This window comes from Burkholderia perseverans (assembly GCF_022870505.1).
Lineage (GTDB): Bacteria > Pseudomonadota > Gammaproteobacteria > Burkholderiales > Burkholderiaceae > Burkholderia > Burkholderia plantarii.
In genome coordinates this window covers 3,630,013-3,687,168 of the sequence record NZ_CP045094.1, presented here as the reverse complement: position 1 = coordinate 3,687,168, position 57,156 = coordinate 3,630,013, and the positions used below count along the sequence as shown (strand labels likewise).

48 protein-coding genes (2 of these 48 cut by a window edge) are annotated in these 57,156 nt (G+C 70.9%); 20 read left to right on the top strand and 28 right to left on the bottom strand.

Annotated elements, in window-relative coordinates; genetic code table 11:
• From lnt to miaB, 6 genes are all read right to left on the bottom strand, one after another.
• A protein-coding gene (gene lnt, locus BpN12_RS30965) for an apolipoprotein N-acyltransferase (protein ID WP_246795931.1) crosses the window boundary here: on the bottom strand, positions 1-1,205 show its 5' portion. It extends 406 nt beyond the left edge of the window; only the first 1,205 of its 1,611 coding nucleotides appear in the window; it begins with the start codon at positions 1,203-1,205; its stop codon lies beyond the left edge, outside the window.
• 38 nt (positions 1,206-1,243) lie between these two features.
• Positions 1,244-2,128, bottom strand: coding sequence for a CorC family transporter (locus BpN12_RS30960; RefSeq protein WP_246795930.1), 885 nt, complete (start codon positions 2,126-2,128; stop codon positions 1,244-1,246).
• A gap of 182 nt (positions 2,129-2,310) precedes the next feature.
• Entirely contained in the window at positions 2,311-2,943 is a 633-nt protein-coding gene (locus tag BpN12_RS30955) for a gamma-glutamylcyclotransferase (protein WP_246795929.1), read from the bottom strand.
• A gap of 60 nt (positions 2,944-3,003) precedes the next feature.
• On the bottom strand, positions 3,004-3,816 hold the full coding sequence (gene ybeY, locus BpN12_RS30950; RefSeq protein ID WP_246795928.1) for an rRNA maturation RNase YbeY: 813 nt from the start codon (positions 3,814-3,816) through the stop codon (positions 3,004-3,006).
• Between the two features lie 271 nt (positions 3,817-4,087).
• Complete coding sequence (locus tag BpN12_RS30945; RefSeq protein ID WP_246795927.1) at positions 4,088-5,152, bottom strand: PhoH family protein; 1,065 nt, start codon at positions 5,150-5,152, stop codon at positions 4,088-4,090.
• A gap of 29 nt (positions 5,153-5,181) precedes the next feature.
• On the bottom strand, positions 5,182-6,555 hold the full coding sequence (gene miaB, locus BpN12_RS30940) for a tRNA (N6-isopentenyl adenosine(37)-C2)-methylthiotransferase MiaB (RefSeq protein ID WP_246795926.1): 1,374 nt from the start codon (positions 6,553-6,555) through the stop codon (positions 5,182-5,184).
• A 468-nt stretch (positions 6,556-7,023) separates the two neighbouring features.
• On the opposite strand from miaB, the gene BpN12_RS30935 reads away from it, so the two are divergent.
• Positions 7,024-7,695, top strand: coding sequence for a helix-turn-helix domain-containing protein (locus BpN12_RS30935; RefSeq protein WP_246795925.1), 672 nt, complete (start codon positions 7,024-7,026; stop codon positions 7,693-7,695).
• A 386-nt stretch (positions 7,696-8,081) separates the two neighbouring features.
• Here BpN12_RS30935 and BpN12_RS30930 read toward each other — a convergent pair whose 3' ends face one another.
• The 4 genes from BpN12_RS30930 to glpD form a co-directional block, all read right to left on the bottom strand.
• Positions 8,082-8,768: an HAD family hydrolase gene (locus tag BpN12_RS30930; RefSeq protein ID WP_246795924.1), complete on the bottom strand. Its 687-nt coding sequence runs from the start codon at positions 8,766-8,768 to the stop codon at positions 8,082-8,084.
• 188 nt (positions 8,769-8,956) lie between these two features.
• The gene (locus BpN12_RS30925) at positions 8,957-9,673 is read right to left on the bottom strand and encodes an MIP/aquaporin family protein (RefSeq protein WP_246795923.1); all 717 of its coding nucleotides are present in this window, start codon (positions 9,671-9,673) and stop codon (positions 8,957-8,959) included.
• 124 nt (positions 9,674-9,797) lie between these two features.
• Positions 9,798-11,300 (bottom strand): glycerol kinase GlpK, encoded by a 1,503-nt coding sequence (glpK, locus tag BpN12_RS30920; protein ID WP_246795922.1) that lies wholly within the window; start codon positions 11,298-11,300, stop codon positions 9,798-9,800.
• A gap of 111 nt (positions 11,301-11,411) precedes the next feature.
• Complete coding sequence (glpD, locus tag BpN12_RS30915; protein WP_246795921.1) at positions 11,412-12,944, bottom strand: glycerol-3-phosphate dehydrogenase; 1,533 nt, start codon at positions 12,942-12,944, stop codon at positions 11,412-11,414.
• A 177-nt stretch (positions 12,945-13,121) separates the two neighbouring features.
• Between glpD and BpN12_RS30910 the strand changes: the two genes are divergently transcribed.
• Complete coding sequence (locus BpN12_RS30910; RefSeq protein ID WP_246795920.1) at positions 13,122-13,484, top strand: hypothetical protein; 363 nt, start codon at positions 13,122-13,124, stop codon at positions 13,482-13,484.
• Positions 13,485-13,737: 253 nt separating this feature from the next.
• Here BpN12_RS30910 and BpN12_RS30905 read toward each other — a convergent pair whose 3' ends face one another.
• A complete protein-coding gene (locus BpN12_RS30905; RefSeq protein WP_042625958.1) occupies positions 13,738-13,935 on the bottom strand; it encodes a phage tail assembly chaperone in 198 nt (65 codons plus the stop codon).
• 326 nt (positions 13,936-14,261) lie between these two features.
• Positions 14,262-15,041: a DeoR/GlpR family DNA-binding transcription regulator gene (locus BpN12_RS30900; protein WP_042625957.1), complete on the bottom strand. Its 780-nt coding sequence runs from the start codon at positions 15,039-15,041 to the stop codon at positions 14,262-14,264.
• 221 nt (positions 15,042-15,262) lie between these two features.
• Here BpN12_RS30900 and BpN12_RS30895 point away from each other — a divergent pair, with 221 nt between their 5' ends.
• From BpN12_RS30895 to BpN12_RS30885, 3 genes are all read left to right on the top strand, one after another.
• Positions 15,263-16,903 (top strand): gamma-glutamyltransferase family protein, encoded by a 1,641-nt coding sequence (locus BpN12_RS30895; RefSeq protein WP_246795919.1) that lies wholly within the window; start codon positions 15,263-15,265, stop codon positions 16,901-16,903.
• A gap of 391 nt (positions 16,904-17,294) precedes the next feature.
• A complete protein-coding gene (locus tag BpN12_RS30890) occupies positions 17,295-18,122 on the top strand; it encodes a ferritin-like domain-containing protein (protein ID WP_246795918.1) in 828 nt (275 codons plus the stop codon).
• Positions 18,106-18,702 carry a hypothetical protein gene (locus BpN12_RS30885; RefSeq protein ID WP_246795917.1) on the top strand — a complete coding sequence of 199 codons (597 nt, stop codon included), beginning with the start codon at positions 18,106-18,108 and terminating at the stop codon, positions 18,700-18,702. The genes BpN12_RS30890 and BpN12_RS30885 overlap by 17 nt, the downstream gene beginning before the upstream one ends.
• A 251-nt stretch (positions 18,703-18,953) precedes the next feature.
• Here the strand turns inward: BpN12_RS30885 and BpN12_RS30880 are convergent, their stop codons facing one another.
• From BpN12_RS30880 to BpN12_RS30870, 3 genes are all read right to left on the bottom strand, one after another.
• Positions 18,954-20,444: a DEAD/DEAH box helicase gene (locus BpN12_RS30880; protein ID WP_246795916.1), complete on the bottom strand. Its 1,491-nt coding sequence runs from the start codon at positions 20,442-20,444 to the stop codon at positions 18,954-18,956.
• A 131-nt stretch (positions 20,445-20,575) separates the two neighbouring features.
• Positions 20,576-21,880 carry a c-type cytochrome gene (locus BpN12_RS30875; protein WP_246795915.1) on the bottom strand — a complete coding sequence of 435 codons (1,305 nt, stop codon included), beginning with the start codon at positions 21,878-21,880 and terminating at the stop codon, positions 20,576-20,578.
• Positions 21,881-21,899: 19 nt separating this feature from the next.
• A complete protein-coding gene (locus tag BpN12_RS30870) occupies positions 21,900-22,673 on the bottom strand; it encodes a c-type cytochrome (RefSeq protein WP_246795914.1) in 774 nt (257 codons plus the stop codon).
• A 435-nt stretch (positions 22,674-23,108) separates the two neighbouring features.
• On the opposite strand from BpN12_RS30870, the gene BpN12_RS30865 reads away from it, so the two are divergent.
• Both BpN12_RS30865 and BpN12_RS30860 read left to right on the top strand, forming a co-directional pair.
• Entirely contained in the window at positions 23,109-24,041 is a 933-nt protein-coding gene (locus BpN12_RS30865) for a CopD family protein (protein ID WP_246795913.1), read from the top strand.
• A gap of 169 nt (positions 24,042-24,210) precedes the next feature.
• The gene (locus tag BpN12_RS30860; protein WP_246795912.1) at positions 24,211-24,798 is read left to right on the top strand and encodes a suppressor of fused domain protein; all 588 of its coding nucleotides are present in this window, start codon (positions 24,211-24,213) and stop codon (positions 24,796-24,798) included.
• A gap of 131 nt (positions 24,799-24,929) precedes the next feature.
• Here BpN12_RS30860 and dgoD read toward each other — a convergent pair whose 3' ends face one another.
• Entirely contained in the window at positions 24,930-26,078 is a 1,149-nt protein-coding gene (gene dgoD / locus BpN12_RS30855; RefSeq protein WP_246795911.1) for a galactonate dehydratase, read from the bottom strand.
• Between the two features lie 134 nt (positions 26,079-26,212).
• On the opposite strand from dgoD, the gene BpN12_RS30850 reads away from it, so the two are divergent.
• Positions 26,213-26,893 (top strand): FadR/GntR family transcriptional regulator, encoded by a 681-nt coding sequence (locus tag BpN12_RS30850; protein WP_246795910.1) that lies wholly within the window; start codon positions 26,213-26,215, stop codon positions 26,891-26,893.
• A gap of 178 nt (positions 26,894-27,071) precedes the next feature.
• On the opposite strand, the gene BpN12_RS30845 is transcribed toward BpN12_RS30850, so the two are convergent.
• Genes BpN12_RS30845 through BpN12_RS30835 form a run of 3 tightly spaced genes read right to left on the bottom strand, consistent with a single transcriptional unit; the run spans position 27,072 to position 31,387 of the window.
• Entirely contained in the window at positions 27,072-28,640 is a 1,569-nt protein-coding gene (locus BpN12_RS30845; protein ID WP_246795909.1) for an efflux transporter outer membrane subunit, read from the bottom strand.
• A 4-nt stretch (positions 28,641-28,644) separates the two neighbouring features.
• The gene (locus BpN12_RS30840; RefSeq protein ID WP_246795908.1) at positions 28,645-30,252 is read right to left on the bottom strand and encodes an MDR family MFS transporter; all 1,608 of its coding nucleotides are present in this window, start codon (positions 30,250-30,252) and stop codon (positions 28,645-28,647) included.
• The gene (locus tag BpN12_RS30835) at positions 30,245-31,387 is read right to left on the bottom strand and encodes an HlyD family secretion protein (RefSeq protein ID WP_246795907.1); all 1,143 of its coding nucleotides are present in this window, start codon (positions 31,385-31,387) and stop codon (positions 30,245-30,247) included. Before BpN12_RS30835 ends, BpN12_RS30840 begins: the two co-directional genes overlap by 8 nt.
• Before the next feature lie 92 nt (positions 31,388-31,479).
• Between BpN12_RS30835 and BpN12_RS30830 the strand changes: the two genes are divergently transcribed.
• Positions 31,480-32,427: a CerR family C-terminal domain-containing protein gene (locus BpN12_RS30830; RefSeq protein ID WP_246795906.1), complete on the top strand. Its 948-nt coding sequence runs from the start codon at positions 31,480-31,482 to the stop codon at positions 32,425-32,427.
• Between the two features lie 259 nt (positions 32,428-32,686).
• Complete coding sequence (locus BpN12_RS30825; RefSeq protein ID WP_246795905.1) at positions 32,687-34,378, top strand: purple acid phosphatase family protein; 1,692 nt, start codon at positions 32,687-32,689, stop codon at positions 34,376-34,378.
• 119 nt (positions 34,379-34,497) lie between these two features.
• On the opposite strand, the gene BpN12_RS30820 is transcribed toward BpN12_RS30825, so the two are convergent.
• From BpN12_RS30820 to BpN12_RS30810, 3 genes are all read right to left on the bottom strand, one after another.
• On the bottom strand, positions 34,498-37,665 hold the full coding sequence (locus tag BpN12_RS30820; protein WP_246795904.1) for a transglycosylase domain-containing protein: 3,168 nt from the start codon (positions 37,663-37,665) through the stop codon (positions 34,498-34,500).
• Positions 37,666-38,081: 416 nt separating this feature from the next.
• Positions 38,082-39,050 carry a hypothetical protein gene (locus tag BpN12_RS30815; protein WP_246795903.1) on the bottom strand — a complete coding sequence of 323 codons (969 nt, stop codon included), beginning with the start codon at positions 39,048-39,050 and terminating at the stop codon, positions 38,082-38,084.
• 379 nt (positions 39,051-39,429) lie between these two features.
• The gene (locus BpN12_RS30810) at positions 39,430-40,341 is read right to left on the bottom strand and encodes a LysR family transcriptional regulator (protein WP_246795902.1); all 912 of its coding nucleotides are present in this window, start codon (positions 40,339-40,341) and stop codon (positions 39,430-39,432) included.
• A 154-nt stretch (positions 40,342-40,495) separates the two neighbouring features.
• On the opposite strand from BpN12_RS30810, the gene BpN12_RS30805 reads away from it, so the two are divergent.
• The 4 genes from BpN12_RS30805 (at position 40,496) to BpN12_RS30790 (ending at position 44,027) form a co-directional block, all read left to right on the top strand.
• The gene (locus BpN12_RS30805; RefSeq protein ID WP_246798049.1) at positions 40,496-42,073 is read left to right on the top strand and encodes an MFS transporter; all 1,578 of its coding nucleotides are present in this window, start codon (positions 40,496-40,498) and stop codon (positions 42,071-42,073) included.
• Positions 42,074-42,131: 58 nt separating this feature from the next.
• Entirely contained in the window at positions 42,132-42,368 is a 237-nt protein-coding gene (locus tag BpN12_RS30800) for a hypothetical protein (RefSeq protein WP_246795901.1), read from the top strand.
• 96 nt (positions 42,369-42,464) lie between these two features.
• Positions 42,465-42,782 (top strand): hypothetical protein, encoded by a 318-nt coding sequence (locus tag BpN12_RS30795; RefSeq protein ID WP_246795900.1) that lies wholly within the window; start codon positions 42,465-42,467, stop codon positions 42,780-42,782.
• A 78-nt stretch (positions 42,783-42,860) separates the two neighbouring features.
• Complete coding sequence (locus tag BpN12_RS30790) at positions 42,861-44,027, top strand: GGDEF domain-containing protein (RefSeq protein ID WP_246795899.1); 1,167 nt, start codon at positions 42,861-42,863, stop codon at positions 44,025-44,027.
• An 83-nt stretch (positions 44,028-44,110) separates the two neighbouring features.
• On the opposite strand, the gene BpN12_RS30785 is transcribed toward BpN12_RS30790, so the two are convergent.
• A complete protein-coding gene (locus tag BpN12_RS30785; RefSeq protein ID WP_246795898.1) occupies positions 44,111-45,133 on the bottom strand; it encodes a fatty acid desaturase in 1,023 nt (340 codons plus the stop codon).
• A gap of 347 nt (positions 45,134-45,480) precedes the next feature.
• Here BpN12_RS30785 and BpN12_RS30780 point away from each other — a divergent pair, with 347 nt between their 5' ends.
• Complete coding sequence (locus BpN12_RS30780) at positions 45,481-46,305, top strand: phosphate/phosphite/phosphonate ABC transporter substrate-binding protein (protein WP_246795897.1); 825 nt, start codon at positions 45,481-45,483, stop codon at positions 46,303-46,305.
• Positions 46,306-46,421: 116 nt separating this feature from the next.
• Here BpN12_RS30780 and BpN12_RS30775 read toward each other — a convergent pair whose 3' ends face one another.
• From BpN12_RS30775 to BpN12_RS30755, 5 genes are all read right to left on the bottom strand, one after another.
• Positions 46,422-47,414 (bottom strand): aldo/keto reductase, encoded by a 993-nt coding sequence (locus BpN12_RS30775; RefSeq protein WP_246795896.1) that lies wholly within the window; start codon positions 47,412-47,414, stop codon positions 46,422-46,424.
• 104 nt (positions 47,415-47,518) lie between these two features.
• Positions 47,519-48,439: a LysR family transcriptional regulator gene (locus tag BpN12_RS30770; protein ID WP_246795895.1), complete on the bottom strand. Its 921-nt coding sequence runs from the start codon at positions 48,437-48,439 to the stop codon at positions 47,519-47,521.
• Between the two features lie 441 nt (positions 48,440-48,880).
• Complete coding sequence (locus BpN12_RS30765) at positions 48,881-50,098, bottom strand: MFS transporter (RefSeq protein ID WP_246795894.1); 1,218 nt, start codon at positions 50,096-50,098, stop codon at positions 48,881-48,883.
• Between the two features lie 387 nt (positions 50,099-50,485).
• Entirely contained in the window at positions 50,486-51,064 is a 579-nt protein-coding gene (locus BpN12_RS30760) for a GNAT family N-acetyltransferase (protein ID WP_246795893.1), read from the bottom strand.
• 58 nt (positions 51,065-51,122) lie between these two features.
• Positions 51,123-51,974 (bottom strand): helix-turn-helix domain-containing protein, encoded by an 852-nt coding sequence (locus tag BpN12_RS30755; RefSeq protein WP_246795892.1) that lies wholly within the window; start codon positions 51,972-51,974, stop codon positions 51,123-51,125.
• A gap of 380 nt (positions 51,975-52,354) precedes the next feature.
• Between BpN12_RS30755 and BpN12_RS30750 the strand changes: the two genes are divergently transcribed.
• From BpN12_RS30750 to BpN12_RS30730, 5 genes are all read left to right on the top strand, one after another.
• Positions 52,355-53,404, top strand: coding sequence for an ABC transporter substrate-binding protein (locus tag BpN12_RS30750; RefSeq protein WP_246795891.1), 1,050 nt, complete (start codon positions 52,355-52,357; stop codon positions 53,402-53,404).
• Positions 53,405-53,443: 39 nt separating this feature from the next.
• A complete protein-coding gene (locus BpN12_RS30745) occupies positions 53,444-54,433 on the top strand; it encodes a quinone oxidoreductase family protein (RefSeq protein ID WP_246795890.1) in 990 nt (329 codons plus the stop codon).
• A 102-nt stretch (positions 54,434-54,535) separates the two neighbouring features.
• The gene (gene tcuC, locus BpN12_RS30740) at positions 54,536-55,831 is read left to right on the top strand and encodes an MFS transporter (RefSeq protein ID WP_246795889.1); all 1,296 of its coding nucleotides are present in this window, start codon (positions 54,536-54,538) and stop codon (positions 55,829-55,831) included.
• Between the two features lie 23 nt (positions 55,832-55,854).
• Positions 55,855-56,532: a response regulator gene (locus BpN12_RS30735; RefSeq protein ID WP_246795888.1), complete on the top strand. Its 678-nt coding sequence runs from the start codon at positions 55,855-55,857 to the stop codon at positions 56,530-56,532.
• Positions 56,525-57,156: the 5' end (the start) of a sensor histidine kinase gene (locus BpN12_RS30730; protein WP_246795887.1), read on the top strand. Its footprint extends 727 nt past the window's final position; 632 of the gene's 1,359 nt are visible here — the first part of the coding sequence; it begins with the start codon at positions 56,525-56,527; its stop codon lies off the right edge, out of view. The genes BpN12_RS30735 and BpN12_RS30730 overlap by 8 nt, the downstream gene beginning before the upstream one ends.

Below are 57,156 nucleotides of genomic sequence, written 5' to 3'. Positions count from 1 at the left end.
ACCGGCTGGTCGTGGACCAGGAACGGCGCCTGCACCGGCGCGCCGCGCGCGAAGTCGCCGAGCGGCATCTTCATCAGGTTCACGAACCAGCGGAAGCCCCACGGGATGAACTCGCCGAACGGCACCAGGTGGTGCTTGTCGTAGTGGTAGATCTTCATCGAGCCCGGCGTCACGCCGTACAGGCTGTTCGTGTAGTCGACGATGCTGCCGTCGGGCAGGATCTTGTCGCCGACCGCGCCGAACAGCACCGAGGTACCGGTCTTGTCGACGAAGCTGCGCACCGCCTTGGCGAACGGCACCGGCACGTCCTGGATCATCACCGCGATCGCCGTTTCGGGCGTGACGACGAGATCGGCCGGCTTCTCGGTGATCATCTTCGTGTACATGCGGATCGCCGCGTCGATGCCGGCCTGCTCGAACTTGACGTCCTGCTTCACGTTGCCCTGCAGCAGGCGCACGCTGAGCGGCTTGTTCTCGGGCTGGGTCCACGGCACCAGCGGCAGCAGCAGGCCGAGCGCGACGAGCGCGGCGGCCAGCGCGGCCGGCGCGAGCGCGCCGCCGCGTGCGCGGCGCGCCCGCAAGAGCGCGTTGACGACCAGCGCCGCGAACAGCGCGAGCACCCAGCCGATGCCGTAGACGCCCGCCACCGGCGCGTAGCCGGCGAACGGGCCGTCCACCTGCGGATAGCCGCTCGCGAGCCACGGAAAGCCGGTGAACACGGTGCCGCGCGCCCATTCGCCGAGCGCCCAGGCGCTCGCGAATGCGAACGCGCCGTGCCACGACGGCGCGAACGCCTGCCCCGCGCGCTTGCCCGAGGCGAGCGCCCAGGCCAGCGACGAGAGCGCCGGATAGAGCGCGAGGTAGAGGCAGAACAGCACCAGCGCGCCGGCCGCGAGCGGCGTGGCCATCTCGCCGTACACATGCATGCTGATGAACAGCCACCAGATGCCCGACAGGAAGTTGCCGAAGCCGAACGCGGCGCCGGTCAGCGTGGCCTGCGCGCGCGTCGCGCTGCGTGCGAGCTGCGCGTAGAACCAGATGAACACGAGCAGCTGCAGCCAGCCGCCGTGCGGCGTGGGAGCGAAGCTCAGCGTGTTGGCGGCGCCCGCGAGGAGCGCGGCCGGATAGTGCCAGCGGGGCAGCGCGCGGCTGCCCGACGCGAAGGTGGCGCCGCGTCGCGCGCGGGTCGGGAACGATTCGGCCATGCGGGGCGAAGGTGGAGCGTTGACGGGCGGCCGGACGGTCAGTCGTCGGCCGATTCGCCGTGGCGGCCGGCGAGCGGGTCGCGGCGCACCAGCAGCACGTGGATCTGGCGCGCGTCGCCGCGCTGGATCTCGAAGATCAGCCGGCCGAGCCGCAGCTTCTCGCCGCGATGCGGCACGCGGCCGAAATGATGGGTGATCAGCCCGCCGATGGTGTCGACCTCGTCGTCGGGGAAATCGGTGCCGAACGCCTCGTTGAACTGCGAGATCTCGGTCAGCGCGCGCACGCGGAAGCGCCCGTCCGGCGCCGAGATGATGTTGCCGGCTTCCTCGTCGAAGTCGTATTCGTCCTCGATGTCGCCGACGATCTGTTCCAGCACGTCCTCGATCGTGATGAGGCCGGCCACGCCGCCGTATTCGTCGACCACGATCGCGAGGTGGTTGCGGTTCACGCGGAAGTCGTGCAGCAGCACGTTCAGGCGCTTCGATTCGGGGATGAACACGGCCGGGCGCAGCATCCCGCGCACGTCGAACTCCTCTTCCGCGTAGAAGCGCAGCAGGTCCTTCGCGAGCAGCACGCCGATCACGTTGTCGCGGTTTTCTTCGTAGACCGGGTAGCGCGAGTGCGCCTTGTCGAGCACGAACGGAATGAAATCCTCGGGCTTGTCGGCGATGTTGAGCGCGTCCATCTGGGCGCGCGGCACCATGATGTCGCGCGCGCAGAGGTCGGAGACCTGGAACACGCCCTCGATCATCGACAGCGAATCGGCGTCGATCAGGTTGCGCTCGTGCGCGTCCTGCAGGATTTCGAGCAGCTCGCCGCGGGATTCGGGCTCGGGCGAGATGAAGTCGGTCAGGCGTTCGAGAAGCGAACGCTTTTCGGGAGGTTTGTCGGTGGACTTTCGACTGGGATACGAATCGTTCATGGTGGTGCGCCCGGGGCGGACCGCGGACGCGTGGTCACGGAGTTGGCAAGGATACACCAAGGCCGTGGCGCTGCCGTGTCGGCCGGATGGCGGCGGCGGCGGCCGGCCCGGCGGCTCGCGTCCATCCTAACCCGGAATCGGCGCTGCGCCCAACGGGCCAAAAAGCGGGCGCCGGGATCGGCTCAGCCGCAGCGCGCGAGCAGCGCCTCGAGCGCGCGGTCGGGGATGCCGCTCTCGCGCAGCGCGGCGACGGTGCGCGTCACGTAGTCGAGCGTGGTGCCGTAGCGGCCCCGCGCGCTGTCGAACACGGCGCGCACCACCTCGTCGGACAGCTTGCCGGTGTAGGTCGGCACGTCGCGGCGCATCACGAACGCGAGCGCGCGCACGCGCTGGCCGGTCGTGAGCGTGCAGGGCAGCCAGGCGGGCCGGTACGAGCCCATCGGCATTTCGCGCTGCCAGAGCGTTTCGAGATGCGGCAGCGCGCTCGGCCCGGCGATCCGGAACGCCACGCCGCTGCACGAGCCGCCGCGGTCGAGCGCGAGCACGAGGCCCGGCCGCTCGGGCGTGCCGCGGTTGACGCGCGACCACAGATAGAGGCCGCGGTGGTAGCCGTGGACGCGCCCGTGGACCTGTTCGACGGTCGGCAGGCCGGGATTCCAGATCAGCGAGCCATAGCCGAACAGCCAGAGGTCGGCCTGACGGTCCCAGTCCGCCAGCGTCGCGTCGAGCGAGCTGGCGAGTTCGTGTTCGGAGAGCAGCCGGCCGGAGCCGATCGACGGCGGATACGCGTTGGTGGCGGGAAAGGGCGTACTCACGGTGGGGGGCTCGCGGCCGGTTCAGGGGTTCGAACGATGCCCGGCCGGCCGTGCTGCCCCTTACTGATATGGGTTCGGGAAGCCGAGCTTGGCGAGGATGTCGGTTTCGAGCGCTTCCATTTCGGTCGCGTCCTCCTCGCTCCGTTCGTGATCATACCCCTGCGCGTGCAGCGCGCCATGGACGAGCAGATGCGCGTAATGGGCGACGAGCGGCTTGTCCTGCTCGGCCGCCTCCTTTTCGACCACGGGGCAGCAGATCACGAGATCGCCGATCGTGGTGCCGTCGGGCGCCGAGTCGTAGGCGAAGGTCAGCACGTTGGTGGGGTAATCCTTCTTGCGGTAGCCGCCGTTCAGCTCGCGGCCTTCCTTCTCGCCGACGAAGCGCACCGTGAGCTGCGCGTCCGCCGACAGCGAGGTCGACAGCCATTCGGCGATCAGCTTGCGCTTGGGCAGCGTCTTGCGCTGCGCGGCGGTGATCTCGTCGCCGTACTGCACGACCAGTTCGAGTTCGGGTTCGCCGGCCGACAGCGGCGCGTCGTCGGTGGCATCGGGCTCGGTGCCGTCGAGGTCGGGCAGGATCGCGTCAAGCGGCGCCGCTTCGGCGCCGACCGACAGCGTGAGGCTGTCGTAGTGCTCGGGGCGCAGCGTCAGCGTGGCGCGCTGGGCGGGATCGGCGTGCTGCGCGACGATCGCGACCGAGGCGTCGCCGGCGGCGCCGGACAGGTCGAACATCAGCGCGCGGCCATCGGGAAAATCGATGCGCAGGCCCTGCGCGTCGATCGATTTGACCTTGCCGCGTTCATCGAACAGCGACACGCGCGGTGCGCCGGTGAGGGCAGGCTTCTGGGCTTTCTGGGAGCGGGAGGATTTCATCGCCGGGGGAACAAACGGAATCGCCCGAGCATACACCAAACGGCCGACCGTTTCGCCCATCCGGCGGGCCGGCGGGCGGGCCGCGACCAGGCTTGCGAAATACGAAGAAACGCGGCGCACGGGCCGCCGTGCCGCGCCGGTGCGGCTTCGCGCCCGAACGGCGGCGGCGCGGCGCGGCCCACGCGTGACGGACGGTCGCGCCACGTTGGCGAGGCGGCGCACCGTGACAACAACGGCGCGGCAACGGCAACCGCCGCCGCGCGCGTCGCCGTCAGTCGTCCTTGCGCTGCGCGTGGAACTCGTCGTAGGCCTCGACGATCCGCGCCACCAGCGGATGGCGCACCACGTCGGCGCTCGTGAAGCGCGTGAGCGCGATGCCGCGCACCTGGCCGAGCACCTGCTGGGCCTCGACGAGGCCGCTCTTGTGGCCGCGCGGCAGGTCGATCTGGGTGGTGTCGCCGGTGACCACCGCCTTCGAGCCGAAGCCGATCCGCGTCAGGAACATCTTCATCTGCTCGGGCGTGGTGTTCTGCGCCTCGTCGAGAATGATGAACGCGTGGTTCAGCGTGCGCCCGCGCATGTAGGCGAGCGGCGCGATCTCGATCATCTGGCGCTCGAACATCTTGGCGGTCTTGTCGAAGCCGAGCAGGTCGTAGAGCGCGTCGTAGAGCGGGCGCAGGTACGGATCGACCTTCTGCGACAGGTCGCCGGGCAGGAAGCCGAGCCGCTCGCCGGCCTCGACGGCCGGCCGCGTCAGCACGATGCGCTTGACCTGGTCGCGTTCGAGCGCGTCCACCGCGCAGGCCACGGCGAGGTAGGTCTTGCCGGTGCCGGCCGGCCCGATGCCGAACGTCACGTCGTGCGAGAGGATCTGCTTCAGGTACTCGCGCTGCGCCGGGGTGCGGCCGCGCAGGTCGGCGCGGCGCGTGTAGAGCTTCGGCGCCGGCTCCTCGTCGGGCGAGTCGGGATCGGCCGCCGCGGCCGGCTCGTCGAACGGATGGTCGGGGCTGCCGCGAAAGCGCACGTCCGGCTCGTCGTTGCCCGGCGCGCCGTTGCCGCGCCCGCCGCCGCCCAGATGGCGCGTCTCGACCAGCGCGAGCTGGATGTCGTCGAGCGAGAGCGGATCGCGGGCGAGGTTGTAGAAGTTTTCCAGCGCGGCCAGCGCGAGCTTCGCGCCTCGGCCGCGGATCGCGATCCGGTGGCCGCGCCGCTGCAGCGTGACGTCGAGCGCCTGCTCGATCTGCCGCAGGTTCTCGTCGAGCGGACCGCAGAGGTTCGCGAGGCGCGCGTTGTCGTCGCGCGGCGCGGTGAATTCCAGGGCTTGGATGGCTTTCAAGGTTGCGTCGGCTTCCTTCGGTTGGGCGCTCAGTGGGTGGCCGTGCTGGCGTCGTCGTGCGCGAGCACGAGTTCGCCGCGCAGCGAATGCGGATAGGCGTGGTTGATCCGCACGTCGATCATCTGGCCGATCAGTCGCGCGTGCGAGGCGAGCGGCGCCGGGAAGTTGACCACGCGATTGTTCTCGGTGCGCCCCGCCAGCTCGTTCGGATCCTTGCGCGACGGGCCTTCCACGAGGATCCGCTCGATGCGGCCGACCATCGACGCGCTGATCCGCGCGACGTTCTCCTCGATGGTGGCCTGCAGATGTTGCAGGCGTTTGAGCTTGACCTCGCGCGGCGTGTCGTCGTGCAGGCCGGCGGCCGGCGTGCCGGGGCGCGGGCTGTAGATGAACGAGAAGCTGGTGTCGTAGCTCATCTCGTGGACCAGCGCCATGGTCTTGTCGAAGTCGGCTTCGGTCTCGCCCGGGAAGCCGATGATGATGTCGGTGGACAGCGACAGCTCGGGGCGGATCGCGCGCAGCTTGCGGATCAGCGATTTGTATTCGAGCACCGTGTAGCCGCGCTTCATCGCCATCAGCACGCGGTCCGAGCCGTGCTGGACCGGCAGGTGCAGGTGGTTGACGAGCTTCGGCACGCGCGCGTAGACGTCGAGCAGGCGCTGCGTGAATTCCTTCGGATGCGAGGTGGTGTAGCGGATCCGCTCGATGCCGGGCAGGTCGGCCACGTATTCGATCAGCGTGGCGAAATCGGCGATCTCGGTCGCGCCGGCCGTCAGCGCGCCGCGGTAGGCGTTGACGTTCTGGCCGAGCAGCGTCACCTCGCGCACGCCCTGGTCGGCGAGCCCGGCGATCTCGGTGAGCACGTCGTCGAGCGGGCGCGAGACCTCGTCGCCGCGCGTGTAGGGCACCACGCAGTAGCTGCAGTACTTGCTGCAGCCTTCCATGATCGAGACGAACGCGCTCGGACCTTCCACGCGCGCCGGCGGCAGGTGATCGAACTTCTCGATCTCGGGGAACGTGATGTCGACCTGCGAGCGGCCGCTCGCGCGGCGCGCGTCGATCATCTTCGGCAGCCGGTGCAGCGTCTGCGGGCCGAACACGAGGTCCACGTAGGGCGCGCGCGCGACGATCGCCGCGCCTTCCTGGCTCGCCACGCAGCCGCCCACGCCGATGATCAGCCCGGGCTTGGCTTCCTTCAGCTCGCGCACCCGGCCGAGATCCGAGAACACCTTCTCCTGCGCCTTCTCGCGCACCGAGCAGGTGTTGAACAGGATCACGTCCGCGTCTTCGGGGTTGTCGGTCTTCTCGAGCCCTTCGGCGGCGTTGAGCACGTCCACCATCTTGTCCGAGTCGTACTCGTTCATCTGGCAGCCGAAGGTCTTTACGTAAACTTTTTTCGTCATCTGGGGTTCGCCGTTCGCAGTGGTTGACCTGGGGGCGTCGTTGCGGGGTGAATCGGGACGGTTCGGGCGTTGCTCGCCCGGTTTTGCCGTCGGCCGCGCGCGCTGGCGGGGCCATGGCAGGACCACCTCGCCGGCGCGGAACGACAGCAGCCGGAGAAAGGGGCCGGATGGCGGCCGTGCGGACCGGCCGCGGCCGGAACCGTCTGGTCTGGAAAGCCCGTCATTATAGCTTTTCGAAAACCGGATCGCCGGGCGGCAAGCGGCGCCGGGCATGGCGGCGGCGCCCATCTCGCGGAATCTGCCGAAAATCGCCGCGGCGGGGCGCCGATCATGAGTGCGCGGCGCGCTGACGATTCCTCCGCGATGCTGATAACAGTGTGAAGATAACTTCGTTTGCCGTCGAAAACCGCGATGCTAGGCTTGCCTCCAATCGAGTTCGCTGCGCGCCAGGCGCGCTGGAGGCTACCCATGCATTCGCCCCTCGCGCTGGTGCGCGACCCCTCGCCGGCCGATCCGGCCGCCGCCGCCGCGCTCGCCGCCACGCCGGCTGAATCGTTCGAGGCGCTCGAGCGCCTGGTCGGCGTGAATCTGGCGCGGCTGCGCGCCGAACGCCAGCTGTCGCTCGACGCGCTGGCCCGCCTGTCGGGCGTGTCGCGCGCGATGCTCGCGCAGATCGAATCGGCGCGCAGCGTGCCGTCGATCAAGGTGCTCTGCAAGGTCGCCGCGGCGCTCAAGGTGTCGGTGGCCGCGTTCCTGCGGCGCCACGCGGTGCTCGGCTTCGAGCATCTGCCGGCCGAGCGCGCGGTGCGCGTGGTCGGCTCGAACGGCCGCTTCTCGTCGCGCGCGCTGTATCCGGAAGGCGAGCCGGCGACGGCCGAATTCCACGAACTGCGGGTCGCGCCGCTGCACACCGAGACCGGCGTGCGCCGCGCGCCCGGCACGACCATCAACCTGGTGGTCAGCGAGGGCACGCTGGAGCTGGCCGTCAACGACCGCCGCCAGCTGCTCGCCACCGGCGACGCGATCGTGTTCGACGCCGACCAGCCCTACACGCTGCGCAATCCGGGCGACTCGGAGGCGCGCGCGTTTCGCGTGACGATCAACGCGGAAGTGCCGCCGCGCTGGGATCTGCCGCAATAGGGCGAGGGCTGGTGGCGCGGTGGCCGGGCTGCGGGTCTACCGCGGGCGGCTCGCGGCGCTGGTTGCATGTCGCGGGCGATGGGTCCGGCGATGGGCGGCGGCGTGCGCCGTTGCGTACAGCCGTCGTGCGCAGCTGCGGCTTTCGGCCGAGCCTGAAACCGTCGGTCGAAGTTATCGCTTGAGGCGCCGAGGCCATTGCAGGGTCGCCTTGCTAGAGGCCGTTGCCGGGGCGCTCTCCTTGCCTGAAGCCGCGGCTCGAAGCCATTGCCGGGCGCCGCTGCCACTGCCCGTCGCGATCCCCGTTTCGATCCCGCCACCCTCCGGTTGCGGCGGGTCCGCCGTCCGGCCATCCCGGACGCGCCGCCGCCCCGATACCCACCTTCCCGCTACGACTGCACGTCGCCGAACTCGCCGCGCATGCCGGCCTCGACCAGCGCCGGCAGCTCGCTCATCGTGCGCACGATCCGCGTGATGCCGGTCGCGCGCAGCACGCTCTCGTAACCGTCCGGAATGTGGCTCGCGCCGACGAACGCGATGGTCTTCATGCCGGCCGCGCGCGCGGCAGTGAGCCCCGACAGGCTGTCCTCCACCACCACGCAGCGCGCCGGCTCGACGCCGAGCGTGCGCGCGGCGAGCCGGTAGACGTCGGGATAGGGCTTCGGCCGCGCCACCTGGTCGGCGCTGAACACGCGCTCGCCGAACACGTCGGTCAGCGCGGCGCGCGCGAGCGAGTTGCGCACGCGTTCGCCGCGCGCGTTCGACACTACGGCGGCCGGCAGCGGGATGCGCAGCAGCGCGTCGCGCACGCCGGCGATCGGCGCGAGCGAGCGCGCGAGTTCGGCCTCGGTGGCGCGATCGATGGTGGCGACGAAGCCGTCCGGCATGCGGATGCCGTGGCGCGCCTCGACCGAGGCGAGGAACAGCGAGGTTTTCTGGCCGAACGCGGCGGCCGCGTCGGCGCTGAAATCGAGCGAGGGAAACGTGGCGCCGAGCACGTCGAGCAGCACGCGGTCGGCGATCACTTCACTGTCGACGAGCACGCCGTCGCAGTCGCAGATCAGATGGTCGAGCATGGGAATCGGCGGGCGCGGACCAGCGCGGAGATGGGCGAATCGCCATCATACGTGCTTTCGCGGCGCGGCCCGGGTGGCCGGAGCGCGCCGCGAAAGCGCCGACGCAAAGGCCGGGGCAAGGCCCGATGAAAAACGGCGCGCGCGAGCCGGCCGGCCCGCGCGCGCCGCGCGTCGTGCAGCCGGCGGGCTCAGTGCGTCTGGTGCAGGGCCAGGTAGAGCCAGGCGGCCGCCGCGCCGCCCGCGAGCGGGCCGAGCACGGGAACCCAGGCATAGCGCCAGTCGCTGTCGCGCTTGCCCGGGATCGGCAGCAGCGCGTGCATGATGCGCGGCGACAGATCGCGCGCCGGGCTCATCGCATAGCCGGTCGGGCCGCCCAGCGAGATGCCGATGCCGAGCACCAGCAGCCCGACGGGCAGCGCGTCGAGCGCGCCGAGCCCGACCTGCGGGGCGGCCAGATACAGCACGCCGAGGATCAGCACGAAGGTACAGATCGCCTCGGTCAGCACGTTATGCACGATGCTGCGGATCGCGGGCGCGGTGCAGAACACGGCCAGCTTCAGGTCGGGATCGGCCTCCTTGGCGAAATGCTGGCGATAGGCGAGCCAGACCAGCAGCGCGCCTGCCATTCCCCCCAGCATCTGCGCGGCGACGTAGCCGCCGACCTTCGACCACGCGAACTTGCCGGCCAGCGCCAGACTGATCGTGACGATCGGATTCAGGTGCGCGCCGCTGAACTTCGCGGTGACGTAGACGGCCACGAACACGGCCATCGCCCAGCCCATCACGATGACGATCAGGTCGGCGCCGCGGCCTTTCGTTTTCGCGAGGAGCACGTTCGCGACCGCGCCGTTGCCGAGCAGCACGAGGATGGCCGTGCCGATGAACTCCGCAATATAAGGTGACATTTCGGGTGTCTCTCTACCAGTGCGGCGGACTCGCGCGTGGCACGGTCCGCCTGCTCGTTATGAATCGTGGTGGTGGTGTTGACTGCGCTACGGGCCGCCGCGTCGCGCGCGGCGGCCTCGCAGTTTACTGCGCGTCGTCGGCCCACGCCTTGGCGGCGCGCACGGCCCGCTGCCAGCCGGCCAGCGCCGCGCTGACTTCCTCGGACGGCAGCGACGGCGAGAAGCGCCGGTCGAGCTTCCACTGGCTGCGCACCTCGTCGATGTTCTGCCAGTAGCCGGTCGCGAGGCCGGCGAGATACGCGGCGCCGAGCGCCGTGGTCTCGGTGATGCGCGGGCGCACCGCGTCCACGCCGAGCAGGTCGGCCTGGAACTGCATCAGCAGGTTGTTCGCGCTCGCGCCGCCGTCCACGCGCAGCTCGCCGATGCTGATGCCCGAGTCGGCTTCCATCGCCGCCAGCACGTCGAGCGACTGGTAGGCGATCGCGTCGAGCGCGGCGCGCGCCAGATGCGCGTCGGTGGTGCCGCGCGTGACGCCGAACAGCGAGCCGCGCGCGCGCGCGTTCCAGTGCGGCGCGCCGAGTCCGGCGAAGGCCGGCACGAGATAGACGCCGTCGGTGTGCGGCACGCTCGCCGCGAGCTTCTCGATCTCGGCGGCCGACTTGATGATGCCGAGCCCGTCGCGCAGCCACTGCACCACCGCGCCGGCGATGAAGATGCTGCCTTCGAGCGCGTAGTTCACCTCGCTGCCGACCTGCCAGGCGATGGTCGTGACGAGGTTGTTGTTCGACTCGATCGGCGTGTCGCCGGTGTTCATCACGAGGAAGCAGCCGGTGCCGTAGGTGTTCTTCACCATCCCCTTGGTGGTACACATCTGGCCGAACAGGGCCGCCTGCTGGTCGCCCGCGATGCCGGCCAGCGGCAGCTTCGAGGCGAACACGGTGGTCTTGGTGTTGCCGTAGATCTCGGACGAGGCACGCACCTCGGGCAGCATGCTGCGCGGGATGTCGAGCGCGGCGAGCAGCTCGTCGTCCCACTGGCGCGTGTGGATGTTGAACAGCATGGTGCGCGACGCGTTGGTCACGTCGGTCACGTGCAGCTCGTGCTTCGTGAAGTTCCACACCAGCCAGCTGTCGACCGTGCCGAACGCGAGCCGGCCCTGGCGCGCCTTCTCACGCGCGCCCTCGACGTTGTCGAGGATCCAGCGGATCTTGGTGCCCGAGAAGTAGGAGTCGATCGGCAGGCCGGTTTTCGCGCGCACCATCGCCTCGAGGCCGTCGGCCTTCAGCGCGTCGCAGAAGTCGGCGGTGCGGCGGTCCTGCCACACGATCGCGTTGTAGATCGGCTGGCCCGTCTCGCGGTCCCAGACGATGGTGGTCTCGCGCTGGTTGGTGATGCCGATCGCGGCGATCGCGGTGCCGTTGAGCCCGACCCGCGTGACCGCCTCGGCGGCGACGCCGGCCTGCGTCGACCAGATCTCGTGCGGGTCGTGCTCGACCCAGCCCGGACGCGGATAGATTTGCTCGAACTCCTTCTGGGCGGTCGAAACGATGTTGCCCTGGCGATCGAACAGCATCGCGCGCGAGCTCGTCGTGCCCTGGTCGAGTGCGAGGATGTATTGATCCTGCATCTGTCTCATCTCCATTCGGTACGTAATTGTGATCCGCATCGCCCTCGTGGCGGCGCGTACTGCCATCGCTGCCGCGCGGCGCGCCCCTCGGCGCTCCGCGCGTTACTGCCTTCAGTGGGCGGCGTGGACGGCCGGCCGCGCGCTCGCGAACCAGCCGTCGAGCGCGGCCGTGACCGCCGCCAGCGTGCCGGGCGCGACGTGCAGCCCGAGCTTGCTGCGCCGCCAGAGCACGTCGTCGGCGCAGGTGGCCCATTCGACCTCGCGCAGGTAGCGCAGCTCCGCTTCGTGGAGGCCCGGCGCGACGGCCGCGCCGAGATCGGCCAGCGAGCTGGCGCCGGCGATCACGCGCTCGGCGCGGGTGCCGTAGGCGCGCGCGTAGCGGCGCGCGAGCGCGGCCGGCAGCCAGGCATGGCGTTTCGCGAAATCCTGCGCGAACGGCGCGAAGCGCGCGTCGGCGATGTCGCCGCCGGGCAGCGGCTGGCCGGCCGTCCAGGCGGTTGCGCGCGAATCGAGCGCGTCGCAGAGCATGCCGGTGGCGTCCTCGGCCAGCTTGCGAAACGTGGTGATCTTGCCGCCGAACACCGACAGCAGCGGCGCGCCCGGGCCGTCGTCCATCTCGAGCCGGTAGTCGCGCGTGACGGCGGACGGATTGTCGGCGCTCTCGTCTTCCAGCAGCGGGCGCACGCCCGAGTAGGTCCAGCGCACGTCGGCGGGCGAGATCTTCTGCTTGAAGTAGCGGTTGATCGAGTCGCAGAGATACTGCGTTTCGTCGCCGTCGATCGCGACCTTCGACGGATCGTCGTGGTACTCCACGTCGGTCGTGCCGATCAGCGTGTAGTCCTGCTCATAGGGGATCGCGAAGATGATCCGCTTGTCCGGGTTCTGGAAGATGTAGGCGTGGTCGTGGTCGAACAGCCGCGGCGTGACGATGTGACTGCCCTTGACGAGCCGCACGCTGTGGCGCGCCTCGCGGCCGAGCGCGCCGTGCAGCAGCGAGCCGACCCACGGGCCGGCCGCGTTCGCGATCGCGCGGGCGCGCACCTCGAGGCGCGAACCGTCGGCCCGCTGCAGCCGCGCGAGCCACGTATCGCCGTCGCGCGTGGCGGCCGTGAGCCGCGTGCGCGTGAGGATCTCGGCGCCGCGTTCGCGCGCGTCGAGCGCGTTCAGCACCACCAGCCGCGCGTCGTCCACCCAGCCGTCCGAGTAGACGAAGCCGCGCCGGATCGAGTCGACCAGCGGCGCGCCGGCCGCGTGGCGGCGCATCGTGATGCCGCGCGAGCCCGGCAGCAGCTCGCGCTTGGCCAGATGATCGTAAAGGAACAGGCCGAGCCGGATCAGCCAGGCCGGGCGCAGGTTCGGCATGTGCGGCATGACGAAGCGCAGCGGCCAGATGATGTGCGGCGCCGCGCGCAGCAGCGTCTCGCGCTCCTGCAGCGCCTTGCGCACCAGCCCGAACTCCTTGTATTCGAGATAGCGCAGCCCGCCGTGGATCAGCTTGGTGCTCGACGACGACGTGTGCGACGCCAGATCGTCCTGTTCGCAAAGGAGCACGGACAGCCCGCGCCCGGCGGCGTCGCGCGCGATGCCCGCGCCGTTGATGCCGCCGCCGATCACGAGTAGGTCGTATCGAGTCTGTTCCATCACCTGCGGGCCTCTCTCCATTGTCCGAACGCAAATTTTTCGTATTCGAAATTTAATGAACAAAAGCGAAAAAGTAAAGTTCGTTTAAGCGGGGCGGGAACCGGAGCGGCCGCAGCACGTCATGGCGCGCGCCGCGATCCCGAACGATACTGGCGGGATTGTCGAAACCGAGGAGGGAACATGCGTCAGATCATGGTGGCGGGGGCGTTCGCGCTGCTGGCGGGATGCGCGGGAGTACCGGGCTTCGGCCCCGCCCCGTCGCTCGACACGCTGCAACGCGCCTGCGGCGAGCCGCACGACTACGGCCGCGACGGCCCGGCCGTCCAGGCCGCGCTGCACGATGCCTGGGTGGCCCAGCGGCACCGCGCGCTCACGCAGTCGCAGTACTGCGGGTTCGCGAACGCGCTCGCGACGCACCATGCGGCGCTCGGCGCGCAGCCCGACGCGGCCGCGCGGGAGCAGTGGACGACCTATCTGAACGAGCAGCGCGCGCGGGCGATCAGCTGGCGCTCACGGGTTGATTCGACGCTGCGCGGCGGTTGAACTGCCGGATGCGCCGGCTGGCGGACGGTGCCTGGCGTGGCGCGCGGGACGGCGCGGCGGCGGTAGCTGGCCCGTCATGGCGGGCCGATGGCGGCTTCAGGCGACGCGCGCGGAGCGACCCGCGCAGCCGCCTGAGCGCCCGTGGTCAGCCCCGCTCGTACCGCCGGCGCAGCGAGGAAAGCGGCGCCCCCGCAAATCAAACGGCCGCCGTCCGGAAACGGCGGCCGTCAGGCCGGCGGGGCCGGCCAGCGATTCAGGAATAGCGGACCTTGATCGAGCGCAGCGCGGCGTCACCGCTCTCGGTGACGCAATATTTGCGACCCGAGCCCAGCGCCTCCAGCCGGACCAGCTGCTGCTCCAGCAGCGCGTCCAGCTCGTCGCGTTCCATTTCAGCCTGGTCGGGCGCGTCCTTGACGAGCAGCAGGGTGGCGAATTCATGCGGACTTAGCATCGTTCTCTCCAGACAAACCGTACTTCTCACGGCCGGACGATTCCGGGACGCGTTACCCAGCAAGGGAGGCGTGGGGGACATGCTTCACGCCGGCACGCGTGGCACACGGGCGGCGGGGATTCGGAGTGTAGTCAAGCAGGCGGCGAACGCCAAATGCGACCCTAAAAATTTTCCGATTGACAATTCGTCACAATTAAAGCGGCCGGGGCGTCGCGCCAACTTCTTGATTTCACTTGAAGTTCACGCTGCGATGCAGCACGGCGCGGGCGATCCCGGCGGGGATGGATCGTCGTCCGCGGCACCCGTGCGCGGACGAGGCGACTGGCTCAGTCGGCGATGTAGACCTGCGTGCCGGCCGCGGTGATGGTGTCGGCCATCTCGGCCGGCAGCGCCTTGTCGGTGAACAGCGCGTGGACCTGCGACAGGTGGCCCTGGCGCACCAGCGCGGGGCGTCCGAACTTCGAGTGGTCGGTGACGAGGTAGACGGTGCGCGCGTGCTGCATGATCGCCTCGGCGACGCGCACCTCGCGCGTGTCGAAGTCGCGCATCGTGCCGTCGGTCTCGATCGCCGAGGTGCCGACGATCGCGTAGTCCACCTTGAACTGGCGGATGAAGTCGATCGCGAGTTCGCCGACGATCCCCTTGTCCCAGGGCCGCACGATCCCGCCCGTGATCAGCACTTCGCACTCGGGGTAGCCGCTCATCATGCTCGCCACGTTCAGGTTGTTGGTGATCACGCGCAGGCCGCGGTGGCGGTTCAGCGCGCGCGCGACCTCCTCGGTGGTGGTGCCGAGGTTGATGAACAGCGACGCCTGGTCGGGGATGTGCGAGGCCGCCAGCGCGGCGATGCGGCGCTTCTCGTCGTGGAACATGCGCTGGCGGGCGCTGTACGAGACGTTCTCCGAGCTGGTCGGCAGGCTCGCGCCGCCGTGGTAGCGGCGCAGCAGGTTCAGGTCGGCGAGCCAGTTCACGTCGCGGCGGATCGTCTGCGGCGTCACGTCGAAGTGCGTGGCGAGATCGTCGACGGTGACGAAGCCGTCGCGCTGCACCCATTCGAGCAGTTCCTGCTGACGGGCGTTCAGCGACAGGCGGGGGTCTCGTGTCATGTTCGTTCGAAGGCTCGGGAAGCGGGTTCCGTATTGTAAGCAATGTGCGCGAACGAACATTCCGTTTTCGCGCGCCCCTCGCGGGTTGCGGATGCGCCGCTTGCTCCGCGCGCGCATTCGCGCTGCAATGGCGCTTTGTCGCCCGCGACGACAGGTTGCTTGCCGCTCGCCCTTCTCGTCGTCGCGCCGTGTTCGCACGCCCATTCCTCCGGAGCCGCCGCATGACCCGTTTCGACTGGCAGAACCCCTATCCGACCATCCGGCAGCCCGTGTTCGCCCGCAACGTGGTCTCGACCTCGCACCCGCTCGCCGCGCAGGCCGGCCTGCGCATGCTCTGGCAGGGCGGCAACGCGGTGGACGCCGCGCTGGCCGCGGCCGCCGTGCTCACGGTGGTCGAGCCGGTCTCGTGCGGGCTCGGTGGCGACGCATTCGCGCTGGTCTGGGACGGCGAGACGCTCTCGGGCCTCAACGCCTCGGGCACGGCGCCGGCGGCCTGGAACCCCGACTATTTCCGCGCCCGCCACGGCGAGGACGGCCACGGCCACGCGCGCCAGCCCGAGCGCGGCTGGGACACGGTGACGGTGCCGGGCGTGATCGCGGGCTGGGAGGCGCTGCATGCGCGCTTCGGCTCGCTGCCGTTCGCCGACCTGCTCGCGCCCGCCATCGAGCTGGCCGAGCGCGGTTACGCGGTGGCCCCGATCGTGGCCCAGAAATGGGCCGCCGCAGTGCCGGCGCTGCACGACCAGCCCGGCTTCGGCGCGGCGTTCCTGCCGCGCGGGCGCGCCCCGGAGGTGGGCGAGCGCGTGGTGATGCCGGGCCATGCGAACACGCTGCGGCTGCTCGCGCGCGATGGCGCGCGCGCGTTCTACGAGGGCGAGCCGGGCGCGGCGCTGGCCGCGTTCGCGCGCGAGACGGGCGGCGCGCTGACGGCCGACGACCTGCGCGGCTATCGTCCCGAGTGGGTCGAGCCGATCAGCAAATCGTTTCGCGGCCACACCGTACACGAGATCCCGCCGAACGGGCAGGGCATCGCGGCGCTGATCGCGCTCGGCATCGTCGAGCGCTTCGACCTGGCCGGGCTGCCGCTCGATTCGCCCGAGGCGCAGCACGTGCAGATCGAGGCCATGAAGCTCGCGTTCGCCGACGTCTATCGCTACGTGGCCGATCCGCGCGCGATGGAGGTGACGCCCGAGGCGATGCTCGACGACGCCTACCTGGCCGAGCGCGCGAAGCGCATCGATCCGGCGCGCGCGACCCATTTCGAGCACGGCATGCCGCGCTCGGGCGGCACCGTCTACCTGTCGGCGGCCGACGAGCGCGGCATGATGGTCAGCTTCATCCAGTCGAACTACATGGGCTTCGGCTCGGGGCTGGTGGTGCCCGGCTACGGGATCTCGCTGCAGAACCGCGGCCGCGGGTTCTCGATGGACCCGGCCTCGCCGAACGTGGTGGCGGGCGGCAAGCGGCCGTTCCACACCATCATCCCGGCCTTCGTCACGCGCGAGCGCGACGGCCGCCGCGAGGCGGTGATGAGCTTCGGCGTGATGGGCGGCGACATGCAGCCGCAAGGGCACCTGCAGACCCTCGTGCGCATGCTCGGCTACGGGCAGCAGCCGCAGGCCGCCTGCGACGCGCCGCGCTGGAAGGTGAACCGCGACTTCACGCTCGACGTCGAGCACACGCTCGGCCGCGACGTGGTGGCCGCACTCGAGGCGCGCGGCCACCGGCTGCAGTCGATCGACGATCCCTACATGGACTTCGGCTCGGGCCAGTTCATCTGGCGGCTCGATGCCGACGAACCGGAGCGCGGCTACGTGGCCGCCAGCGACAGCCGTCGCGACGGGCTCGCGGCCGGCTTCTGAATGCCGGCGCGTGCCGCGTCTTGGCCGCCTCCGGCCGCGCGGGCGCCGTCGCGCGGCGCCGCCCGCGATGCTCGTGACGCCTGCGGCCGGCGCTGCCTTGTTCGGGACTCCGATCTACCGGCCCGTGCCCGCGGGCCGGCCGGGTTCGCAGTTTCGAATGGAATTGCAAGCGACCTTCGAATTACCTGTCTGTCATCGGCGGCCGGCGGCGCGGAACTGCGTCGTCCGGGCACGGTCAGTGCTGAATGCACGTTCAGGAAACTCCGGCTAAGATAAGCGGATCCAGATCGAAAAATTCAATTCATACCCGCCTCATCCGGCAGGCTCGCGGCAACTCCGGCAGGATTGACGCCGGCCGCTGCGCCGGGACAAGGCGTTTGGGAGCCATACGATGCTGGCCGAAACGAAGCATGTGATGCCCTGGCGCATCGAAGACATCGACCTCACGCGGATCGACCGCGCGAAGGCCGCCGCCGACGAGGATCTGCTGCTGCTGCTCTGCGCGGCCTCGTTCATCGAGAGCGGGTCCGATCTCTACACGAGCAACCTCAGCGAGTTCTTCGGCGAAGACCACGAAGTCGCCACCTGGCTCAACGAGCAGTGGGAGCACGAGGAATTGCAGCACGGCCGCGCGCTGAAAGCCTATATCGGCTGCGTGTGGCCCGAGTTCGACTGGGATCTCGCGTTCCGCAATTTCTTCGACGAATACTCGAAGATGTGCTCGCTGGAGGCGTTCGAGAAGACGCGCGCGCTCGAGATGGTGGCGCGCTGCGTCGTGGAGACGGGCACCGCCACGCTATACCGGGCGATCAACGAGTGCTCGGAAGAGCCGGTGCTGAAGGAAATCACGAACAACATCCGCACCGACGAAGTGCGTCATTACAAACACTTCTTCAAATATTTCAAGAAGTACAACGAGATCGAGGGTAACGGCCGGCTCGCCGTGCTCGGCGCGTTGATGCGCCGCGTCCTCGAAATGCGCAACGAGGATTCGGAGGTCGCGCTGCGCCATGTGTTCGCGGTGCGTTATCCGGACCGTGTCGGCGACGCCGCCTACGTCCGCGAGCGCACCCATCGCGTCAACACGCTGGTGCGCCGTAACCTGTCGGCCGACATGTGCGTGAAGATGTTGCTGAAACCGCTCGACCTGCCCTCGAAGATCCAGCCCGGTGTGCAGTATCCGCTGACGAAACTGACCCAACATGTGTTCTTCCGCTGATCGCGAGGCGCCGCCGGCTGACCGGCAGGCGCCGGCCGCCACCGACCGCCACGCGCTCGAGCGCTGGCAGTTCGACCGCTGGTCGCCGGCCTGCCTCGCGCTGTTCGACGGCGAGGCGCTGGCCGACAAGGCGCGCTTCTCGGCGTCGCTGGTGGTCATCGATCGCGGCGTCGAGCCGCCCGAGGCGCGCACCACGCTGCTCGGCGCGGGTGAACTGTACGCGAGCGATCCGGCCACGCTGTTCATCGCCCTGTGGCCGAGTTCGCGCGGCGCGCGGCTGCTCGCGGACGAACGCGCGGCGACGCTGACCTTCGTGGCCGACGGTGCGTTCTACCAGGCGCGGCTGCGCGTCGAGCCGGCCGGCTTCACCGGCGACGGCCCGGCCGGCGACGGCTCGGCGCTGCCGGGGCTGGCCTGCTTCCGGGCCACGCTGGCGGGCGGCGACGCGCAGCGCGTGGCCTATGCGCGGCTGACCTCGGGCATCGCGTTCGAACTGGAGGACGGCCGCGAGGCGGTGCTCGCGCGCTGGGCCCGGCAGATCGAGCAGATCCGGCTGATCGCGGCGACGCTGCCGCGCTGAGCGGCGCGTCGATCGGCGGCGGCACCTCCGGGGCCGGCTGGTCCGCTCGTCGCGGGGCTTCGTGGATCGCCGGCGTGACCGGCGTGACCGGCGTGGTCACGGCGCGTGCGGGCCGCCGCTCACGGCCGATTCCATCGTCCACCCCATCCTCGTGAAGCAAAAAAGCGGGGAGCGCGACGCCTTCGATGCGTCGCGCTCCCCGCTTGTCATGGCACGGTTATACGGTTGCGCGGTGAGAAACCGCCCGCGGCTCAGTGCCCGCGACCACCACCGCCACCACGGCCCGAGCGGCCGCGATTCGCCGCCTGCCCGCCATTGCCATTGCCGCCACCACCGCCGGCCGGCCGTGCGCCGCCCGCTTGCGGCGCGCGCGGCTTGGCGGCCTTGGCGGCCGGCTTCGCGGCGCCGGCGTTACCGCCGCCCGCGGCCTTGACCGGCTTGGCGGCCGGCCGCGCGGCCGGCTTCGCCGCCCCCGCGCCCGCCTGGCCGTCGCGGCGCGCCGCCTGCGGCTTGCCCTGGCCGCCGCCCTGCGGCTGGCGTCCGCCGCCACCGCCGCCACCGCCGCCGCTGCGGCGCTGGATCGGCTCCGGCTTGGCGTTCGGGTCGGGCTCGAAGCCCGCGATCACCTGCTGCGGGATCTCGCGCTTGATGAGCCGCTCGATGTCGCGCAACAGCGGCTTCTCGTCGACGCAGACGAGCGACACGGCCTCGCCGTTCGCGCCCGCGCGGCCGGTGCGGCCGATCCGGTGGACGTAGTCCTCCGGCACGTTCGGCAGCTCGTAGTTGACCACGTGCGGCAGCTGGTCGATGTCGATGCCGCGCGCGGCGATGTCGGTCGCCACCAGCACCTGCAGCGTGCCGGCCTTGAATTCGCTGAGCGCGCGCGTGCGGGCCGACTGGCTCTTGTTGCCGTGGATCGCGAGCGCGCTGATGCCGTCCTTGCCGAGCTGCTCGGCGAGCCGGTTCGCGCCGTGCTTGGTGCGCGTGAACACCAGCACCTGGAACCAGTTGTGCTCGCGGATCAGGTGCGTGAGCATCTCGCGCTTGCGGTCGCGGTCGACCGGGTGGATCTTCTGCGCGATGGTCTCGGCCGTGGTGTTGCGGCGCGCGACCTCGATCAGCGCCGGTGAATCGAGCAGGTTGTCGGCGAGCGCCTTGATCTCGTCGGAGAAGGTGGCCGAGAACAGCAGGTTCTGCCGCTTGGGCGGCAGCTTCGCGAGCACGCGCTTGATGTCGTGGATGAAGCCCATGTCGAGCATGCGGTCGGCTTCGTCGAGCACCAGGATGTCGAGCTGCGAAACGTCGATGGTCTTCTGCTGCATGTGGTCGAGCAGGCGCCCCGGGGTGGCCACCACGATGTCGACGCCGCGCTTCAACGCATCGATCTGCGGATTGATGCTGACGCCGCCGAACATCACGGTCGAGCGCAGCTTCAGGTACTTGCCGTAGGCGCGCACGCTTTCCTCGACCTGCGCGGCCAGTTCGCGGGTGGGCGTGAGGATCAGCGCGCGCACGGGGCGCTTGCCGTTCGCGTTGGCTGCCTGGATTGCGTTCAGGCGCTGCAGGATCGGCAGCGTGAAGCCGGCGGTCTTGCCGGTGCCGGTCTGCGCGCCGGCCAGCAGGTCGCCGCCGCCGAGCACGGCCGGGATTGCCTGGGTCTGGATCGGGGTCGGTTCGTTGTAGCCGAGTTCGTTGACGGCTCGCACGAGGGGTTCGGCGAGGCCGAGGGAAGCAAAAGACATAAACTCTCTTGGTGTTCAGGAAGGCGCCGCCGCTGCTCCGGTCGAAGTGGCAGGCGTGCCGACATACAAAAAAACAAAAGGGCGCGGCCCGCGGTTGCCCGCGGCCACGCCCCGTGGTTGTGAACCGTCCGTCAGTCGAGCGGCGCGGATCTCAGATCGCTGACCTGCTGCGGAGAAATCGGCGAACCGTTGTTGCCCCAGGCCGATCGGATATACGACACGACGGCTGCAACCTCTTGATTCGACAGGGCTTGCGCGAACGGCGGCATCCCGTATGGACGCGGATTCCGGAACGTGCTCGGCGGGTATCCGCCGTTCAGCACCATCCGGATCGGGTTCACTGCAGACTCCATCATAATCGAATGGTTCTGCGCGAGCGGCGGATACGACGGCGGCTTGCCTTGACCGGACGCGCCGTGGCAGGTCGCGCAGTTGTCCGCGTAGAGCTTGCGGCCCTGTTCCAGCAGCTGGTTGCCGAACTGCTGCGAGGTCTCGTACTGCAGGTGCGACGGCGCCTCGCCCTTCTGCGGGATCGACTTCAGGTAGACCGACATCGCCTTGGTGTCGTCGTCGGTCAGGTACTGCAGGCTGTTGTGGACCACGTCGGCCATCGGCCCGAACACCGCGCCGCGATTCGACACGCCGGCCTGCAGCAGGTCGGCGAGTTCCTGCACGTGCCAGTCGCCGAGGCCGAACTCGGTGTCGTTGGTCAGCGACGGCGCATACCAGTTCTGCAGCGGGATCAGGCCGCCCGCGAACGCCGACGAGCTGACCGGCGCGCCCATCAGGTTGATCGAGGTATGGCACATGCTGCAGTGGCCGAGCCCCTCCACCAGGTAGGCGCCGCGGTTCCATTCCACCGACTTGGTCGGATCGGGCCGGAATTCGCCCTCCTTGAAGAACAGCGTGCGCCAGCCGATCAGCAGGTTGCGGTTGTTGAACGGGAATTTCAGCTCGTGCGGGCGGCTCGCCCGATTGACCGGCTCGACCGAGCGCAGGTAGGCGTAGATCGCGTCCGAATCGGCGCGCGAGACCTTGGTGTAGCTCGTGAACGGGAAGCCCGGGTAGAGCAGGCTGCCGTCCTTCGAGCGGCCGGTGTGCATCGCGCGGTAGAAGTCGTCCGCGCTCCACTTGCCGATGCCGTACTGCGGGTCGGGCGTGATGTTCGGCGTGTACATGGTGCCGAACGGCGTCGGCATCGCGAGGCCGCCCGCGAATGGCTGGCCGCCGCGCACGGTGTGGCAGGCCACGCAGTCGCCGATTCGCGACAGGTACTCGCCTTTCTTGACGAGCGCGGCGTTCGAGGCGCCGCCGTCGGTGGCGGCGCGGGCGGTGGTGCCGAACAGTTTCGCGGCGCCGGGCCAGAACACCGGGGCGAGCGTCGCGGCGGCCGCGATCAGCACGGCGCAGAGGGCATACAGGGACTGGCGTTTCATGGCGTCTGTCTCCTGGGTCTCATTGCGGTTCGCTGCCGCACGCGAGCGGCAGCTTCAGCGAGCCGGCCGCGACCGGCACCGGGTTGGCCGGCGCGGGCTGCGCGGCGAGCCACGCGGTCACGGCCGTCACGTCGTCGTCGGTGAGGCGCGCGGCGATCTCGTGCATGCAGTCGGGCGCCTTGGCGCGCCGGTTGCCGGAGCGCCAGGCGCCGATCTGCGCGCTCAGGTAGTCGCTGTGCAGGCCGACGAGGCCGGGGATGGCCGGCTGCATGCCGGTCAGCGCGCTGCCGTGGCAGGCGACGCAGGCCGGGATCGAGCGCGCGGCGTCGCCGTGCATGGCGAGCGCCTGGCCGCGCGCCACCACGTCGTCGGGCACGGTCGGTTTGGCCGGCGCGGGATAGGGCGGGCGCAGGTTCGAGAAGTGGGTGGCGATCTCGTGCAGGTAGTCGTCGCTGAGATAGGTGAGCAGGTAGTTCATCGGCGGATACTTGCGCCGCCCGTCACGGAAATTCATCAGCTGGTTGTACAGGTACTCGACGGGCTTGCCGGCCAGGCGCGGGAAATAGTCGTTGTCGGTACCCTGGCCCTGCGTGCCGTGGCAGGCGGTGCAGCCGCGCACGCGTTCGGCCATGGTGTCGGGCGCCTTCAGCGGCGCGGCGCCGGCGGTGCTGGCCGGTGCGGCATGCGGCGGGGGATTCTGGGCTCGCGACGCGAGCGGCAGGCAGGCCGCGCCAATCCACAGCGCGGCGAGCAGGGGACGGAAGACACGCATTGAAGACACAAGAGGCTCCAATTTTTTTATATCGTCGGGGACCTGGCCGGCTGAGCTGGCTCGGGCTTTGACTACACGTGTTTCGGCAGCCCATCTCCGGTCGGCTGCGCTGCGAAGTTTAGCATCGAAGCCCGACGGAGGCGAACCGCCCGGCGGCGTGCGGCGCGCGCGATCGATGCGATAACAACAGGCCGGCGGCGGGCGTTTGCACGAATTCCGGGCTTTTTGATGAACCCGCGCGCCGCTTCGCAATCGAAGCCCGTACACTCGCAACTCACGCGCCACCGGCCAGCATCAAGCCGGACCGGGCGATCGTTCCCACTCCGAAATACCGATTTACGTGCCGATGTTCGCGAACCTTCCCGTATCCGATTTCCCGCCTTACACGTTTTCCCCGATTCCCTCCGCCGCGTGGCTGCGCCCGTCGCGCGGGGGTGCCGCGCGGGAGGATGCCCGATGAAGTTCGACAGCCTCTGGACCGGACAGGTCGCGATGGCCGCGCTCGCGCAGATCGCGTTCGCGATGGTGGTCGGCTCGCTGCTGTTCGGCGCCTGGCTCGGCGCCGAGGGCGGCCGCGCCAAGGTCTCGCCGGCCCATCCCGCGTGGCGCCGCGCGCGCGGCTCGCTGAGCGTGGCCGCGCTGGTGTTCGTGCTCGCCGAACTCGGCTGGATCGTCTACGAGGCGGCGGCGATGAGCGGCGCCGGGCTCGGCGGCGCGTTCGGCGCGCTGTCGACGGTGCTCGCCGACACCCACGTCGGGCACGCATGGAGCTTGCTCGCGCTCGGCGCGGTGATGCTGCTGGTGCTGGCGCTGCTGCGGCCCGCCGGCGCGGCGGGCGACGCGCTGCCGTGGCTCGCGGTGCTGGTGGTGGCGGCCGGCCATGCCTCGATCGGCCACGCGGCCGACGCGGGGCCGTGGTCGCCGGCGGTCGCGGTGCAGATGCTGCATCTGCTCTCGACGGCGGTGTGGGGCGGCGTCGTGCTGGCGGGCGGGATGGCCGTGCTGCCGGCGCTGGGCGCCTCGATCGCGCGCGGCGCGCTGATCCGCGTCGCGCAGCGCGTCTCGCGCGTGTCGATGGTGGCGGTGCTGGTGGTGCTGGCCACCGGCGCGTTCAACGCCTATCGCGGCAGCGGTGGTTCGCTGGCCGTGCTCGACGCGAGCACCTGGGGCCGCGTGCTACTGCTGAAGCTGGTGCTGGTGGCGCTCGCGCTCGTGCTGGGCGGGCTGAACCGGTTCTCGGCGCTGCCGCGGCTGCGCCGCACCGCCGCGACCGAGGACGCGCGCACCTTCACCAACGTGCTCTACCTCGAGGCGATCGCGATGATCGGCGTGTTCGTCGCGGCGGCCGTGCTCGCGTTCAGCGTGCCGGGCTTCGCGGCGATGGGGTGAGCGGCGTGCGCTGAATCGGACGGCCGCGGCGCGCGGGCTCGGGTAGCATGGCGCCGTGGCCGGCATCACGCGCGGCGCCGGGCACGGAGCGTGCCGCGTCGGGCGCGGCCGGATTCGGCTCGCCGCGCCTGACGGTGGTGGCCCGCCGGGCATGAATGGAGAGGACGAGATGGTTCCCGAAGCAAATGAAGCGGCAAGGCAGGCGGCCCGGCAGGCGATCGCGCGCCATGTCATGACACTATTCGACGGCATGCCGAAGGCTCGGCCGTTCATGCGCAGCGCGCGCGAGCTGGCGGTGCTGTCGGTGGCCGACGCGCCCGACGAGGAGGTGGTGTCGTACAGTACCGCCGGCCTCTGCGAGGTCGCGCTCGACACCGGCGGCTTCGACACGCGCATCGAGCTGTGCGGCGCGATGCCGGACGACGTCGCGCACTGGCCCGAGATCCTGGCGGCCGCCGCGTTCGAGCTGGCCGCCGCGGCCTCGCCGGTGCGGCCCGGCGTGGTAGTGCGCGACGTGGTGGCGCGTTTCTATCCGAAGACCACGGTCCCGCATCTGTATCTGTCGATCCCGTTCATCTGGAACGACGGCGACTTCCCCGAGTGCCGCGTCGACGACACGCGCATCAACTGGCTGCAGTGCTTCCCGGTCTCGGACGACGAGGCGCGGCTCGCGGGCGAACTCGGCGCCGACCGGTTCGAGAGCCGGCTCGACGAAGCCGACATCGACACCTACGACCTGCGCCGCAAGTCGCTCTGACGCCCAACGGACGCCCAACGGACGCCAAAACGGCGGCGGCCCCGTGGCGCGACGGGCGCCGTCGCGCCGCGGGGCCGCGAATCCGCTTCAGGCCGGCGCCGCGGCATCCGCCACCGCGCCGGCCGTGTCGATCACCACTCGGCGACGCTGCCGTCCGCGTGGCGCCACACCGGATTGCGCCAGCGGTGGCCGACCTTCGCCATCTCGCGCACCTTCTCCTCGTTGACGTCGATGCCGAGCCCCGGGCCCTGCGGGATCGTCACGAAGCCATCCTCGTAGCGGAACACTTCCGGATTGCGGATGTAATCGAGCAGGTCGTTGCCCTGGTTGTAATGGATGCCGAGGCTCTGCTCCTGGATGAACGCGTTGTAGCTGACCGCGTCGAGCTGCAGGCACGCGGCCAGCGCGATCGGCCCGAGCGGGCAGTGCAGCGCGAGCGCGACGTCGTAGGCCTCGGCCAGCGAGGCGATCTTGCGGCACTCGGTGATGCCGCCCGCGTGCGAGGCATCGGGCTGGATGATGTCGACGTAGCCGCCCGCCAGGATGTGCTTGAAGTCCCAGCGCGAGTAGAGCCGCTCGCCGAGCGCGATCGGCGTGTCGGTCTGGTTGACGATGTCGCGCAGCGCCTCGGCGTTCTCCGAGAGCACCGGCTCCTCGATGAACATCAGCCGGTACGGGTCGAGTTCCTTGGCGAGCACCTTGGCCATCGGCTTGTGGACGCGGCCGTGGAAATCGACGCCGATCCCCACGTGCGGGCCGACCGCCTCGCGCACCGCGGCCACGTTCGCGATCACCTTCTCGACCTTGTCGTAGGTGTCGACGATCTGCAGCTCCTCGGAGCCGTTCATCTTGACGGCCTTGAAGCCGCGCTCCACCACCGCGCGCGCGTTGTTGGCGACGTCGCTCGGGCGGTCGCCGCCGATCCACGAATAGACCTTGATGCGGTCGCGCACCTGGCCGCCTAGCAGCGCGTGGACGGGCGCGCCGTGGTGCTTGCCCTTGATGTCCCAGAGCGCCTGGTCGATGCCCGCGATCGCGCTCATCGTGACCGGGCCGCCGCGATAGAATCCGGCGCGGTACATTACCTGCCAGTGATCCTCGATCAGCAGCGGATCCTTGCCCACCAGGTAGTCGGCCAGCTCCTGCACGGCGGCTTCCACCGTGTGCGCGCGCCCCTCGACGATCGGCTCGCCCCAGCCGACGATGCCCTCGTCGGTCTCGATCTTGAGGAACAGCCAGCGCGGCGGGACGACGAAGGTTTCGAGGCGGGTGATCTTCATGGCGGGTGTCTCCGTGAGGTGGACGCATCAGGCGGCGTCGATGATGGCATCCTACACGAAACCGTTAAAAAGTAGTATTAATAGCACTTTTGTGCAGATAGTGGTCAGCGGCACGCCGCCCGACGAGGAGAACCGTGATTCAACGTGATCTGCATGGACAAACCGCGTTCCGGCTCGCGATCGCGATCCTGCGCGGCGACTATGCGCCCGAGACGACGCTGCCGCGCGAGGCGGACCTGATGCTGTCGTTCGGCGTGAGCCGCACGGTGCTGCGCGAGGCGCTGCGCACGCTGACCTCGAAGGGGCTGATCGAGTCGCGGCCGAAGGTCGGCACGCGGGTGCGCCAGCGCCATGCCTGGAATCTGCTCGACGCGGAGCTGCTCGACTGGTATTCGCAGGTGGCGCCGCCGCTCGCGTTCGCGATGCAACTGCAGGAGATGCGCGAGATGGTGGAACCCTACGCGGCGGGGCTGGCCGCGCGCGCGTGGGCGCCCGACACGCTGGCCGCGATCGACGCCGCGCACGAGGCGATGTGCGATGCGAAGCAGGTGGACGAATGGGTGCGCGCCGACCTGCGCTTTCATCTGAGCGTGCTGGCGGCGGGCGGCAACGAGCTGCTGATTCCGCTCGGCGCGCTGATCGAGCGGACGCTCGAGGCACAGTTGCGTGTGAACGCGCGGCGCGCCGACGTGTTCAACGCGTCGCTGGGCGAGCACACGCGCGTGTGCGAGGCGATTCGCGCGCGCGATGCGGATGCGGCGCGGCGCGCGATGGCGGGCCTGCTCGCCACCACGCGCGCGCGCATCGAGCGCTGACGCGCGGCGGCGGTGCAGGCGCGGGGCAGGCCGGTTTGGCGTCGATGCGGGCGCGATCTCATGTCGGCGCCCGGAGCCGAGGCCGGATCAACCCGGCATCAAGCCGATATCAACGCGTTCCCGCCGATCCGCGCCGACACTCTCCATCAACATCCTCATCCCGCCGAACCCGCCGACTTCAACCGGCCGGCTTCGCGTCGGCCGCCGCGGTAGCCGGCGTATCCGCTGCGTTCGATGCGTTCGCATCGGTCTGCCAGCCGAGGCCGAGACTCTTCTGCAGCGAGATGTAGTCGTCGAGCAGTTCGGCCTGCCCCGCGATCACGTTCTGCTGCGCCGAGAGCGCCTCGCGCTGCGTGTCGAGCAGGTCGATCAGCGACGACACGCCGGCCCGGTAGCGCTGGTCCATCAGCGCGGCCGAGTGCGTCGCCGAGGTCTCGATCTTCGCCAGCGCGACCACGTGGTCGCGCTGGTGCCCGTAGCGCGACAGGGCGGTGTTGGCGTCCTGCAGCGCGCCCAGCACGGCCTTCGTGTAGTTCGCCTCGGCCTCGTCGCGCGAGGCCTCGGCCGCGCGCACGGCGCCGCGCGTGCGGCCGAAGTCGAACAGGTTCCATTGCAGGTACGGCGCGCCGATCCACGAGTAGTTCTGCTTGCGGAACAGGTGGCCCGGATCGGCCGCGCTGAAGCCGATGTCGCCGAGCAGCGTGACCTTCGGGAAATAGTCGGCCACGTGCTCGCCGATCTGCGCATTGCTGGAGGCGAGCCGGCGCTCGGCCGCGCGGATGTCGGGGCGCTGCTTGATGAGCGCGCCGGCGTCGCCGATCGCGACCGTCCCGGGCAGCGCCGGCAGCGCGGCGTCGGGCGCCGAGAGCTGCGCGTCGAGCGTGCCCGGCGCGCGGCCCGTCAGGATCGCGAGCCGGTCGAGCGACTCGGTGACCTGCGCGTCGAGCGGGATCAGCGTGGCGCGCGTGTTTTCCACCTGGGTGGTGAGCCGCTCGATGTCGGCGTCGTCCACCACGCCGCGGCCGCGCCGCTGCAGCGTCAGGTCGAGCATCCGCTGCTGCAGCGCGGCGGTGCGCTGCGACAGCGCGAGGCGCTGCTGCTGGTCGCGCAGGCCGACGTAGGCGTTCGCGACCTCGGCCGCGAGCGAGACCTGGGTGTCGGCGAGATCGGCGTTGACGGCCTCGGCCTGCGCCGAGGCGGCCTCGATCGCGCGCCGCGTGCCGCCGAACAGGTCGATTTCCCAGGTCGCGTCGAAGCTGGCCGTGTAGAGCTGGATCGGGCCGGTGCCGGGCTGCGACGAGCCGCTGCCCGAGCCGCTCGAACCGCTGGAGCCGGTCAGCGCCGAGAACGCGTTCGCATCGGGCTCGCGCGTGCGCAGCACGGCCGCGTCGGTGCTGAGTTTCGGCAGCGCGTTGGCGCGCTGCTGGCTCAGTTGCGCGCGCGCCTCGCGCAGGCGCGCCTGCGCCGCGTGCAGATCGGGGTTGTGCGCCAGCGCGGCGGCGATCAGTTCGTTCAACTGCGCATCGCCGAGCGCGCGCCACCAGGCGCTCGGCGCCGGTGCCGCGGCCAGCACGCCCGTCTTCGGCGTGCGCACGAACGCGGCGTCGTCGGGCGCGCTCGGCGCGCCGTGGTAGTTCGGGCCGACCGTGCAGCCGGCCAGCAGGCCGGCGAGCGCGAGCAGCGTGAGGGGCGCGCGGGGTACCACGGCGCGGCGGCGGGACGGCGGGGAAAACGTCATGAGGTGCATCGGTTCAGTGGCCGGACGAGGCGGGCGGCGGCGAACCGCGGCGCGGCGTTCTGAGCAGCAGCGCGAGCGGGACGCAGGCGATCAGCGCGAGTCCGAGCAAGTAAAAGGTTTCGGAGTAGGTCATCACGGTGGCCTGCACCTGGATCTGCTGGGCGATCTGGCCGAACGCGCGCATCTGCGAGTAGGCCATGTCGCCGGTGCGCGCGAACCAGTTCGCCGCGTAGGTGGCGACGCGGTCCTGCCCGATCAGCGAGTTGGCGCTCAGCGACTCGCGCAGCGCGGCCGTATGGAACGTGGTGCGCCGGTCGATGATGGTGCCGATGATGGCCAGCCCGATCGAGCCACCGAGATTGCGCGCCATGTTGTAGAGCCCGGCCGCGTCGCCCGATTCCTCGCGCGAGACGGCGGCCATCGAGGCCTGGTTCAGCGGCATCATCGCGAGCATCTGCGCCACGCCGCGGATCAGCTGCGACCAGGCGAAGTCGTGGCCGACGCTCTGCGCGGTCAGCGAGATGTCGAGCATGCAGCTCAGGAAGAACAGCAGCAGCCCGGTGATCACCAGGATCCGGAAATCGACCTTGCCGAGCAGCCTCGGCAGGATCGGCATCATCAGGAACGCGGGCAGGCCCGACAGCAGCATGATCTCGCCGGCCTGCTCGGCGTTGTAGCCGGCCACGATCGCGAGGAACTGCGGCAGCAGGTACGACACGCCGTACAGGCCCGCGCCGACCGCCGCCACGATCAGGATCACGCTCGCGTAGCGCGGGTTGCGCATCAGCGAGAGCCGCAGGATCGGCCGCTTGGCCGTGAACTGCGAGACCGCGATCAGCACCATGCCGACGAACGACACCCAGCTCAGCGAGACGATCATCTGCGACTCGAACCAGCGCTCGCGCTGGCCTTCCTCGAGCACCACGGTCAGCGACGACAGCCCGATCGCGAGGCCCGCGATGCCGACCCAGTCGGCGTTGAAGAACTGCTGCCACTGCGCCTTGTCGGAGGTGAGCCCGACCACCAGCAGCGTGATCAGCACCAGGCACACCGGCAGGTTGATGAAGAAGCACCAGCTCCAGCTGACGTTCTCGGCGAGCCAGCCGCCCAGCACCGGCCCGAACAGCGGCCCGAGCAGCACGATCAGGCCGAACAGCGTCATGCCCACCGGCAGCTGCGAGGGCGGCAGCCGGGTGCGGATGATGGTCTGCGCGGTGGGAATCATCGCGCCGCCGGTGAAGCCCTGGCCGATCCGGCCGACGATCATCAGCGCGAGCGTGTTCGACCAGCCGCACATCATCGAGAACGCGATGAACAGCACCGACGAGGCGAGCAGGAAGTTCTTCAGGCCGAACACGCGCGTGAGCCACGCGGCGAGCGGGATCATCACGATTTCCGACATCAGGTAGCCGGTCGAGATCCAGGTGCCCTCGGTGCCGGTCGCGCCGATCTCGCCCTGGATCTGCGGCAGCGCCGAGTTGGTGATCGAGATGTCGAGCGTGGCCATCAGCGCGCCGAGCGAGCCGGCGGCCACCGCGATCCAGTCGGAGGCGGTGGCGCGTTCGTGAGGCTGCGCGGCGGGGGCGGCCGGGGCGCCGGCCGGCGTGGCGGCCTCAGCCATGCTGGTTCCCGTCGCCGCGCGTGTCGACGTCCACATTGACCGACAGGCCCGGCAGCAGCACGCGGCGCGTCTCGTCGTCGGTGTCGACGTGGATCCGCACCGGCACGCGCTGCACGATCTTCGTGAAGTTGCCGGTGGCGTTCTCGGGCGGCAGCAGCGCGAACTGCGCGCCGGTGCCGGGCGCGAAGCTCTCGACGCGGCCGTGCAGCTCGCGGCCCGACAGCGCGTCCACGCGCAGCGTGACGGGCTGGCCCGGGCGCATGCGGCCGACCTGGGTTTCCTTGAAGTTCGCCACCAGATAGAGGTCCTGCACCGGCACCACGGTCAGCAGCCGCGTGCCGGGCTGCACGTACTGGCCGACGCGCACGGTGCGGTCGCCGACCCGGCCGTCCAGCGTGCTGCGCACGATGGTGTTGTCGAGATCGAGCTGGGACTGCGCGGCGCTTGCCTGCGCGGCTTCGAGCTGCGCCTGCGCCTGCTGCAGCGTCGCGGTGCTGGAGGCGATCTGGGTACGGGCCGCGGCGATCGAGGCGTTGTTCGCGGCCAGCGTGGCCTGCGCCTGATCGCGCGTGTTTTTCAGATCGGCGATACGCTCGTGGGTCTCGGCGCCGGTGGCGGCGAGCGGCGCGTAGCGCGCGTACTCGTCGCTGGCGTGGCGCAGGTTGATGCTCGACACGCGTGCCTGCGCCTCGACCTGTTCGAGGTTGGCGCGCTGCTGGGCGATGTCGGCCTCGGCGTGCGCGATGTCGGCGCGGCGCGCGTCCACGGTGGCCCGCGACTGCTGCAGCGAGACCTGGTACTGGCGCACGTCGAGCTTGACGAGCGGGTCGCCGGCCTTCACCTGCTGGTTGTCGCGCACGTAGACGTCGGTCACGTAGCCCGACACCTTCGGCGCGGCGGTCATGCTGTCGGCCTGCAGGTAGGCGTCGTCGGTGTTCTCGATGAAGCGGCCGACGGTCCACCAGTGGACCAGCCAGATCGCGCCGCCGATCAGCGCGACCACGGCCAGCGCGATCAGGATGCGGCGCCGGTTCGGCTTGCGTTTGGGGGTGTCGGGGGCTGGATTGCCCGAAGACGGATTTGCGGCAGGTTCCTGACGGTTGCCTTTCGGCGGGTCTTGAGGAGTCGACGACATTCGGGTATCCAAATTATTCCAAGCGGAAGAATTATTCCAGTTGGTAGATTTGTGTCAAGTAGAATGTGGTTTGTCTGAATTGTGAGGGGTCTATGACGGAAGCGAAGAAGCTGCGTCGCGCGTCGTCGAGCGGCTACGCGCGGGGCGACGAAACCCGCCAGCGCATCATCGAGGCCGCCATCGAGCTGTTCGGCGAACGCGGGTTCGCCGGCGCCTCGACGCGGGACATCGCCGCGCGCGCGGGCGTCAACGCGCCGGCGCTGCAGTACTACTTCGAGAACAAGGAAGGGGTGTTCCGCGCCTGCGCCGACGCGATCGCCGACACGGCCTGCGGGGCGTTCGGCCAGCCGCTCGATCACGCGCGCGCGATGCTCGACGCGCAGGCCGGCGTGGAAACGCTGATCGACGCGTTCCTCGGCATCATGCACGCGATCTCGGAGCGGATGTTCACGGCGCCGAAGACGGTTCACCAGCGCATGTTCTTCGCGCGCGAACAGGCCGGGCTCGAGCCGAACGTGGCCACCGAGATCCTGATGGAGCGGATCCGGCGCCCGCTCAACGACGTCTGCGCGGAACTGGTCGGCCGCATCTCGGGCCTCGATCCCGAGAGCCCGGTCACGCGGATTCGCGCATTCAGCCTGCTCGGCCAGCTCACGGTGTTCCACATCGCCCAGCGCTCGGCGCTGACGCTGCTGGGCTGGGAGTCGTTCGACGGCGGGCGCGGCGCACTGCTGCGGGCCACCGTCGACGGCCAGACGCGCATGCTGCTGCGCCAGTGGCATGCCGAGCACGGCGTGCTGCCGGCGGCGCTCGACGCGGCGGTGGCGGCCACGGCCACGCGCGGCGAGGCGGTGGCCTCCGCGTCTTCACCCGCATCCTCATCGGCATCCGCTGCCGCGCCGCGCCGCGCCGCTGCCCGCCGTGCCCCGGCCGGCCGCGGCAGCGCGCGCGAGACGCCGGCCGACGGCGAGCCGGAGCCGGAGCCGGCCGCGCCGCGCCGGCGCGCGCCGCGTCTCGACGGCAAGGCGCGTCCGCGCTGAGCGTGCCGCCGGCCGCCCGCGCATGGCACGCGGGCGGCCGGGCAGGCGGCCGGATCCACTTCGGTTCGCGGCCCATCGCTGCGCGCATGACATCCGCGCGTCACGATTGCCGGTCTATCGTCGGGGTTCCGGGCGGTGGCGCGGGCCGTCGCCGCCCTCGTGCATCGCCAGCCGTCGCCGGCGCCAGCGCCGCCGTGTCGCCTTCGGGCCGCCGGGGCCGGGCCGCGCGATCGATACGACACAAGATCGGAGCCAACCGATGTCGAAACAGACGCCCCCCGAAGCACCGTCCGCCGGCCCGCATGCGCCGCAGCACGCAGCGGTCTCGCGCCGCGGTTTCCTGAAGCTGGCCGGCGTGTCCGGCCTCGCGACCGCGAGCGGCCTCGGCGCCGCGCGCGCGGCCACGACCGTGCCCGACGGCACGCCGGAACAGATCCACCTGACCTGGGGCGACGATCCGTCGTCCGAGGTGACGATCTCGTGGGCCTCGCTCGCGCCGGCCGCGAACCCGCGCGTGCGCGTGTCGGGCGACGCCGGCCGGCCGTTCACGGTGCATGCCGTGCAGCGCACCTACACCGACGGCCTGAACGGCGCGGTGGTGTTCACCTATCACGCGCGCCTGCTCGGGCTGCGGGCCGACTCGCAGTACGGCTACGAAGTCACCGCCGACAACGACACCAACGCCGCGCAGCCGTTCGCCGCGAGCTTCCGCACCGCGCCGCGCGGGCGCGCGCCATTCCGCTGGACCAGCTATGGCGATCTGGCCACGCCGAACACGGGCTGGGTGCTGTCGTCGCCGCAGAGCCGCTTCGCGGTGCAGGCGGTGGAGCGCTTCCAGCCGCTGTTCCACCTGCTCAACGGCGACCTCTGCTACGCGAACCTGAATCCCGCGCACCAGCCCGACGTCTGGCGCGACTTCGGCAACAACAACCAGCTGTCCTCGGCGAACCGCCCGTGGATGCCGTGCCCCGGCAATCACGAGATCGAATTCCACAACGGCCCGCAGGGGCTCGATTCGTATCTCGCGCGCTACGTGCTGCCCGGCAACGGCACGCGTTTCCCGGGCCGCTGGTACACGTTCCGCGTGGGCGCGGTGCTGTTCGTCTCGCTCGACGCCGACGACGTGGTCTACCAGGACGGCGCGGCCTTCGTGGCCGGCCCCGCGCCGCTCGTGCCGGCCGCCAGCACCGGCCACGAGCCGGTAGCGCCGGGCACCTCGTTCTACGTGCGCGGCTACAGCCAGGGCGAGCAGACGCGCTGGCTCGAGCAGACGCTGCGGCACGCCTCGCACGACGCCTCGATCGACTGGATCGTGGTGCAGATGCATCAGGACGCGCTCAGCTCGTCGAAGTCGGGCAACGGCTCCGACAAGGGCATCCGCGAGGCGTGGCTGCCGCTCTTCGACCGCTACGGCGTCGATCTCGTGCTGTGCGGCCACGATCACGACTACGAGCGCAGTTTCCCGGTGCGCGGCTGCCATCACCATGCGGGCATGGACGCGACGACGGGCTCGGTGGTCGACACGCTGCAGCCGAAGCCGGTGGTCACCGCCGACCCCGAGGACCGCACCTTCGACACGCGCCACGGCACGATCCACCTGATCCTCGGCGGCGGCGGCACCAGCGCGCCGACCGACACCTATGGCGACGATCCGGCCACCGGACAGCCGCAGGCGATGGTGTTCACCAGGCCGAACCGGCCGGTGCCGGGCACCACCGCCGGCACCTTCGTGCGGCCCGGCGCCGATGCGCGCGAGGACGCCGTCTGGTCGGCGCGGCGCGATGCCGGCAACGGCTACGGAATCGCCGTGTTCGACTACGAGCCGGGCGAGGCGGGCGGCCACACCACGATCACGGTCAGCTACTACCACGCGGCCGGCGCCGACTCGACGCCGAACCCCGACTACTCGCTGTTCGAGACGATCGTGCTGAGCAAGCCGCATCGCGGCTGAGCGCGGCGCGCGCAGTCGAACGCGGAACCGAGGCGCAGCAGCAAAACGCACGGGGCGCCGGTGATGAGCCGGCGCCCCGTGCGTCGTTTCGGCCGGCCGCGACCGGCGCCGTGTGCTGGTCAGCCGTGCGAGACGTCGGCGGCGGGCGTCGTGATGTTGCGCGCCGCCGCGTTGTCGCTCGCCGAATCGCTTGCGTGATTGCCGGCGTTGTTGCCCGAGCCTGGCACCGCCTGCGTCGTCGCGGCCGGCTTCGCGCCCGGCGCCTCGACGAGCGGCTGCAGCGCGGGAGCCAGCGATTTCAGCAGCTGCACGGCCAGCGCGCTCGTGTATTCGTAGCGCGCCGCGTAGGGCTCGTGCGTGTTGGCCGTCAGCACGCCGAAGAAGCGGTCGCCGATGCCGAACACGAAGGTCGCGCTGCGATTCACCTTGCGCGACTCGATCAGCCGCGCGCCGGGCGCGTAGACGTTGAAGCGCTGGTCGCCGGTGCCGGTCTTGCCGAACACCTCGAGCGTCTTGCCGTCGGGGAACGTCATGCCCTGCGCGAGCCGCTTGCCGGTGCCGTTCTGCACCACGTCGCGCAGCATCGGCTGCACGGCCGCCGCGATCTCGGGCGAGAGCAGCTGCTTCGGCGCGGTGCCCGCATGCACGAAGTGCGTTTCGTAGGGCGTGTCCTTCGCGAACGCGAGCTGCGTGACGCTCTCGGTCGGCACCTGCGCGCCGCCGTTGGCGACGAGGCCGATCAGCTTCGCGAGCGAGTCGGGCTGGTCGCCCGAGGCGCCGATCGCGGCCGCGTAGGACGGCGTGAGCGCCGCGAACGGATAGCCGAGCGCCTGCCACGAGCGGCCGATCTCCCGATAGGCGCTCAACTCGACCATGCGGCGGATCCGGCGGTCCTGGGTGGCGTGGTACTTGGTCTTGTAGAGCCACGCGTAGGAGGCGAAGCGCACGTCGTGGCTCGCGCCCTGCACGGCGTCGAGCGTCGCGTCCGGATGCACGCGCAGGTAGGCCAGCGTCCAGAGCGCGAGCGGATGCACGCTGGCGATGTAGCCGCGATCGTTGAGGCTAAAGCGATCGACGCCGTACTTCGCGTAGAGCGCGGCCAGATCGTCGTCGGCGAGGCCGGCGGCCGGCGTGCCCTTCAGCGCCGTCTTCATCTGCGTGTCGAACCACGGGCGCGGCGCGTCCGGCGCCACGCTGCGCAGCACGGTGGCGACCTTCGGCGGCGACTTGCGCACCGTCTTCAGCATCAGCGCGAGCGCGTCGTCGGGCGGCTGGCCCGCGTACTTCACGTAGAAGCGCTTCACGTACACGCGGCTTTCCTGGTCGACGAACTGCGCGAGGTAGCGCGCGCGCAGGTCCGGATCGTCGAGCCACTGCGCCGACGTGCCCGAGGTCTGCACCATCTCGTAGCGCACGATGTCGCGCATCAGCCGCACGAACACGAGGTTGACCGAGTTGCGGAACGCGAGCCGGACGGTCAGGATCTGGCCGTTCTCGCTCTTCTCGAAGTTGGTGAAGGTCTGCGCGCCGCCGCCGGTGTAGAACGTCTCGCCGGGCGAGGCCGAGTACTTGCGCTCGAGCGCGGCGTCGAGCATCGGCGCGAGCGAGCGGTCGCGCGTGGCGATCAGGTAGTCGAGCGACCAGCGCGTGAGCGCGTCCTGCGGGTCGGGCTGCACGCGCTTCAGTTCTTCGGTGGAGAGCGGCGCGTACTGGTCGTGCAGCCGCGAGACGATCTGCAGGTAGGTCACCACGGTGCGCAGCTTCGCGGTCGAGCCGAGGTTCAGGCGCGCGCCGCGGTTGACGTCGAACGGCTGGTCGACGCTGTCGGTCTGCACGCGCAGCAGGTTCGCGTCGCCCTGCCGTTCGTAGAGCGTGAAGCTGTACGAGATCTTCGACGGATCGTCGCCGGGGCGCAGCATCTGCTGGCCGATCAGGCCGGCCGCCTTCGCGCCGTCGCGCGTGGTCACGGCCGCGAGCTGGTCGGCCACGGCCTGCTGCACGGCGTTGTCGAGCGTGACGGTGGCGTCGAGGTCGAGCCGGTCGAGCTGGTAGGTGCTTTGCAGGCCGAGCGCGCCGAGCAGCCGCGAGCGCGTCGAGGTGATCGCCTTGCGCGCGACGTAGGACGCCTGCGCCGGCAGCGCGGGCGGCGCGTGCCGCTCGATGCGGGCGGCCAGCGCCGCGTCGCGCAGCGCCGGCGTGATCGCGCCTTCGCTGGCCAGCAGCCGCAGGTAGCTGTCGGTCAGCTTCTGCAGGTCGGCATAGCCGCGATTGAGGAAGAACGAGGGCGCGCGCTGCGCGATCAGCAGCGACAGCACCTCGCGATAGGTGGCGGCCTGCTCGGCACGGTTCGCCTCGGTGGGCGGGGCGGCGAGGATGCGGTTCACCTCGCTGAAGTCGCGCCCGTACCAGGCGGCGAGGCCGTCGCCGATGCCGGTCACCTCGCCCAGGCGCGCGCGCGCCGCGAGCGGCACCGAGTTCAGGTAGCGCACCACGATCTGGCGGCGCGCGGGCAGCGTCTGCGGGCCGTCGAGATAGGCGCGCACCGAGGCCGAGGCGATCTGCCGGAGCTTCTCGGGCGGCGAGGCGGTGCGGCCGTCGGGCGAATGGCGGAACTTCTCGATCTGGGTGGCGAGCGTGCTGCCGCCCGGCGTCTGCTGGTGGTGGTTCACATAGCGCAGCGCCTGGTCCGACAGCGCGCGGCCGAAGCGGCGCCAGTCGATCGCCGGGTTGCGGTTCGGCGCGTCGGGATCGAGCAGGTAGCGGTCCTCGATGAACAGCAGCGAGCGCACCACCAGCGGCGGAATCGCATCGAAGTCCTGATAGACGCGGTGCGGGAACGTGGCGTCGTAGATCGGCTCGCCGCGCGCGTCGCGCACCGTCAGGCCGGCTTGGTCCTTTTCGTCGTAGGGCAGGAACAGGCCCTCGTCGGCCAGCGACAGCAGTCGCTCGGAGCCGCGCGCCTGCGCCTCGATCGCGTAGCCGCGCGCGCTGAGGCGTCGTTCGAAGTCGGGCAGTCGGGAATAGCCGAGGCGCATGTCGTAGGGGCCGCTGGCCGGGTAGCGGATGCTGTCGCTGGGGCCGGGGCCCATCGTGTAGCCGACGTCGCTCGCGAGACTCGACAGGTAGCGCGCCTGCCATCGCGAGGTCGCGAATTCGATCTGACAAAGTCGCACCACCACCACCAGTGCGATCAGCACGGCCGCGATGAGCAACCATTTGACGCGCTTCCAGACCGGGATGGCGGTGCGGGTGGCGCGCAGCGGGATTCGGATAACCGGCCGATTCATGGCATCTCCCCGACGGCGCAAATCGTCAGACCCTCGCGCCGCAACGCGATCAGTGTAGTCCTGAATTCGAGATACGGTGGGACAGAAAATCGCGGACTGTGACGCGGATGCAACCGCCGCCGGGACGGGGAATTGGGGGCGGACTTCGGGGTGGGTGGGGACTTGGGTCGGGGTTAGCGGGCGGGGTGGCGGGGCCGCTTTCAGCTGCGTGTCGCGGGGCGCCTTGGGTGTGGAGCGCAAAGGTGCCGGGGCAATGGGCCGGTGGGCCGGTGGTCCGGTCGGGCGGTTCGGGGAGCGGTGAGGCGGCGCGAGCGGGCGCCGTCATGGCGTCGTCGCGAGTGGGGCGGGCGGCCCGCGGGTCTCGCGCGGCGGCGCGAGCGATGGCATGCCGACGCTCGCTTCCGGCGGAGCCTCGCTCAGCAGTCGGAGAACGTCGAGCAGACGATCCGCACGTCGAACAGCTGCGCGATCGTGGTCAGCGCGTAGAGCAGCGCGAACGAATGGCGGTCCGAGTAGGGCAGCGCGGGCTGGAACGCGCTGCCGTGCCATTGCCAGTCGGCGTCGGCCTCGGTGTCGCGGCGCGCGCGGTCGAACACCGCCTCGATCTCGTAGCCGCCCGCGCCCTTGGCCGGGATGCCGACGTTCAGCGCGAGCCCGGCGAGCCGGTCGAGCGGAAAGCGGAAGCTGTCGCGGCCGAGCCGGAAGCCGGCCCAGCGAGCGTCGCGGCTGCGGAACGCCACGAACAGCGTGTCGTCGGCGCGCTTGTGGGCATCGAAGTGCTCGGGCAGGTCGGCGAGCGGTGCGATCGCGGGCTGTTGCTCGGCGGCGTTCTCGTCGACGTCGACGTGCTTGAGGCAGGCCGCGCGCAGGCCCGCGTAGAGCTGGCGATAGACGGCGCCGGGCGAGGTCGCGCGCAGGTCGACGTCGAGCAGGATGCGCTGGTAGCTCGCCTGGTCGCCGAGGAAGGCCGGCAGCGGCTGGCTGTGGTCGGCGCCGAGGTAGGCGGAGCGGCTGCCGAGCGGGCTCGGCAGCAGGTCGATCGGGCGCGGGCGGTCGTCGGGGCGGCGCGCGCGGATCTCGGCCGGGCGCGGCGTGGGCGGCGGCACCGGGGCTGGAGTGGGTGCGTGCGCATCGATCGCCGCGTTGGCGAAGGTGGGAGGAGGTACGGTGTCGGGAGCGGCGAGGCGCTCGGCGTCTTCGGCGGCGGCGGCGCGGCGGGCGGTGGCCTTCGCGTCGCGGCGACGGGCCAGCACGCCGGCCACCGACAGCAACAGCAGTTCGGCGACGGTCGCCACCGCGCCGGCGGCGAGGCCGGCCAACACGCCGTCCCGGGAGCCGGCGATCAGGCCGGCGAGAAGCGGTATCAGCAACAGGAGCGCGAGCATCGGCGTTCGGTCATGGGTGGGGCGGTGCGGGTCCGGCATCCCGGTTCGCCGTCCGGCGGGGGCAGGCGCGGGCGCCGCGGTACGGCACGATGATAAGCGCGCGGGCGCTCGCCGAACAAGCGGGAATCGGGGTGGCGCGGGCCGGGCGTGGGTCGATGCTGCAGCTGCCGTGGCGGCGCGGAGCATCGGCCGGTTTGTCGGCTGGTTTGCCGTCCGGTTCGCGGGCCGGCTCATCGCCCGGTGCGTCAGCTGGTGCGTCGGTCGGTTTAACGGCCAGTAGGTTGGCCTGTTCATCGGCTGGCTCGTCGGCGGTTCGCCGACCGGTTTGTCGGTGCCTTCAGCATTCAACCGATCCACCCCCGCGCGCCGGCGCGAACGCTCAGGCGCGCGCTGCATCCTTGTCCACCTGCACCGGCGCCTCTTCACCGGCGGCGTGGCGCAGGAACGCGCGCACCGCCTGCGAGCGTTCGTGGCGGCGGAACAGCAGCGCGATCTCCGAGCGCACCGGCTTGCCGGCGAGCGGCCGATAGACCACGCCGGGCAGCCGGATGCAGTCGCACACGGCGCCCGGCACCACCGCCACCGTATCGCCGAGCGAGACGCGCGCGAGCACGGCGGCGAGCGTGCCCGGGCGCGACTCGATGGCCGGCGCGAAGCGCCCGCGCCGCGCCACCTCGAAGGTGCCGCCTTGCTGCTCGGGCAGCGTGAACGCGGCGTCGCGCAGCTGGCGCGCCGCGATCGCCGGCAGCGCCGCGAGCGGCGAGGCGGCCGGCAGCGCGACGACGAATTCGTCGGCGTGGACGCGCACGCTCCGGATCCCGTCGGGGCAGCTCACGGGCGGGCGCACGTAGGCCAGATCGAGGCGGCCGTCGTCGAGCATCGCCGGGATCGCGTCCATCGGCAGCTCGGCCAGCTGCACGTCCACCTGCGGGCGCCGCGCGCGAAAGCCGATCACGGCCTGCTGCATCACGCCCGTGAACGCGGCCGAACCGACATAGCCGATCCGGATCCGGCCCAGTTCGCCGCGCTCGGCGCGCTGGCCGAGTTCGTGCGCGCGCGCGAGCGCCGCGAGCGCGGCGGCGGCCTCGGGGACGTAGGCGGCGCCGGCCGCGGTCAGCTCGACCGAGCGGCGGCTGCGGTGGAACAGGCGCAGCTGCAGCAGCCGTTCGGCCTCCTGGATCTGCTTGGTCAGCGACGGCGGCGCGATGCCGAGCGCCTCGGCGGCGCGGGCGAAATGCAGGTGCTCGGCGACGGCCAGCACGCAGCGCAGATGGCGCAGTTCGAGTTTCACGGCATTAACGAATTCGTGAATGAAGTTGCCATCTTATGCTATCGATCGGCAACAGCGACCTCGCTACGATCGGCGTCGAGACGATACGAGGAGCGAGGCAATGACGGGCAGCACGAACCAGACGAACTACGGGAATTCCACGCCGGCGCGGGCCATGCAGGGCATCGACGGCGACACCGGCGGCGGCCGGCCCCGGCGCGGCTCGCCGGGCTTCCTGCTGGCCACGGCCTCGGCCACCTGCGCGCTGATCACGCTCGACACCAACATCGTCGCGGTATCGCTGCCGTCGATCGCGCGCGCGTTCCACGCCGGCTTCGCCGATGCGGAATGGGTGGTCAGCGCCTACATGGTGTCGTTCGCCTCGTGCCTGCTGCCGATGGGCGCGCTGGCCGACCGCTACGGCCGCAAGCGCATGATGCTGCTCGGCCTGCTCGCGTTCGCGGCGGCCTCGCTCGCCTGCGGGCTCGCGCCGGGCGTGCTGTTCCTCAATCTGGCGCGCGCGGCCAAGGGCGTGGGCGCCGCGATGCTGCTGACCGCCGCGCTCGCCGTGATCGCCCATGCGTTTCCCGATGCCCGCGAACGGGCACGTGCCTGGGCGATCTGGGGCATGACGATGGGCCTCGCCACCACCGTGGCGCCGCTCGTTGGCGGCGTGATCACGCAGTGGGTCGGCTGGCGCTGGATCTTCCTGCTGAACCTGCCGGTCTGCGCGGTGCTGCTCGGCTGCGCGTGGCGCGCGGTGGACGAGTCGCGCCATGCCGGCGCCAGACGCGTGGACGTGGCCGGCAGCGCGCTGTTCGGCACGGGCCTCGCGAGCGGCATCTGGGCGCTGATCGGCGCGCAGGACGCTGGCTGGCACGGCGCCGCCACGCTGTTGCGCTTCGCGGCCTGCGCGCTGCTGCTGGCCGGCTTCGTGCGGCTCGAACGGCGGCGGCCGCACGCGATGATCGACCTCGCGCTGTTCGGCCAGCCACGCTTCGTGGCCGCCGTGCTCGGCATGTTCGGCTACGCGGCCTGCGCGCAGGTGATGATGACGTTCCTGCCGCTCTACCTGCAGAACGCGTTCGGCTGGGCGGCGGTGCGGGCCGGCGCGGGGATGCTGCCGTTCGCGGTGGCGATGGTGGCCGGGCCGTATCTGGGCGCGCGGCTCTCGCACCGGCTGCCGGGCGCGGCGATGCTGTCCGCCGGCCTCGCGCTGGTCGGCGCGGGCAACCTGCTGACCGCGCTGGTGGCCGCGCGCGGCGCCTACGGGCCGGTCGCGCTCGGCATGATCGTGACCGGGCTCGGCGCCGGCGTGCTGAACGGCGACACGCAGAAGGCGATCATGGCCTGCGTGCCGTCCGAGCGCACCGGCATGGCCTCGGGGATCAGCACCACCACGCGCTTCACGGCGATCGTCACCTCGATCGGCGTGCTCGGCGCGGTGCTGGCCTCGCGCACCCACGCGGCGCTCGGCGCGGCGCTGGCCACGCAGCCGGCGGCGTGGGCGCGGCTCGACGCGCGCTTCATGTCGGACCTGCTGGCGGGCGACCCGGCGCAGGCGATCGGCGCGCTGCCGGCGGCGCTGCGCGCCAGCGTGGCGGCGGTCGCGCCGGGCAGCTTCGCGAGCGGGTTCGCGGCGGCGCTGTCGGTGGCCGGGGGGCTCGCGATCGTGGTCGCCGTGCTGGTGTGCCGGCTCGCGGCGGTTGGTCGGCGCGTCGCGCGCGCGGACGCGGTGCGCGAGCGCGCCTGAGCGGGCAGCGCGGCGCGCCGATCGCCTGCGCGGCCAGGTCGCCGAAGGCGGCGCGCGGGTGGACGTCGAGCCGGTCCGACGCGTCGAAGTGCTCGACGATCGGCGCCGACAGGTGGTCGAACAGGTCGATCGCGGCGCCGGACGCCGCGTGGAAGTCGCCGCAGATCATCACCGTCAACGGCTCGCTGGCGCCGGCGCGAAACCGGTTGATCGAATCGACCACCTGCCGGTGCTCGCGTCCCGTGACGCGCGGCGGCGCGATGCCGGCCCGGTTGGCCGGCACCTCGAGATTTAGCGGATGGCGCGGCGGCACGATCAGCAGCGTGTGCGGCGCGAACGGCACCATGCCGGCGCCGGCGATGTGCAGCAGCCCGTTGCCTGACAGGATGTCATGAATGCCGGGCGCGTCGTGGTCGTCGAGTTCGAGCACGAAGCCCTCGCCGAGGATGCATTCGGACAGGCCGGTCACGCGGATCCCGAGCCGCGTGATCGGCTCGTTCGGATCGTCGGACGACAGGCGGGGCGTGGCGGTCGGCACGCGGGTCGGGATCAAGGGAAGCGCCGGGCGCAGCGGTGCCGGCGCGTGCCGATCGCGGCGACGCCGGCCCGCGGGCGCCCGATCTCGCCGCGATTCCTTACCGCGATTCGCGCGGCGCGCGGGACCGCCGGCCGCGTGCCGCGCCGCTTTCCGGCCCGCGCTGAAATTTGACCATCACGGCGGTGTCGGACGTCCGGCGTAGAATGCCGCTGCTGCCGCGCGGTATCGGCATGAGTTTTTTCGTCACTGATGCACGTCGACCTTCTTACCCTTTATTTCCTCGCGATCGGAACCCTTTTTGCCAGTGCCGGCATGACGTTCTGGGAGCATCGCACCCATCCCAATCGCAGTCAGGCGTTGCGCACGTTCGCGGCGGGCTACGCGACGCTCGCGCTCGGCTGCGCCGTGGTGCTGGTGCGGGGCCGCCTGCCCGGCGCATGGGGATCGGCGCTCGGCAACCTGGTGATCGTCTCCGGCTACCTGCTGATCCTGGACGGCGTGGCGGTGCTGAACGGCCGGCGCCGGCGCGGCGTCTCGCTGGGCCTCGTCGCGGCGCTGGCGCTGGCCTGGGCGGTGGCCGGCACGCGCTGGCAGGCAACCATGTGGCTCTATCTGAGCGCGATTCCGATCGCGCTGGCGAGTGCCATGACCACGTGCGAACTGTTGCGCAACGAGACGCTGCGCGCGCTCTCGGCATGGCGCATCGCGGTCGTGGTGACGGGGCTGCACGCGCTGCTCTATGTCGCCCGCGCGTTCGCGCTGCCGTGGCTCGCGCGCGAGTTCGGGCCGCCGGTCGTGCTGGCCGCGAGCCAGCTCACGATGTACGAGGGCGTGCTCTATTCGGTGGTGCTGCCGATGACGATGCTGCGGCTGGTGCGCGAGGAAACGCACGGCGAGCTGCTGCGCGAATCGCGCACCGACTACCTGACGCGGCTCGGCAACCGCCGCTGGTTCTTCGAGGAAGGCGAGCGCGTGGTGGCCGCCGGAGCGGGGCGGCAGGCATACGCCGTGCTGGCCTTCGATCTCGATCACTTCAAGCGCATCAACGACCGCCACGGCCACAAGACCGGCGACGACGTGCTGAAGACGTTCGCCGACGTGGTGCGTGGCGTGCTGGGCGAGGCCACCATCGTCGCGCGCATCGGCGGCGAGGAATTCGCCGCGCTGCTGGCCGGCGACGACGCACGGCGCGCGGCCGAGCTGGGCAGGGCCGTCGCGCGCCGCTTCGCCGAGACGATCGCCGAACGCGGCGACGGCCTCGGCATCCAGGCGACCGTCAGCATCGGCCTGGCCCACTGCGCGGGCGGCACGCCGGCCCTCACGCCGGCGCTGGTGCTGGCCGACATGCTGGCCGACGCCGACGGCGCGCTGTACCGCGCGAAATCGCTCGGCGGCAACCGGCTCGAACTGGCCTAGCGCCGTTTCGCCCGCGCCCGGTGCGATGCCGGATTTCAGGAAGACGAAGCATCGGAGGCACACCATGCCTTCGTGCCCGTGCCTCAACTGCTGATCTGCAAGCATCCCTCGATCACCGCGATCCGGCCGCCGCCGGTCGAGAGCGCGGCCGTGGCGTGCCGGAACGGATGCTCGGGCGCATCGGTCGGCCGCCACGCGTAACGGCGCAGCAGCTCCAGATAGCCGCCCCGGATCACGAAGCCGTCGCACTTGGCCAGATAGGCGTCGCGGCGCATCCGGTACGCGGCCGGCAGCTGGAACCACGGCAGGCCGGGCAGATCGTGATGCACGAGGTGATAGTTGTTGTTCAGGTAGAGCAGGCGCATCACGAAACCGGCCTCGTTGATCGCGATGCGCGCCTTCGGGTGGACGGCGGCGCGATGCTCGAGCAGCGAGCGCACCATCGCGAGCGACAGCGCCGGCCAGCTCACGGCGAGCAGGTAGGCCCACCAGGCGATGCCGGCCGACAGCTGCACCCAGGCGAGCAGCGCCGCCACGCAGGCGCCGTGCGTGGCCCAGATCCGCAGCACGGCGCGTTCGCCGCGCCGGATGCGCCGCAGCGCATCGGCGAGCGTGGCGGCCACGCTCATCGGCGGTCCCACCACCAGCCGCCCGAGGAAGGTCTTGCGCAGCACCCACAGCGCGCGCCGCCAGCGCGGCAGCGTCGCCCATTGGCCGCGCGGCAGGTAATTGCCTTCCGGGTCCACGCCGGGCACGGTCAGGTCGTCGTCGCGATGGTGCGCGAGATGCGTGTCGCGATAGCAGGTGTACGGATACCAGATCGCGAGCGGCGGATAGGCGAGCAGCCGGTTCAGCCAGTCGAGGCGCGTGGGATGGCCGTGCAGCAGCTCGTGCTGCAGCGACATCTGCCAGGCGGCCAGCACGATCAGGACCGGCACGGCCGCCGCGAACGGCAGCGCGCCGGCGCGCACCAGCAGCATGGCGCCGAGCCAGCCGCCGTAGATCGTCGCGATCAGCAGCCAGGTGGGCCACTCGGTGCGCGCGGCGAAGCGAGCGCCGAGCGCGCGGATCTCGTTGGCGTGGTCTACGTCGAAATATTCGGCCATATCGGGAAGGCGGGACGGCGGGCGGGATGCTGGGCGTCGCGTCGATGGCGGGCGCCGTGCTGTCGGCATGGCGGCACGTTCCGCGAGGCGACACACGGGCACGTCGAGCCCCGGAAGGCATCGCGCCGGATGCATCGAGGCGGACGCGCTCGCGGTTTGCGTGACGCCATGCCCACTCTAGCGAATCGGCGGCGCGCCACCAATCAACGAATTCGCATTTGCTTATCAGGCACGCGAGCGCCGCGATCCGGGCGCAGAATGGCTGCCGGCGCGACCCGACGCCGTCGATCCGGCGGCGGCCCCGTCACGCCGCGTTTCCCGAACCCGCGAGCAAGGAGCCGCCGCGCATGAGCCGATGGATCGCCGCACTGCCGATGTACAACGTGACGCCGCGCCATGGCGCGCTGTGGCGCGCGCTGCTCGACGAGGCGCTCGAAGCATTCGCGCGGCGCGGCGGCACGCGCGAGGTCGGCGTGCTCGACGAGCCGTTCGGCGAACTGATGCCGCTGTGGCGCCGCGCCGATCTGCTGCTGTCGCAGACCTGCGGCTACCCGTTCCGGATGCTCGGGCTCGCCGACGTCGCGCGGCTGATCGCGACGCCGTGCTTCGACGCCGAAGGTTGCGACGGCGCCGGGTATTCGAGCGTGCTGGTGGTGTCGGCCGCCGCGCGGGCGGGCGGCGCAACCACGCTGGCCGGCTGCCGCGGCCTGCGCGCGGCCTGCAACGGCGACGATTCGCATAGCGGCATGAACGCGTTTCGCCATGCCGTCGCGCCGCTCGCGCGCGGCGAGCGATTCTTTGCCTCGGTCACGGCGTTCGGCTCGCATCGCAACGTGCTCGACGCGCTGGCGGCGGGCCATGCCGATTGCGCGGCGATCGACTGCGTGACGTTTGCTTATTTGCGCGACGCGCTGCCCGAGCGGCTGCGCGGGATCCGCGTGATCGGCGCGAGCGCGGGTGCGCCGGGGCTGCCGCTGATCGCCTCGCGCCGGCTCGACGACCGGCAGGCCGGCTGGCTGCGCGACGCGCTCGACGTGGCCTGCCGCGCCGATCCGGCGCGCGCGCGGGCGTTGCGCCTGCGCGGCTTCGCGACGGTGGCCGAAGCGGACTACGACCGGATCGCGCGGATGGCGGACGAGGCGGCGGCGCTCGGTTATCCGCGGCTGGCCTGACGGGAACGCCGGCCAGCAACGTCCACAGCGAAGCTTGCCGCCTGCCGCACAGGATTTGTCCACCGTGCCATGTGGGCAAGCGCTGGGCGCGGCGGCCGGCTCCGCCACTCCGTGGTTCAGGCCGCGCGCAGCGGCGGCGCCATGAATTCCGGCCCGACGGGATCGGTCACGTGTTGCGCGAGGATCGCGTCGATGTCGGCCAGGTCGCGCGCGTCGAGCCGCCAGCCGAACGCGTCGCCGATGCCGTTCAGCTGCTCGGGCTTGCGCGCGCCCCACAGCGCGATCGTCGGCCCCTGGTCGAGCACCCAGCGGATCGCCAGCGCGAGCACCGACTTGCCGTGCCGCTCGCGCGCCAGTTCGGCCAGCGCGTCCACCGCCCGCAGGTATTGCGCGAAACGCGGCGCCTGGAACTTCGGATCGCTGCGGCGCAGGTCGTCGCCCTCGAAGCGCGTGTCGGCCGTCATCCGCCCCGACAGCAGGCCGCGGCACAGCGCGCCGTAGGCCAGCATCTGCAGCCCGTGCTGCTTCGCATACGGCAGCACGTCGGCCTCAATCGCGCGCTCGAACAGGTTGTACGGCGGCTGCACGGCGGCCAGCGGCGCGGCCGAGGCGAACTCGTCCATCTGCGCCGGGCTGTAGTTGCTCACGCCGATCGCGAGGATCTTGCCGTCGCGGCGCAGGCGTTCGAGTTCGGCGGCCGTCTCGTCGAACGGCACCAGCGGGTCGGGCCAGTGGACCTGATAGAGGTCGATGCGGTCGGTGCGCAGCCGGCGCAGCGACTCCTCGATCTCCTGGCGGATCCGCGCGACGCTGGAATTGCGCATGACCTTCTCGTCGGCGTTCCAGTCGAGCGCGACCTTGGTGGCGATCACGGCCTGGTCGCGGATGCCCGCGAGCGCCTCGCCGACGATCGATTCCGAGTGGCCGAAGCCGTAGACGGGCGCTGTATCGATCAGGTTGATGCCCTGCTCGACGGCGTTGCGCACGGTGGCGACCGACTGCCGGTCGTCGGCGCCGCCCCACATCCAGCCGCCGATCGCCCAGGTGCCGAGGCCGATGCGCGACACCGGCGTGTCGATGCCCGCGATGCGGGTGGTTTCGATGTTCATGCTGATGATCTCGCTTTGCGGGTCGAAAGCGCCAGTCTAGACCGGCGGTCGATGAGCTGCGCTCAACGTCGGCATGACCGGCATTCGTCGTGTGACGGCGGCGTTCAGCGTTTGAATTCGGGCAGCCCGTGATCCTCGCGGATCATCTGCACGAGCTGCGCGAGGCTCGCCGAAAGCTGTCGGCGGCTCGGATAGTACATCACGAACGGCTCGGTCGGCGGCGCCCAGTCGGGCATCACGAGGACCAGCCGGCCGCTGGCCAGATGCGGCTCGATGCGCCGCTTCAGGCAGTAGGCGATGCCGACGGCGGCCAGCGCGGCGTCGATCACCGCGTCGGTCTCGTTGAGGATCACGCGGCCCGGCACGTCGATGCGGCAGGCCTGCTTGCCGCGCCCGAGTTCCCACTGGTAGACCGATTCGTCGCCGATGCGCAGCCGGATGCACGAATGGCCGGCGAGATCGGCGGGCTGCGCGGGCGTGCCGTTCAGGCGCAGGTAGTCGGGCGAGGCGGCCAGCACCCAGTCCAGCTCCGGCGTGAGCGGAATCCCCACCATGTCGCGCGGCACGCGGCGTCCGTAGCGGATGCCGGCATCGAAGCCGCCCTTCACGATGTCGACCAGATGGTCGTCCACCACCACCTCGAGCTGCGATTTCGGAAAGCGGTTCAGATAGCGGCCGAGCACCGGGCTGACCAGCAGCTGCGAGGCGTCGCGCGGCACGTTGATGCGAATCAGGCCCGACGGGGTGTTGCGAAACTGCGAGAGCGCGGCCAGCGCGCTGTCGATGTGCTCGAAGCCGACGTCGAGCCCCTTGACGAGCACGGCGCCGGCGTCGGTCGGCGCGATCGCGCGCGTGGTGCGGTTCAGCAGCTTCACGCCGAGCTTCTCCTCGAGGCCGCGCAGTGCATGGCTCAGCGCCGACGCGGTCACGCCGAGTTCGGCGGCGGCGAGCCGGAAGCTCTTGCGGCGGCAGATGACGGAGAACGCGCTCAGCGTCGCCAGGTCGTTGCGGCTGTAGGTCGGCACGGTGGGGTTCCTCGGGAGCGCGCGGGACGGCGCGAACGGCCGGCAGATTCTTGAGCGTGGCTCAACCGAAGTCAATCACGACGCGCGTCGTGCTTCGCGCCGACGGTTAAGGGGTCGGATTCGTGTCGGGTTTGTCCAGATAGTGAGGTGCGGCGGGTGTCGACGGTGCATGGGGGGCGGTGGGCCGTCGATCGCGAGAGGGAGCGGGGTGCTTCGCGGCTGGCCCGGTACTGTGACAGCGCGCGCCGCGCGGATCGAACGAAGTGTGGGAGGCGAAAAAATCGCACGCTTCCCGATCGTCCGATGGTCGATGCGTTGCGTTGCGATGCTGATGCTGATGCTGATGCCGATGCCGCTGGGCGCGCGCTGGCGCTCGCCGAATTCGGGCCACCGCATTCCGGCCGCCCTTTGGCCGTGCGTCAGCCGTGCCTCGATCGCACTTCACCCATGCCGCTTGCGCTGATCAGCCAGCGCCCAGGCATGAACGCCGATCCCGGCCAGCGCGAGCAGGCTGCCCACCCAGCCGGTGGACGACCAGCCGAGCCCCGCGTCGATCGTGATGCCGCCGAGCCACGCGCCGAGCGCGTTGGCGATGTTGAACGCGGCGTGGTTCAGCGCGGCGGCGAGCGTCTGGGCGTCGCCGGCCACGTCCATCAGCCGCGTCTGCAGCGTGGCGGCCAGCGCGACGATGGTGCCCACCAGCAGCACGTTGAGCGGCCCGAACACGGCGCTGTGCGAGCTGAACGTGTAGGCGCCCATCACCACCACGGCCCAGATCAGCACGTAGCGGATGGTCTTCTCGAGCGCGCGGTCGGCGAAGCGCGAGCCGGCCAGATTGCCGGTCACCATGCCGAGTCCGAACAGCGCGAGCACCACCGGCACCAGCGCGACCGGCAGGTGCGCGAGTTCGGTCATGGTCGGCTTCACGTAGCTGAACACCGAGAACACGCCGCCCGAGCCGATCGCGCCGATGCCGAGCGTGAGCACCACCTGCTTGCTGCGTAGCGCGCCCAGTTCGCGCAGCGGGCTCGCGAGCGCGTCGCCGGGCATGAACGGCACCCACAGCCGCACCAGCAGCGCCGAGAGCAGGCCGATCACGCCGACGATCGCGAACGCGATGCGCCAGCCGAACCACTGGCCGATCGCGGCCACGATCGGCACGCCGAGCAGCGTGGCCACCGTCAGGCCGAGGAACACCAGCGCCACCGCCTGGGTGCGCCGCTCGCGCGGCACGAGGCCCGCCGCCACCAGCGCGGCGACGCCGAAGAAGGTGCCGTGCGGGAAGCCGGTCAGGAAGCGCGCGAGCGCCATCGACGCGAAGCCGGGCGCGATCGCGCTGACCAGGTTGCCGAGCGCGAACACCAGCATCAGCCCGACCAGGAAGCTGCGCCGCGCCCAGCGCGCGCCGAGCACGGCCAGCAGCGGCGCGCCGATCACCACGCCGAGCGCGTAGATGCTGATCAGGTGGCCGGCCTGCGGAATCGTGATGGCGAGGTCGCGCGCCGCGTCGGGCAGCAGGCCCATGATCACGAATTCGCCGGTGCCGATGCCGAAGCCGCCGACGGCGAGGGCAAGCAGGGCACGGCGCGCCTGGGCGGGCGAGACGGCAACGGAGGGGCGGGCCACGTCGTGCTCGACGGTGCCGGAGGTGGTGGTCATGGGAGACAGATCGATTCGCGGGTGGACAGGGCGCGGCCCCGCGCGAGGGCCGGGAGCGGTGCGCGGATCGTAGCGTTTAAATCGGTGAAGCGGTTTCAATGAAAAATTGAGATGGGCTCAACAATGCGCCAGGCGCAGCGCGGCCTCGCGTCAGACGAAGCCGGCGCTGTCGCGCGTCGGATCATGGCCGACGCGGGAATGGCCGGACCGTACCCTGCCACCGCGGTCCGGCGGATCGGGTTGTCGACTTCGGCCACGTGCGCGTATGTGTGCGTGGCGCCGATCCCGACCGGTGGTGTGCCGCCGACATCTGCCGTCCATGGATCGGGCCGACGGTCGGCCCGGCGGGGCAGGCGCTGCCGGCCGTCGGCGGCACGCGCACGGGCGTCAGCCGTGCGGCAGGTCGAGCCGAAACAGCAGCGAGTCGCGGTCGGGAAAGTCGTAGTGAACCGGCAGCTCGTGCGCGGCGATCTCGACGAAGCCGTGCCGCCGGTAAAACGCATGCGAGCGCGTGGCGACGGCCGGCGTGTCGAGCACCAGCGTGGTCACGCGCCGCTGCCGGGCCCGCGCCAGCAGCGTCGCGAACAGGCGCGACGCGCAGCCCTTGCCGGCACCGCGCCAGGCCGCCGCGACGAAGAATTTCTTCATCACCGCGATGCCGGGGGCCTGGAGCTGCAGGCCGATCGTGCCGACCACCTGCCCGGCCGCGTCGAGCGCGACCCAGAAGCCGCCGCCCGTGTCCGCGAAGTGACGCACGATGTCGAGCAGTTCGGGCTGCGCGTCGAGCGGGATGGCGACGCCGGCCTCGACGTTCTGGACATGCAGGATCAGCGCGATCGCGGCGTCGGCGTGGCCGGGCTCGAACGCGACGATGCGCGGCGCGGCGGGATCGGAATCGAAGTTGGAGTCGGAATCGGGTTCGAAGGCGGAACCGGAAACGGCGGGCAGGGCGGGATCGACGGACATGGGTGGATGCGTGAGCGTGGAAGACCCGCGCACCTTAGCGCCGTCACCGCGTCGCGATCTAGAACGTTCCTGCGCCGCGCCGCCGGGCGACGGCGCCGGGCGTGAAGCCGAACATCGCCTTGAAGTGGCGGCCCAGGTGGCTCTGGTCCGCGAAGCCGGTCGCGGCCGCCACGTCGGGTGGCGTGCCGCCGCCGAGCAGCAGGCGCTTGGCCGCCAGCAGTCGCAGCGCGAGCTGGTAGCGATGCGGGCTCAGCCCGTAGGCCGCGGTGAAGCGGCGGCCGAACTCGGCCACCGACAGCGTCGCCTCGCGCGCGAGTTCGTCGAGCGTCACGTTGCGGTGGCCGAGTACACGCAGCAGGTCGGCCGCGCGGCGCAGGCGCGGATCGGGCGCCGCCGCCGGGCGCGACGGCTCGGCCGCGGTCGGGCTCAGGGCGGTCAGCAGGCTTTCGCAGAACAACGACCACTCGCTATCGCCGTCGGCCGCCATCGCGGGCTGCCGCAGCCGCCGCGCGGCGAACGCCGCGAAACGTGCCACGGCCGCCGGATGGCGGCGCGGCGCGGCGAGCAGGTCCGGCGTCACGCCATGCATCGCGCAGCGCGTGCGCCATTCGGCGTCGGGGATGTAGAGCATCGCGTATTCGCAGGCCGTGTCGCTGACCGTGCGGCCCGCATGCGCGGCGCCGGGCGGCAGCGCGTAGAGCTGGCCGGCGCCCACGATCGCGGGACGCGCGTCGCGCGCCGAGACGTCCTTGGCGCCATGCAGCACGGCGCAGACGGCCCAGGTGTCGTGGGCGTGTACCGCGAAACGATGTCGTTCGAAGCGCGCATGCATCAGTTCGATGCCGGCCGCGCCGAGCAGGCCGTAGCGCACGGCGTCGCGGGGCGCGGCGGAACGGGCGAGGGCGGGCATCGACGACATCGGAAGGCGCGGAAGGGGTGGCGGGCACGGGGGCCGCGGAACGGGCGATTCTAGCGCGTCACCAGCGGCGCGCGCGGCTCGCGGGCCTGAATGCGATGGGGCCGGTCAGGCCCCGCGACGGACGACAGCGGCCGGCAGCGGGCCGGCGTGAACGCGGCCGCCCGCGCGCTGCCTGCCGCCGAGGGTAAATACCGACAAAACTCGCGAATCACTGAAGGCAATCAGAAGGCGTCCGATTTTTATACTGGGCACCGTTAGCGCGGCGCCTGCGCGTTGTCCCTGTTGTCCCGTTTCCGCCGCGCCGTCTGGCCGACCGGCATTCCCGAACACAAGCGCGGCGTCGGCACCGCGAGAAGGAGACAGTTTCCCCGATGCGTTCCCTGATCCGTCATCTCGGTCGATTGCTGCGGCCCGGCGTGCTGGCGCTCGCGCTCGCCGCCGCCGGCGCGGCGTTCGCGGCGCCGGCCGGCGCCGAGCCGATCAAGCTGATGATGGGCGGGATGTCCAAGATCATCTACCTGCCGGCCGTGCTGGCCGACCGGCTCGGCTATTTCCGCGACGAGGGGCTTGACGTGCGCGTGCTGTCGGTGCCGGCCGGCATCGACACCTCGACCGAGCTGATCGCGGGCGCGATCCACGGCGCGGTGGGCTTCTACGACCACACCATCGACCTGCAGAGCCGCGGCCAGGACGTGCTGTCGGTGGTGGTGTTCGTGCGCGCGGCCGGCCTCGCCGAGCTGGCGTCCACCCATCCCGCCGCCGGCGCGGCGATGCGCTCGATCGACGACGCGCGCGGCCGCCGGCTCGGCGTGACCGGCTTCGGCGCCTCCACCTGGCTGCTCACGCGCTACCTGACCACGCGCGCCGGCGTGGCGCCCGGCGACTACACGGTGGTGCCGCTCGCCTCGGACACGCGTTTCGTCGACGCCATCGAGCACGGCACGATCGACGCCGGCATGGTCGAGGAGCCGGCCGCCACGCGCCTGCTGTCGAGCGGCGCGGCGCGCGTGCTGGTGGACCTGCGCGGCGTGGACGGCACGCGCGCGCAGCTGGGCGGCACCTACGTCGGCTCGTGCCTGTACCTGCGCCGCGGCTGGGCGCTCGCGCACCGCGACGAGACCGGCCGGATGGTCCACGCGCTGGTGCGCGCGCTGCGCTTCATCGCGAGCCACGACGCCGGGCAGATCGCCGCCGTGCTGCCGCCCGAGGTGGTCGGCAAGGACCGCGCCGGCTACGTGGCCGCGCTCGCGCTGGCCAAGCCGTCGTTTTCGGTGGACGGCACGATGCCCGGGGATGCCCCGGACACCGTGCTGCATGTTCTGGTGTCGACGGGAACCGGCCTGATGGCGCGGCACGTCGACTTGTCCCGTACCTACACGAACGCGTTCGTCGACGGTACGCAGCACGAAGCGTTTCATTGAGCCGCCTGCCGCGGCGCCGGAACGCGTGATGGAAAACCGATGAGAGCGATTCGAATCGAGCAGTACGGCGGCCCCGAAGTCCTGCGCCGCGTCGAGATTCCGGTGCCCGTGCCGGGCCCGGGCGAGGTGCTGGTGAAGCTCGCCTGCGCGGGCATCAACTTCATGGACGTGCACACGCGCCAGGGCAAGTACCGCGATTCGCGGACCTACCCGGTGCGGATCCCCTGCACGCTCGGCATGGAAGGCGCGGGCGAGGTGGTCAGCGCCGGCCCCGGCGCCGGGCACTTCCGGCCCGGCGAGCGCGTGGCCTGGTGCATCGCCTGGGGCGCCTACGCCGACTACGCGGTGGTGCCGGCCGCGCGGCTCGCCAGGCTGCCCGACGCGATCGGCTACGACCTCGCGGCCGCCGCGATCTTCCAGGGCTCCACCGCGCACTACCTGCTCGACGACGTCGCGCAGGTCGGCGCCGGCAGCACCTGCCTCGTGCATGCGGCCTCGGGCGGCATCGGCCAGCTGCTGGTGCAGCTCGCCAGGCGGCGCGGCGCGACCGTGTTCGCCACCACCAGCACCGACGAGAAGGCGGCCGTGGCCAAGGCGCACGGCGCCGACCACGTGATGCGCTACGAGCAAGGGCGCTTCGCCGACCGCGTGCGCGAGCTGACCGCGGGCCGCGGCGTGGACGTGGTGTTCGACGCGGTCGGCCGCCCGACGCTGCGCGACAGCTTCCGCGCCACGCGCGTGCGCGGGCTGGTGGTCAATTACGGCGCGGTGGCCGGTTCGCTCGACGACCTCGATCCCTACGAACTCGGCGAGGCCGGCTCGCTGTTCCTGACGCGCCCGCGCCTCGCCGATCACCTCGCCGACGGCGACACCGTGCAGCGCCGCGCCGACGAGATCTTCGCCGCGATCGCCGACGGCGCGCTCGGCATCGAGATCAACGGCCGCTACACGTTCGACGACGTCGAGGCCGCGCATGCGCTGCTGGAGTCGCGCCAACAGGTCGGCAAGGCGGTCATGCAGATCGCCTGAGCGGGCTTCCCGCTTTCATCTTCGTTTCACCGTTTTCTTCGCCGCCAGGGCGGCCCGCCGGGGCCGTCGCGGCAACAGGCGCCCAGCGCAAGGAAGGTCCCCATGTCAGCAGTCACCCAAGTCGAGCGGCGCGATTCGCGCGCGCGTTCGGTGTTTCGCGCCGTCAGCGGCAATTTCCTGGAGATGTACGACTTCACGGTCTACGGCTATTACGCGGCCGCGATCGCGGCGACGTTCTTCCCGGCCGGCAACGAGTTCGTCTCGCTGATGCTGGCGTTCTCGGTGTTCGGCGCCGGCTTCCTGATGCGCCCGATCGGCGCGATCGTGCTGGGCGCCTACATGGACCGCCACGGCCGCCGCAAGGGGCTGATCCTGTCGCTGACGCTGATGGCGATCGGCACCATGTGCGTGGCGTTCGTGCCCGGCTATCACAGCATCGGCCTGCTGGCGCCCGCCATCGTGCTGTTCGGCCGGCTGCTGCAGGGCTTCTCGGCCGGTGCCGAACTCGGCGGCGTGTCGGTCTACCTGGCCGAGATCGCCTCGCCCGGCAACCGCGGCTTCTTCTGCTCGTGGCAGTCGGCCAGCCAGCAGGTGGCGGTGGTGTTCGCGGCCTCGCTCGGCGTGCTGCTGAACGCGGTCGTGCCGGCGCAGGAGATGACCAGCTGGGGCTGGCGCGTGCCGTTCGTGGTCGGCTGCCTGATCGTGCCGTTCCTGTTCTACATCCGCCGCACGCTGCAGGAGTCGGACGAGTTCGTCGCGCGCAAGCATCATCCCGCGATCGGCGAGATCCTGCGCACCATCGTCGCCAACGCCGGGCTGATCGTGGCCGGCATGGGCCTCGTGATCATGACCACCACCTCGTTCTACCTGATCACCGCCTACACGCCGACCTTCGGCAAGGTGGTGCTGAAGATGTCGTCGTTCGACGCGCTGCTCGTCACGGCCTGCGTCGGCGTCTCGAACTTCATCTGGCTGCCGATCTCGGGCGCGGTGTCCGACCGCGTGGGCCGGCGCCCGGTGATGCTGGCGTTCACGATCCTGACCGTGTTCACCGCCTACCCGGCGATGCAGTGGCTGATCCATGCGCCGTCGTTCGGCAAGCTGCTGGCCGTGGAGCTGTGGCTCTCGCTGCTCTACGCGTGGTACAACGGCGCGATGGTGGTGGCGCTGACCGAGCTGATGCCGGCCAAGGTGCGCTCCACCGGCTTCTCGATGGCCTATAGTCTGGCCACGATGATCGGCGGCTTCACGCCGGCGATCTCCACCTGGCTGATCCACGCCACCGGCGACAAGGCCGCGCCCGGCGCGTGGATGGGCGTGGCCGCCGTGTGCGGCATGGTGGCGACGCTGCTGCTGTACCGGACGAAATCCGCCCGCGAACAGTACCGGCTCGCCTGATTCGAACCGTTGCGGGAGGGCGCGTGAGGCTGCTGCTCGTCGAGGACAATGAGGAGCTGGCGCACTGGCTGGCGATGACGCTGACGCACGACGGCTTCATGCTCGATCGCGTCGGCGCCGGCGAGGCCGCCGAGGATGCGCTGCGCGCGTCGACCTACGACGTGGTGCTGCTCGACCTGAACCTGCCCGGGATCTCGGGCAAGACCGTGCTGCGCCGCATGCGCGAGCGCGGCGACGCCACCCCGGTGCTGATCCTGACCGCCACCGGCGCGGTGGACGAGAAGGTGGTCTGCCTCGGCGCCGGCGCCGACGACTACATCGTCAAGCCGTTCGACGCGCGCGAGCTGGTGGCGCGCATCAAGGTGCTGGCGCGGCGCCAGGCGCCGTCGCGCTCGAACCGGATCCGCTGCGGCAACCTCGTCTACGACATGGACCGCCTGCAGTTCGCGATCGACGACGCGCCGCTCGTGCTCACGCCGCGCGAGCACGCCGTGCTCGAGGCGCTGATGCTGCGCGCGCGGAAGACGGTGTCGAAGGCCACGCTGGCCGAATCGGTCAGCGCCGCCGACGCGCCCACCAGCGAGGACGCGATCGAGATCTACGTGTCGCGGCTGCGCAGGAAGCTCGAGGCGAGCAGCGCCACCATCATCACGCTGCGCGGGCTCGGCTACCTGCTGGAAGACGGCGCCGCCGATGAATAGCCTGCGCGTGCGGCTGCTGATCTGGCTCGCGCTGCCGATGACGGTGTTCATCGTCGCCGCCGGCCTGATCACGCGCAGCAACGCGTGGCATACCGCCAACCTGCTGCAGGACGAGGTGCTGCTGTCGGCCGCGCGCGTGATGGCCGGCAATGTCGGCTGGGACGGCAAGGACCTGAGCGCGGCCGTCTCGCCGAGCGCGATCGAGATCCTCAGCACGCCGCGCGAGGATCAGGTGTTCTTCCGCGTGCAGGAGATCGGCGGGCCGATGATCGCCGGCACCTCCGACTTTCCGCAGGTGGTGCCCGACGTCTCGCCGAAATGGTACGACGCCGTGATGAACGGCGAGCCGGTGCGCGCCGTGTCGGTGATCCGGCCGATGTACGACGCGGGCGTGACGCGCCGCGTGGTGATCTCGGTGGGCCGCACGCTGCGGCAGCGCGATGCGCTGGTCCACGCGCTGTGGCGCCCGCAGATGTTCTATTTCTCCGCGATCCTGACGATCGCCGTGGTGCTGGTCTGCGTCGGGCTCACGCTCGAGCTGCGGCCGCTCGCGCGGCTCGCGCGGCGCATGCCCGAGCGCGTGCTGACCTCGTCGGTGCGCGTCAAGGTGGAGCCGCTGCGCAG

Excerpts from the sequence above, each read along its gene's own strand:
- BpN12_RS30960 (WP_246795930.1), bottom strand. The coding sequence starts at position 2,128 with ATGAACGATTCGTATCCCAGTCGAAAGTCCACCGACAAACCTCCCGAA.
- ybeY (WP_246795928.1), bottom strand. The coding sequence starts at position 3,816 with ATGAAATCCTCCCGCTCCCAGAAAGCCCAGAAGCCTGCCCTCACCGGC.
- miaB (WP_246795926.1), bottom strand. The coding sequence starts at position 6,555 with ATGACGAAAAAAGTTTACGTAAAGACCTTCGGCTGCCAGATGAACGAG.
- BpN12_RS30935 (WP_246795925.1), top strand. The coding sequence starts at position 7,024 with ATGCATTCGCCCCTCGCGCTGGTGCGCGACCCCTCGCCGGCCGATCCG.
- BpN12_RS30930 (WP_246795924.1), bottom strand. The coding sequence starts at position 8,768 with ATGCTCGACCATCTGATCTGCGACTGCGACGGCGTGCTCGTCGACAGT.
- BpN12_RS30925 (WP_246795923.1), bottom strand. The coding sequence starts at position 9,673 with ATGTCACCTTATATTGCGGAGTTCATCGGCACGGCCATCCTCGTGCTG.
- glpK (WP_246795922.1), bottom strand. The coding sequence starts at position 11,300 with ATGCAGGATCAATACATCCTCGCACTCGACCAGGGCACGACGAGCTCG.
- BpN12_RS30910 (WP_246795920.1), top strand. The coding sequence starts at position 13,122 with ATGCGTCAGATCATGGTGGCGGGGGCGTTCGCGCTGCTGGCGGGATGC.
- BpN12_RS30905 (WP_042625958.1), bottom strand. The coding sequence starts at position 13,935 with ATGCTAAGTCCGCATGAATTCGCCACCCTGCTGCTCGTCAAGGACGCG.
- BpN12_RS30900 (WP_042625957.1), bottom strand. The coding sequence starts at position 15,041 with ATGACACGAGACCCCCGCCTGTCGCTGAACGCCCGTCAGCAGGAACTG.
- BpN12_RS30895 (WP_246795919.1), top strand. The coding sequence starts at position 15,263 with ATGACCCGTTTCGACTGGCAGAACCCCTATCCGACCATCCGGCAGCCC.
- BpN12_RS30890 (WP_246795918.1), top strand. The coding sequence starts at position 17,295 with ATGCTGGCCGAAACGAAGCATGTGATGCCCTGGCGCATCGAAGACATC.
- BpN12_RS30885 (WP_246795917.1), top strand. The coding sequence starts at position 18,106 with ATGTGTTCTTCCGCTGATCGCGAGGCGCCGCCGGCTGACCGGCAGGCG.
- BpN12_RS30880 (WP_246795916.1), bottom strand. The coding sequence starts at position 20,444 with ATGTCTTTTGCTTCCCTCGGCCTCGCCGAACCCCTCGTGCGAGCCGTC.
- BpN12_RS30875 (WP_246795915.1), bottom strand. The coding sequence starts at position 21,880 with ATGAAACGCCAGTCCCTGTATGCCCTCTGCGCCGTGCTGATCGCGGCC.
- BpN12_RS30865 (WP_246795913.1), top strand. The coding sequence starts at position 23,109 with ATGAAGTTCGACAGCCTCTGGACCGGACAGGTCGCGATGGCCGCGCTC.
- BpN12_RS30860 (WP_246795912.1), top strand. The coding sequence starts at position 24,211 with ATGGTTCCCGAAGCAAATGAAGCGGCAAGGCAGGCGGCCCGGCAGGCG.
- dgoD (WP_246795911.1), bottom strand. The coding sequence starts at position 26,078 with ATGAAGATCACCCGCCTCGAAACCTTCGTCGTCCCGCCGCGCTGGCTG.
- BpN12_RS30845 (WP_246795909.1), bottom strand. The coding sequence starts at position 28,640 with ATGCACCTCATGACGTTTTCCCCGCCGTCCCGCCGCCGCGCCGTGGTA.
- BpN12_RS30840 (WP_246795908.1), bottom strand. The coding sequence starts at position 30,252 with ATGGCTGAGGCCGCCACGCCGGCCGGCGCCCCGGCCGCCCCCGCCGCG.
- BpN12_RS30835 (WP_246795907.1), bottom strand. The coding sequence starts at position 31,387 with ATGTCGTCGACTCCTCAAGACCCGCCGAAAGGCAACCGTCAGGAACCT.
- BpN12_RS30830 (WP_246795906.1), top strand. The coding sequence starts at position 31,480 with ATGACGGAAGCGAAGAAGCTGCGTCGCGCGTCGTCGAGCGGCTACGCG.
- BpN12_RS30825 (WP_246795905.1), top strand. The coding sequence starts at position 32,687 with ATGTCGAAACAGACGCCCCCCGAAGCACCGTCCGCCGGCCCGCATGCG.
- BpN12_RS30820 (WP_246795904.1), bottom strand. The coding sequence starts at position 37,665 with ATGAATCGGCCGGTTATCCGAATCCCGCTGCGCGCCACCCGCACCGCC.
- BpN12_RS30815 (WP_246795903.1), bottom strand. The coding sequence starts at position 39,050 with ATGCTCGCGCTCCTGTTGCTGATACCGCTTCTCGCCGGCCTGATCGCC.
- BpN12_RS30805 (WP_246798049.1), top strand. The coding sequence starts at position 40,496 with ATGCAGGGCATCGACGGCGACACCGGCGGCGGCCGGCCCCGGCGCGGC.
- BpN12_RS30795 (WP_246795900.1), top strand. The coding sequence starts at position 42,465 with ATGAATGCCGGGCGCGTCGTGGTCGTCGAGTTCGAGCACGAAGCCCTC.
- BpN12_RS30790 (WP_246795899.1), top strand. The coding sequence starts at position 42,861 with ATGCACGTCGACCTTCTTACCCTTTATTTCCTCGCGATCGGAACCCTT.
- BpN12_RS30785 (WP_246795898.1), bottom strand. The coding sequence starts at position 45,133 with ATGGCCGAATATTTCGACGTAGACCACGCCAACGAGATCCGCGCGCTC.
- BpN12_RS30780 (WP_246795897.1), top strand. The coding sequence starts at position 45,481 with ATGAGCCGATGGATCGCCGCACTGCCGATGTACAACGTGACGCCGCGC.
- BpN12_RS30775 (WP_246795896.1), bottom strand. The coding sequence starts at position 47,414 with ATGAACATCGAAACCACCCGCATCGCGGGCATCGACACGCCGGTGTCG.
- BpN12_RS30765 (WP_246795894.1), bottom strand. The coding sequence starts at position 50,098 with ATGACCACCACCTCCGGCACCGTCGAGCACGACGTGGCCCGCCCCTCC.
- BpN12_RS30760 (WP_246795893.1), bottom strand. The coding sequence starts at position 51,064 with ATGTCCGTCGATCCCGCCCTGCCCGCCGTTTCCGGTTCCGCCTTCGAA.
- BpN12_RS30755 (WP_246795892.1), bottom strand. The coding sequence starts at position 51,974 with ATGCCCGCCCTCGCCCGTTCCGCCGCGCCCCGCGACGCCGTGCGCTAC.
- BpN12_RS30750 (WP_246795891.1), top strand. The coding sequence starts at position 52,355 with ATGCGTTCCCTGATCCGTCATCTCGGTCGATTGCTGCGGCCCGGCGTG.
- BpN12_RS30745 (WP_246795890.1), top strand. The coding sequence starts at position 53,444 with ATGAGAGCGATTCGAATCGAGCAGTACGGCGGCCCCGAAGTCCTGCGC.
- tcuC (WP_246795889.1), top strand. The coding sequence starts at position 54,536 with ATGTCAGCAGTCACCCAAGTCGAGCGGCGCGATTCGCGCGCGCGTTCG.